52 protein-coding genes and 1 riboswitch (1 of these 53 only partly in view) are annotated in these 56,790 nt (G+C 69.7%); of the genes, 24 read left to right on the forward strand and 28 right to left on the reverse strand.

Annotated elements, in window-relative coordinates; all coding sequences use genetic code 11:
* Positions 1–453: 453 nt before the first annotated feature.
* The 4 genes from ACF1DX_RS12655 to ACF1DX_RS12670 are packed head-to-tail and all read right to left on the reverse strand — an operon-like array spanning position 454 to position 3,982.
* A complete protein-coding gene (locus ACF1DX_RS12655) occupies positions 454–1,173 on the reverse strand; it encodes an ABC transporter permease subunit (RefSeq protein WP_391791202.1) in 720 nt (239 codons plus the stop codon).
* Positions 1,174–1,183: 10 nt separating this feature from the next.
* A complete protein-coding gene (locus tag ACF1DX_RS12660; RefSeq protein WP_385047006.1) occupies positions 1,184–2,095 on the reverse strand; it encodes an ABC transporter ATP-binding protein in 912 nt (303 codons plus the stop codon).
* The gene (locus tag ACF1DX_RS12665) at positions 2,092–3,009 is read right to left on the reverse strand and encodes an ABC transporter permease subunit (protein ID WP_391791203.1); all 918 of its coding nucleotides are present in this window, start codon (positions 3,007–3,009) and stop codon (positions 2,092–2,094) included. Before ACF1DX_RS12665 ends, ACF1DX_RS12660 begins: the two co-directional genes overlap by 4 nt.
* Positions 2,999–3,982, reverse strand: a complete 984-nt coding sequence (locus ACF1DX_RS12670) for an ABC transporter ATP-binding protein (RefSeq protein ID WP_344569856.1) — start codon at positions 3,980–3,982, stop codon at positions 2,999–3,001. Before ACF1DX_RS12670 ends, ACF1DX_RS12665 begins: the two co-directional genes overlap by 11 nt.
* Positions 3,983–4,141: 159 nt before the next feature.
* Between ACF1DX_RS12670 and ACF1DX_RS12675 the strand changes: the two genes are divergently transcribed.
* From ACF1DX_RS12675 to ACF1DX_RS12690, 4 genes are all read left to right on the forward strand, one after another.
* Positions 4,142–5,902, forward strand: coding sequence for an SDR family oxidoreductase (locus ACF1DX_RS12675; protein WP_391791204.1), 1,761 nt, complete (start codon positions 4,142–4,144; stop codon positions 5,900–5,902).
* Positions 5,903–6,064: 162 nt separating this feature from the next.
* On the forward strand, positions 6,065–6,613 hold the full coding sequence (locus ACF1DX_RS12680) for an RNA 2'-phosphotransferase (protein ID WP_391791205.1): 549 nt from the start codon (positions 6,065–6,067) through the stop codon (positions 6,611–6,613).
* A gap of 62 nt (positions 6,614–6,675) precedes the next feature.
* Positions 6,676–7,578, forward strand: coding sequence for an LLM class flavin-dependent oxidoreductase (locus ACF1DX_RS12685; RefSeq protein ID WP_391791206.1), 903 nt, complete (start codon positions 6,676–6,678; stop codon positions 7,576–7,578).
* An 87-nt stretch (positions 7,579–7,665) separates the two neighbouring features.
* The gene (locus ACF1DX_RS12690; protein ID WP_391791207.1) at positions 7,666–8,553 is read left to right on the forward strand and encodes an HAD family hydrolase; all 888 of its coding nucleotides are present in this window, start codon (positions 7,666–7,668) and stop codon (positions 8,551–8,553) included.
* 1 nt (position 8,554) lies between these two features.
* Here the strand turns inward: ACF1DX_RS12690 and ACF1DX_RS12695 are convergent, their stop codons facing one another.
* The 5 genes from ACF1DX_RS12695 to hisC form a co-directional block, all read right to left on the reverse strand.
* Positions 8,555–9,607, reverse strand: coding sequence for a M23 family metallopeptidase (locus ACF1DX_RS12695; protein ID WP_391791208.1), 1,053 nt, complete (start codon positions 9,605–9,607; stop codon positions 8,555–8,557).
* Between the two features lie 150 nt (positions 9,608–9,757).
* The gene (gene cydD, locus ACF1DX_RS12700) at positions 9,758–13,252 is read right to left on the reverse strand and encodes a thiol reductant ABC exporter subunit CydD (protein ID WP_391791209.1); all 3,495 of its coding nucleotides are present in this window, start codon (positions 13,250–13,252) and stop codon (positions 9,758–9,760) included.
* Positions 13,253–13,265: 13 nt separating this feature from the next.
* Positions 13,266–14,270 (reverse strand): cytochrome d ubiquinol oxidase subunit II, encoded by a 1,005-nt coding sequence (gene cydB, locus ACF1DX_RS12705; RefSeq protein WP_391791210.1) that lies wholly within the window; start codon positions 14,268–14,270, stop codon positions 13,266–13,268.
* A gap of 20 nt (positions 14,271–14,290) precedes the next feature.
* Complete coding sequence (locus tag ACF1DX_RS12710; protein WP_391791211.1) at positions 14,291–15,796, reverse strand: cytochrome ubiquinol oxidase subunit I; 1,506 nt, start codon at positions 15,794–15,796, stop codon at positions 14,291–14,293.
* 239 nt (positions 15,797–16,035) lie between these two features.
* Complete coding sequence (hisC, locus tag ACF1DX_RS12715) at positions 16,036–17,115, reverse strand: histidinol-phosphate transaminase (protein ID WP_391791212.1); 1,080 nt, start codon at positions 17,113–17,115, stop codon at positions 16,036–16,038.
* Between the two features lie 441 nt (positions 17,116–17,556).
* Between hisC and ACF1DX_RS12720 the strand changes: the two genes are divergently transcribed.
* The 3 genes from ACF1DX_RS12720 to ACF1DX_RS12730 all read left to right on the forward strand — a co-directional run bounded on the left by ACF1DX_RS12720 (position 17,557) and on the right by ACF1DX_RS12730 (position 21,335).
* Complete coding sequence (locus tag ACF1DX_RS12720; protein WP_073933363.1) at positions 17,557–18,669, forward strand: LacI family DNA-binding transcriptional regulator; 1,113 nt, start codon at positions 17,557–17,559, stop codon at positions 18,667–18,669.
* A gap of 521 nt (positions 18,670–19,190) precedes the next feature.
* Entirely contained in the window at positions 19,191–20,282 is a 1,092-nt protein-coding gene (locus ACF1DX_RS12725) for a metallophosphoesterase (protein WP_107061964.1), read from the forward strand.
* 183 nt (positions 20,283–20,465) lie between these two features.
* Positions 20,466–21,335 carry a hypothetical protein gene (locus ACF1DX_RS12730; RefSeq protein ID WP_391791213.1) on the forward strand — a complete coding sequence of 290 codons (870 nt, stop codon included), beginning with the start codon at positions 20,466–20,468 and terminating at the stop codon, positions 21,333–21,335.
* A gap of 106 nt (positions 21,336–21,441) precedes the next feature.
* Here the strand turns inward: ACF1DX_RS12730 and ACF1DX_RS12735 are convergent, their stop codons facing one another.
* Both ACF1DX_RS12735 and thiC read right to left on the reverse strand, forming a co-directional pair.
* Positions 21,442–22,902, reverse strand: a complete 1,461-nt coding sequence (locus ACF1DX_RS12735) for a VWA domain-containing protein (RefSeq protein ID WP_391791214.1) — start codon at positions 22,900–22,902, stop codon at positions 21,442–21,444.
* A gap of 111 nt (positions 22,903–23,013) precedes the next feature.
* Positions 23,014–24,810 carry a phosphomethylpyrimidine synthase ThiC gene (gene thiC / locus ACF1DX_RS12740; protein ID WP_391791215.1) on the reverse strand — a complete coding sequence of 599 codons (1,797 nt, stop codon included), beginning with the start codon at positions 24,808–24,810 and terminating at the stop codon, positions 23,014–23,016.
* Positions 24,803–24,992: riboswitch (TPP riboswitch) on the reverse strand. It overlaps the preceding gene by 8 nt.
* 71 nt (positions 24,993–25,063) lie before the next feature.
* On the opposite strand from thiC, the gene ACF1DX_RS12745 reads away from it, so the two are divergent.
* Positions 25,064–26,464, forward strand: coding sequence for a YibE/F family protein (locus ACF1DX_RS12745; protein WP_391791216.1), 1,401 nt, complete (start codon positions 25,064–25,066; stop codon positions 26,462–26,464).
* Positions 26,465–26,531: 67 nt separating this feature from the next.
* On the opposite strand, the gene ACF1DX_RS12750 is transcribed toward ACF1DX_RS12745, so the two are convergent.
* The 4 genes from ACF1DX_RS12750 to ACF1DX_RS12765 form a co-directional block, all read right to left on the reverse strand.
* On the reverse strand, positions 26,532–26,966 hold the full coding sequence (locus ACF1DX_RS12750) for an SsgA family sporulation/cell division regulator (RefSeq protein WP_030857138.1): 435 nt from the start codon (positions 26,964–26,966) through the stop codon (positions 26,532–26,534).
* A 98-nt stretch (positions 26,967–27,064) separates the two neighbouring features.
* Positions 27,065–27,895, reverse strand: a complete 831-nt coding sequence (locus tag ACF1DX_RS12755) for an IclR family transcriptional regulator (RefSeq protein ID WP_391791217.1) — start codon at positions 27,893–27,895, stop codon at positions 27,065–27,067.
* A gap of 193 nt (positions 27,896–28,088) precedes the next feature.
* Positions 28,089–28,301: a DUF5326 family protein gene (locus tag ACF1DX_RS12760; protein ID WP_030857134.1), complete on the reverse strand. Its 213-nt coding sequence runs from the start codon at positions 28,299–28,301 to the stop codon at positions 28,089–28,091.
* A gap of 149 nt (positions 28,302–28,450) precedes the next feature.
* Positions 28,451–28,768, reverse strand: a complete 318-nt coding sequence (locus ACF1DX_RS12765; protein WP_004929283.1) for a cupin domain-containing protein — start codon at positions 28,766–28,768, stop codon at positions 28,451–28,453.
* Between the two features lie 59 nt (positions 28,769–28,827).
* On the opposite strand from ACF1DX_RS12765, the gene ACF1DX_RS12770 reads away from it, so the two are divergent.
* From ACF1DX_RS12770 to ACF1DX_RS12790, 5 genes are all read left to right on the forward strand, one after another.
* Positions 28,828–29,205: a phage holin family protein gene (locus ACF1DX_RS12770; RefSeq protein WP_073933356.1), complete on the forward strand. Its 378-nt coding sequence runs from the start codon at positions 28,828–28,830 to the stop codon at positions 29,203–29,205.
* A gap of 5 nt (positions 29,206–29,210) precedes the next feature.
* Entirely contained in the window at positions 29,211–29,702 is a 492-nt protein-coding gene (locus tag ACF1DX_RS12775) for a low molecular weight protein-tyrosine-phosphatase (RefSeq protein ID WP_391791218.1), read from the forward strand.
* Entirely contained in the window at positions 29,699–30,868 is a 1,170-nt protein-coding gene (locus ACF1DX_RS12780) for a cystathionine gamma-lyase (protein ID WP_391791219.1), read from the forward strand. Before ACF1DX_RS12775 ends, ACF1DX_RS12780 begins: the two co-directional genes overlap by 4 nt.
* A 216-nt stretch (positions 30,869–31,084) precedes the next feature.
* Positions 31,085–31,990, forward strand: coding sequence for a LysR family transcriptional regulator (locus ACF1DX_RS12785; protein ID WP_391791220.1), 906 nt, complete (start codon positions 31,085–31,087; stop codon positions 31,988–31,990).
* A gap of 87 nt (positions 31,991–32,077) precedes the next feature.
* Positions 32,078–32,560: an NUDIX domain-containing protein gene (locus ACF1DX_RS12790; RefSeq protein ID WP_030857124.1), complete on the forward strand. Its 483-nt coding sequence runs from the start codon at positions 32,078–32,080 to the stop codon at positions 32,558–32,560.
* 9 nt (positions 32,561–32,569) lie between these two features.
* On the opposite strand, the gene ACF1DX_RS12795 is transcribed toward ACF1DX_RS12790, so the two are convergent.
* A complete protein-coding gene (locus ACF1DX_RS12795; RefSeq protein ID WP_391791221.1) occupies positions 32,570–33,199 on the reverse strand; it encodes an HAD family hydrolase in 630 nt (209 codons plus the stop codon).
* 191 nt (positions 33,200–33,390) lie between these two features.
* On the opposite strand from ACF1DX_RS12795, the gene ACF1DX_RS12800 reads away from it, so the two are divergent.
* On the forward strand, positions 33,391–34,257 hold the full coding sequence (locus ACF1DX_RS12800) for a GNAT family N-acetyltransferase (RefSeq protein WP_391791222.1): 867 nt from the start codon (positions 33,391–33,393) through the stop codon (positions 34,255–34,257).
* Between the two features lie 71 nt (positions 34,258–34,328).
* On the opposite strand, the gene ACF1DX_RS12805 is transcribed toward ACF1DX_RS12800, so the two are convergent.
* Positions 34,329–34,751, reverse strand: a complete 423-nt coding sequence (locus ACF1DX_RS12805) for a heme-binding protein (protein ID WP_391791223.1) — start codon at positions 34,749–34,751, stop codon at positions 34,329–34,331.
* Between the two features lie 101 nt (positions 34,752–34,852).
* On the reverse strand, positions 34,853–36,061 hold the full coding sequence (locus ACF1DX_RS12810) for an MFS transporter (protein ID WP_391791224.1): 1,209 nt from the start codon (positions 36,059–36,061) through the stop codon (positions 34,853–34,855).
* A 141-nt stretch (positions 36,062–36,202) separates the two neighbouring features.
* Between ACF1DX_RS12810 and ACF1DX_RS12815 the strand changes: the two genes are divergently transcribed.
* Both ACF1DX_RS12815 and ACF1DX_RS12820 read left to right on the forward strand, forming a co-directional pair.
* Complete coding sequence (locus tag ACF1DX_RS12815) at positions 36,203–36,667, forward strand: MarR family winged helix-turn-helix transcriptional regulator (RefSeq protein ID WP_391791225.1); 465 nt, start codon at positions 36,203–36,205, stop codon at positions 36,665–36,667.
* A gap of 9 nt (positions 36,668–36,676) precedes the next feature.
* Entirely contained in the window at positions 36,677–37,129 is a 453-nt protein-coding gene (locus tag ACF1DX_RS12820; RefSeq protein ID WP_391791226.1) for a GNAT family N-acetyltransferase, read from the forward strand.
* Between the two features lie 57 nt (positions 37,130–37,186).
* Here the strand turns inward: ACF1DX_RS12820 and ACF1DX_RS12825 are convergent, their stop codons facing one another.
* Positions 37,187–38,575: a serine hydrolase domain-containing protein gene (locus ACF1DX_RS12825; protein ID WP_391791227.1), complete on the reverse strand. Its 1,389-nt coding sequence runs from the start codon at positions 38,573–38,575 to the stop codon at positions 37,187–37,189.
* A 23-nt stretch (positions 38,576–38,598) separates the two neighbouring features.
* Positions 38,599–40,077, reverse strand: coding sequence for a replicative DNA helicase (gene dnaB, locus ACF1DX_RS12830; RefSeq protein WP_391791228.1), 1,479 nt, complete (start codon positions 40,075–40,077; stop codon positions 38,599–38,601).
* A 461-nt stretch (positions 40,078–40,538) separates the two neighbouring features.
* On the opposite strand from dnaB, the gene ACF1DX_RS12835 reads away from it, so the two are divergent.
* Entirely contained in the window at positions 40,539–41,876 is a 1,338-nt protein-coding gene (locus tag ACF1DX_RS12835; RefSeq protein WP_391791229.1) for an MATE family efflux transporter, read from the forward strand.
* Positions 41,877–41,958: 82 nt separating this feature from the next.
* On the opposite strand, the gene rplI is transcribed toward ACF1DX_RS12835, so the two are convergent.
* The 4 genes from rplI to rpsF form a co-directional block, all read right to left on the reverse strand.
* A complete protein-coding gene (gene rplI, locus ACF1DX_RS12840) occupies positions 41,959–42,405 on the reverse strand; it encodes a 50S ribosomal protein L9 (RefSeq protein ID WP_030857086.1) in 447 nt (148 codons plus the stop codon).
* An 18-nt stretch (positions 42,406–42,423) separates the two neighbouring features.
* Complete coding sequence (gene rpsR / locus ACF1DX_RS12845; protein WP_003949403.1) at positions 42,424–42,660, reverse strand: 30S ribosomal protein S18; 237 nt, start codon at positions 42,658–42,660, stop codon at positions 42,424–42,426.
* 43 nt (positions 42,661–42,703) lie between these two features.
* A complete protein-coding gene (locus ACF1DX_RS12850; protein WP_391791230.1) occupies positions 42,704–43,291 on the reverse strand; it encodes a single-stranded DNA-binding protein in 588 nt (195 codons plus the stop codon).
* A 76-nt stretch (positions 43,292–43,367) separates the two neighbouring features.
* Positions 43,368–43,658, reverse strand: coding sequence for a 30S ribosomal protein S6 (gene rpsF, locus ACF1DX_RS12855; RefSeq protein WP_004929252.1), 291 nt, complete (start codon positions 43,656–43,658; stop codon positions 43,368–43,370).
* Positions 43,659–43,975: 317 nt separating this feature from the next.
* Here rpsF and ACF1DX_RS12860 point away from each other — a divergent pair, with 317 nt between their 5' ends.
* The 3 genes from ACF1DX_RS12860 (at position 43,976) to ACF1DX_RS12870 (ending at position 46,681) form a co-directional block, all read left to right on the forward strand.
* On the forward strand, positions 43,976–44,278 hold the full coding sequence (locus ACF1DX_RS12860; protein ID WP_391791231.1) for a hypothetical protein: 303 nt from the start codon (positions 43,976–43,978) through the stop codon (positions 44,276–44,278).
* Positions 44,279–44,444: 166 nt separating this feature from the next.
* Complete coding sequence (gene femX, locus ACF1DX_RS12865; RefSeq protein ID WP_391791232.1) at positions 44,445–45,566, forward strand: peptidoglycan bridge formation glycyltransferase FemX; 1,122 nt, start codon at positions 44,445–44,447, stop codon at positions 45,564–45,566.
* Between the two features lie 83 nt (positions 45,567–45,649).
* A complete protein-coding gene (locus tag ACF1DX_RS12870) occupies positions 45,650–46,681 on the forward strand; it encodes an alanine racemase (protein WP_030857077.1) in 1,032 nt (343 codons plus the stop codon).
* 107 nt (positions 46,682–46,788) lie between these two features.
* Here ACF1DX_RS12870 and ACF1DX_RS12875 read toward each other — a convergent pair whose 3' ends face one another.
* The 3 genes from ACF1DX_RS12875 to ACF1DX_RS12885 all read right to left on the reverse strand — a co-directional run bounded on the left by ACF1DX_RS12875 (position 46,789) and on the right by ACF1DX_RS12885 (position 52,234).
* Positions 46,789–48,297 carry a glycosyltransferase family 87 protein gene (locus tag ACF1DX_RS12875; RefSeq protein ID WP_391791233.1) on the reverse strand — a complete coding sequence of 503 codons (1,509 nt, stop codon included), beginning with the start codon at positions 48,295–48,297 and terminating at the stop codon, positions 46,789–46,791.
* A 469-nt stretch (positions 48,298–48,766) separates the two neighbouring features.
* Positions 48,767–49,207 (reverse strand): hypothetical protein, encoded by a 441-nt coding sequence (locus ACF1DX_RS12880; protein ID WP_391791234.1) that lies wholly within the window; start codon positions 49,205–49,207, stop codon positions 48,767–48,769.
* A gap of 387 nt (positions 49,208–49,594) precedes the next feature.
* On the reverse strand, positions 49,595–52,234 hold the full coding sequence (locus tag ACF1DX_RS12885; protein ID WP_391791235.1) for a transglycosylase domain-containing protein: 2,640 nt from the start codon (positions 52,232–52,234) through the stop codon (positions 49,595–49,597).
* A 396-nt stretch (positions 52,235–52,630) separates the two neighbouring features.
* Here ACF1DX_RS12885 and ACF1DX_RS12890 point away from each other — a divergent pair, with 396 nt between their 5' ends.
* From ACF1DX_RS12890 to ACF1DX_RS12905, 4 genes are all read left to right on the forward strand, one after another.
* A complete protein-coding gene (locus tag ACF1DX_RS12890; RefSeq protein WP_391791236.1) occupies positions 52,631–53,314 on the forward strand; it encodes a helix-turn-helix transcriptional regulator in 684 nt (227 codons plus the stop codon).
* 43 nt (positions 53,315–53,357) lie between these two features.
* Positions 53,358–54,440, forward strand: a complete 1,083-nt coding sequence (locus tag ACF1DX_RS12895) for an inositol-3-phosphate synthase (RefSeq protein ID WP_391791237.1) — start codon at positions 53,358–53,360, stop codon at positions 54,438–54,440.
* A 78-nt stretch (positions 54,441–54,518) separates the two neighbouring features.
* On the forward strand, positions 54,519–55,781 hold the full coding sequence (locus ACF1DX_RS12900) for an MFS transporter (protein ID WP_391791238.1): 1,263 nt from the start codon (positions 54,519–54,521) through the stop codon (positions 55,779–55,781).
* A gap of 122 nt (positions 55,782–55,903) precedes the next feature.
* Positions 55,904–56,377: a hypothetical protein gene (locus ACF1DX_RS12905; protein WP_391791239.1), complete on the forward strand. Its 474-nt coding sequence runs from the start codon at positions 55,904–55,906 to the stop codon at positions 56,375–56,377.
* Positions 56,378–56,479: 102 nt separating this feature from the next.
* Here the strand turns inward: ACF1DX_RS12905 and ACF1DX_RS12910 are convergent, their stop codons facing one another.
* Positions 56,480–56,790 carry the end of a CCA tRNA nucleotidyltransferase gene (locus ACF1DX_RS12910; protein ID WP_391791240.1) on the reverse strand. The gene runs 1,156 nt beyond the window's last position, so only the last 311 of its 1,467 coding nucleotides appear in the window; the start codon falls outside the window, past its right edge; its stop codon occupies positions 56,480–56,482.

Here is a 56,790-nt window from a genome sequence, read left to right on the forward strand (position 1 = left end):
GCTACGAGCGCAAGGCCGACCACTTCCTCGCCTTCACCAGCATCGCCTGCACCCTCATCTGCTACCGCAGACTCACCAAATGAGATGAGCTCTAAAGGGCCTGGGAGGTGCCCCAGCGGCACGGGTGGGCGCACCGGCACCTCGCAGCGCCGGGCTGCGCAACCCCACCCGCCCCGCCGCAACGAAGCAGGGAGGGGCGGCCCACGCGACAGACCGCGCGTGCTCGAAGCGGCCGCCCCGGGCAGCTCCCCGTACGGGCGGACTCAACGGAGCCGTAGGGATGACTCCGGGGCCCGCCGCGGGCTGCCCTGACAGAAGTGGGACGTGCCGTGCATGGACACCGTCCCACTCCTCTCCCAGCAGGTGACGCCGGACTTTCCCGGCGATGCGGACACAACCACTCTGCCCGCCGGGCGAGTCGGACGCCACCGAATAAACCGGCGGGCGAACGCCTCACTCCTCGCCGGCGAGCGTCAGCGACCGCAACTTCTGCCCGGCGTACCAGGTGGCCACCACGGTGACCGCCGCCAGCAGCACCGTCGCGGTCGTCAGGCCCACGTCCGAGGTGACCAGGTCACCGCCGGACACCTTCTGCGCCACGGCCAGCGACCACTGCTGGACGCTCAGCGTGCGCGCGCCGGGTACCAGGGAGCCGAACAGCGCCTCCCAGACCAGCGCGTAGACCAGCCCGAACACCACCGCGTGCCGTGAGACCGTGCCGAGCAGCAGGAAGAGCGCCGCGTACGCGATGGAGGCGACCAGCGCGGCCACGGTGTAGGCGACGGCGACCTGCTGGCCGTTGCCGTTGAGGATGAAGCCCGCGATCAGGGTGGGCACCGCCGAGAACACCATGGTGACGGCGATCGCGACGATCAGCTTGGTGTAGATGATGGTCGGCCGCTTGATCGGCTTGGACAGCAGGTACACCACCGAGCCGTCGTCGATCTCGGGACCGATGGCCCCGGTTCCGGCGATGACGCCGATGATCGGCACCATGGTGGCGAGCGCGAGCCCGCCGAGGACGTCGGCCGCGGTCTGGTCGTCGGCGCCGGCGAGGGCGCGCACCGCCAGGGAGATCGCGATCAGCAGCAGGGGCAGGGCGCCCAGGATGAGGGCCCGGCGACGGCCGAGCAGGGCCCGGTAGGTGAGCCGGGCGACTGTGGGGTCGTACATCTTCGGCCTCCTACGCGGCGACGAGATACGAGAAGACGGACTCGAGGGACTCGTCGGAGGGCGAGACCGTGAGCAGCCGGATGCCGTGCTCGCGCGCGACCTTCGGCAGCAGGGCGGTGAAGCGGCCGAAGTCGACGGCCTGGATGCGCAGCGCGCCCTCGGCGTGGTCGACCTCGATGCCGGACGTCGACGGGTCGGCGATCAGCGCGGCCGCGAGGGCGCGGTCGTCGCTGGAGCGCACCAGGTAGCGGTGCGGGCGGTCCGTCATCAGGCGGCGGATCCGGCGGAAGTCACCGCTGGCCGCGTGCCGGCCGGCGACGACGACCTCGATGTGCCAGGCGAGCTGTTCGACCTCTTCGAGGATGTGGGAGGAGAACAGCACGGTGCGGCCCTCGTCGCCCATCCGTCGCAGCAGGTCCATGAGCTGCATGCGCTGGCGCGGGTCCATGCCGTTGAACGGCTCGTCGAGGAGGAGCAGCGACGGCTGGTGGACCAGCGCGGACGCCATCTTCACGCGCTGCCGCATGCCCTTGGAGTAGGTGGCGATCTTGCGGTCCTGCGCGTACTCCATCTCGACCGTGGCGAGCGCCTGCTGGGCGGCCTTGGCGCCCAGGCCGTGGAGTTCGGCGTTGGCGAGGACGAATTCGCGGCCGGTGAGGAAGTCGTACATCGCCTCGCGTTCGGGGACGATGCCGATGTGCCTGTAGATGGCCTCGTTGCGCCACACCTGCTGTCCGTCGAGGGTGACGGTGCCGGTGGAGGGGGCGAGGAAGCCGCCCATCATGTTGATGAGGGTGGATTTCCCGGCGCCGTTGGGGCCGAGCAGGCCGGTGACGCCGGGGCCGATGGTCATGGTGATGTCGTTGACGGCGACCACGTTGCCGAACCAGCGGGAGACGTGGTCGATGCTGAGCGTGGTCACAGGCCCACCTTCTTGTAGCGGCGCATCAGGAGGCCGTAGCTCGCGGCGATCAGTCCGAGGGTGAACAGGACGTAGACGACGCCCTGGGCGTTGGTCGGACCCACCCCGCCGGGGAAGGCGGAGGTCGCGCCCAGGAAGGCGGACTGCACGCCGTCGATGAGGGTGATCGGTGAGAACAGGCCGATCCAGGCGATGGCGGTGTCGCCGCTGCTCTGGGTCTCCGCGATCGCCTGGAGGGTGGAGACCGCGCCGTAGGAGATGGTCAGGACGGCGATGACGGCCGCGATGCCGAAGCCGCGGCGCGGGGTGACGGCGGCGATGACCAGGCCGATGCCGGCGAAGAGCAGCGAGAGCAGTGCCACGGAGACGAGTCCCTGTGCGAATCCCTTGGTCTGGTCGGTGAAGTCGAGCTTGGCCAGCAGGGCGCCGATGTACAGCACCAGCAGGGGGGCGGCGGTGAGGATGAACAGGGCCGACGCCAGCGCGGCGAACTTGGCGCGTACGTAGTCGGCGGTCTCGATGGGCCGCGAGAAGTACAGCGGTACGGTCTTGAAGCGCAGGTCGCGCGAGACGGACTGGGGTGCCTGCGAGGCGACGTACAGGCTGATGACGGCCTGCATGATGATCGCGTAGCGGGTGTAGTCGACAGGCAGGTCCTTGGCCTTGGTGGCGACGGCGACGGCCACCATGATGGCGGCGGGCACGCACATCACCACGAACAGCAGCATCGGCAGCACCTTGGACTTCGCCGAGCGGCCGAGGCCGTAGGCGCCGCGCAGGGACTGCGAGTACAGCGAGAGCCTGGCGTAGGAGCGGCCGAGGCGGGGGCCGTCGTAGGAGCGGTAGCCGATGTTGTGGATACGGGTGTCACCCGATGCGGTGGCCGGTGTCCGCGTGGACTGCTCAGTTGCCATGGCCGACCGCCTCCTTCCGCTGCGCGCCGCTGTCCGCGTCGTCCTTGAAGACCTCGGAGATGTGATGCCGGCGCTGTTCCATGCGCACCAGGCCGAGGCCGAGGTCCGCGATGACGTCCCGGACCAGGTCGTAGGTGTCCTCGCCCTGCGCGGTGAGCAGCAGGATGTGTCCGGCGCCCGGCAGTCCGCTGCCGTCCTCGACGGTCACCCCGCGCGCGTGGAGCGCGTCGCGCACCGCGCGGGTGCCGTCCGGGTGCTCGTCGGTGTCGGTGACCTCGATCGCGAGGGTCGTGGTGTTCTGGGTGAAGTCCGTGGTGGAGCTGGAGCGCAGCAGCTTGCCGCCGTCGACGACCACGACGTGGTCGCAGGTGCGCTCCAGTTCGCCCAGCAGGTGGGAGGTGACCAGGACCGAGATGCCGAAGTCGGTGTGGATGCGGCGGATCAGACCGAGCATCTCGTCGCGGCCGACCGGGTCGAGGCCGTTGGTGGGCTCGTCCAGGAAGACCAGCTGGGGGTCGTGCACAAGGGCCTGCGCGAGCTTCACCCGCTGCTTCATGCCGGTGGAGTAGCCGCCGATGGGGCGGTAGCGCTCCTCGTAGAGGCCGACGTGGCGCAGGGTGTCCGCGGTGCGCTCCCGCGCGGCGGTGGGCGGCAGGCCGGACATGCGCGCCATGTGGACGACGAACTCGGTGGCCGAGACGTCCGGCGGCAGGCAGTCGTGCTCCGGCATGTAGCCGACCCGTTCGCGGATGGCGGCGCCCTCGGTGGCGACGTCGAGTCCGAGCACTTCGGCGCGGCCCTCGGTGGCGGGGGACAGACCCAGCAGGATCTTGATCAGAGTGGACTTGCCGGCTCCATTGGCTCCGACGAGTCCGGTCACACCGGGCCCGACGTCCACGGAGAGCCGGTCAAGAGCGGTCACCCGGGGGAACCGCTTGCTCAGGCTTTCGGTCGCGATCACAGTCACGTCCATGACACTAGTGACCCGTACCACTCCGGTCGTCAGACCGGAGAGCCGTCTTGGCGTCCGTCTGGAGTCGTACGGGCCCGTAGGGGGAGCCCTGCCTGAGAGTTACGCACAGGCTCCGGGGCGCCGTTGACGGGCCCTGCGGCAACTGCCACATTCGCCGGTGTGACGGGACTGAGGAATGCGCGGGAGCGACGGGTGCGTACGGGCGGGGTCGAGCTGTGCGTGGCCGAGCTGGGTGAGCGCGGGCGGCCGACGGTCGTCCTGGTGCACGGCTACCCGGACAGCAAGGAGGTGTGGTCAAAGGTCGCGCCCCGGCTCGCCGGGCGTTTCCACGTCGTGGCGTACGACGTCCGGGGCCACGGCCGGTCCACGGCGCCGCGTCCGCTGCGCGGCGGGTTCACCCTGGAGAAGCTGACCGACGACTTCCTGGCCGTCATCGACGCGGTCAGTCCGGACCGGCCGGTGCATCTGGTGGGACACGACTGGGGTTCGGTGCAGTCCTGGGAGTTCGTCACGGTCGGGCGCACCACGGGGCGGATCGCCTCCTTCACGTCGATGTCGGGGCCGTCGCTCGACCACTTGGGGCACTGGATCAGCCGCCGTCTGAAGCGGCCCACCCCGCGCCGGGTCGGCCAGTTGCTGGGCCAGGGAGCCAAGTCCTGGTACGTATACCTGCTGCACACGCCCGTGCTGCCCGAGCTCGCCTGGCGCGGCCCCCTGGGCAGACGCTGGCCGCGGATCCTGGAGCGCGTCGAGAAGGTGCCCGCCGGCGGCGGCTACCCGGCCCCGTCCCTGCCGTCGGACGCGGCCCACGGGGCCTGGCTCTACCGGGACAATGTGCGGCCCCGGCTGCGCAGCCCGCGCACCGACGCCCACGCGCACGCGCCCGTGCAGCTCATCACGCCGCTGGGGGACGCGTTCCTCTCGGAGCGGCTCCACGAGGACCTGGAGCGGTGGGTGCCGCGGCTGACCCGGCGGACGCTGCCGGCCGGGCACTGGATTCCGCGCACTCGCCCCGACCTGCTGGCGACGTGGATCGGCGAGTTCGTGGCGTCCGTGGAGGACGGCCGGCCGGAGGTGACGGCTCCGGGCCGGTACGCCGACCGCTTCGGCGGACAGCTCGTCCTGGTCACGGGGGCGGGCAGCGGCATCGGGCGGGCGACCGCGCTCGCGTTCGCGGAGGCGGGCGCGCGCGTGCTGGCGGTCGACCGGGACGCGGAGGCCGCGGCCCGTACCGCCGGGGAGGCCCGCGGTCGCGGAGCGGCGGCGGCCTGGGCGGAGACGGTGGACGTGTCCGACGAGCAGGCCATGGAGAAGCTCGCCGAGCGGGTCACCACGGAGTACGGCGTGGTGGACGTCCTGGTGAACAACGCCGGCATCGGGCTGGGCGGCTCCTTCTTCGACACCACCCCGGAGGACTGGAGGAAGGTCCTCGACGTCAATCTGTGGGGGGTGCTCCACGGCTGCCGGCTCTTCGGGCGGCGGATGGCCGAGCGCGGACAGGGCGGTCACATCGTCAACGTCGCCTCGGCGGCGGCGTTCCAGCCGTCCAGGGCGCTGCCCGCCTACAGCACGTCCAAGGCGGCGGTGCTGATGCTGAGCGAGTGCCTGCGGGCGGAGCTGGCGGGCCGGGACATCGGCGTGACGGCGGTGTGCCCCGGGTTCGTGAACACCTCCATCACCTCCACCGCGCGCTTCGCGGGCGTGGACGCCGAGGAGGAGCGGCGGCTGCGGAAGCGGGCGGCCCGCCTGTACGGGCTGCGGAACTACCCGCCGGAGAAGGTCGCCGCCGCGATCCTGCGGGCGGTGGCGCGTGACGAGGCGGTGGTGCCGGTCACCCCGGAGGCGCGGACCGCGTACGCGCTGTCGCGGTGGATGCCGGGGGTGCTGCGGAGGATCGCGCGGGTGAAGCCGCCGATGTGAGGGTGGCCGGTGGGAGGCAGGTCGACGTGGAGCAGGTCGACGTGGAGCAGGTTGTCCACAGAGAGCATCAATTCCCCTGTGGATAAATACACTTGGCTGTGGATCAAACCTCCGGAGCTAAATCGATCGCGTGACGCGCGTCTCTCCCGGCAAGCTGAACGGATGGATGAAAGACGCACCGTGAAGGTGTCGAAGTACCTCTCCAAGCATCTGCGCCATCAGCCCGAGAGGATCGGGCTGACCCTCGACGAGGGCGGCTGGGTCGAGATCGAGGCGCTGATCACCGCCGCGTCCGCGCACGGCTTCCGGTTCACCCGGGAGGAACTGGACCACGTCGTCGCCACCAACGACAAGCGGCGCTTCGCCGTCGAGGGCACCCGGATCCGCGCCAGCCAGGGCCACAGCGTCGAGGTCGACCTCGGACTGGCACCGGCCGTCCCACCGGCGTACCTGTACCACGGCACCGTCGCCCGGAATCTGGAGGCGATCCGCACCGAGGGGCTGCGGCCCATGAACCGGCACGATGTGCACCTCTCCGCCGACCGCGAGACGGCGACCCGCGTCGGCGCCCGCCGGGGCCGCCCGGTCGTGCTGTCCGTGGACGCGGCCGCCATGCACCACGACGGCCATGTCTTCCACGTGAGCGCCAACGGCGTGTGGCTGACCCGGATCGTACCGAGCCGCTACCTGCGGTTTCCCGAGAGCCACTGAGACGGACCACAGGCGGCGTGATCGTTTCACGTGAAACACGGCTCGCCGCATAGGCTCGGGGTATGACTCTGCGCCTGAGCACCGTGATCCTCCCGTACCGCCGCTGGCACGAGGGCAGCCGTTCGGCGTGGGTGTGTGCCGAGGAGCTCGGCTTCCACACGGGGTACACCTACGACCACCTGTCCTGGCGCACCTTCCGGGACGGCCCCTGGTTCGGCGCTGTTCCCACCCTGACCGCCGCCGCGGCCGTGACCGACCGGATGCGGCTGGGCACGTTGGTGACCTCGCCGAACTTCCGGCACCCGGTGACCCTCGCCAAGGAGCTCATCTCCCTCGACGACATCTCCGGTGGGCGCGTCACGCTCGGGATCGGCGCGGGCGGCACCGGCTTCGACGCCACGGCGCTCGGCCAGGATCCCTGGACGCCCCGCGAGCGCGCCGACCGCTTCGCCGAGTTCGTGCCGCTGCTCGACCGGCTGCTCACCGAGGACTCGGTGTCGTACGAGGGGGACTTCTACGCGGCGCACGAGGCGCGCAACATTCCGGGCTGTGTGCAGCGGCCCCGGCTGCCGTTCGCCGTGGCGGCCACCGGACCGCGCGGACTGCGGCTCGCGGCACGCCACGGGCAGGCCTGGGTGACCACGGGCGATCCCCGGCTGTACGAGAACGGCACGCCCGAACAGTCGGTTCAGGCCATTCGCGGTCAGGCGGAGAAGCTCGCCGACGCCTGCGCCGAGCTGGGCCGGGACGTGACCGGGCTGGACAAGATCCTGCTCACCGGATTCACCCCGGACCGGGGCCGTCCGCTGGAGTCCCTGGACGCCTTCGTCGACTTCGCGGGCCGCCACGCCGAGCTGGGCTTCACCGAGATCGTGATCCACTGGCCCATCCCCGGCTCGGACTTCGCCGCGGACCAGAAGGTCTTCGAACGGATCGCCATGGAGGCCCCGGCACAGCTCCGGTGACCCCCGCTGTCCCAGGGCGCGGGAAGGACCGCTGGTGACGGCGGTAACCACTCAGATGTGCGGAGTCCCGCACGGTCGTGCGGGCATATGCGGGACAATGGCCGGGTGACCTCAGCGACCCGACAGCCCGAGACCCAGGCAGCCCCCACCCGACCACGGCTCATCGCCACCGACCTCGACGGCACCCTGCTGCGCGACGACAAATCGGTGTCCCCGCGCACCGTCGCCGCGCTCGCCGCCGCCGAGGAGGCGGGCATCGAGGTCTTCTTCGTCACCGGCCGCCCGGCCCGCTGGATGGACGTCGTCAGCGACCACGTCCACGGCCACGGCCTCGCCATCTGCGGCAACGGCGCGGCCGTCGTCGACCTGCACGGCGGCCCCGGCGCGCACCGCTTCGTGAAGGTGCGCGAGCTGCCCCGGAAGAACGCGCTGGACGCCGTACGGCTGCTGCGCGAGGCGGCGCCGGGCACGGTGTACGCCGTGGAGCAGACCTACGGCTTCAACCAGGAGCCAGCGTACCCGAAGCTGCACATGGAGGTCCCGGACACGCTCGCTCCCGCCGAGGAGCTGCTGGCCCCGGACTCCCACACCGCCGGCGAGCCGGTGCTCAAGATCCTCGCCCACCACCCCGAGCTCGACCCCGACGCCTTCCTCACCCTGGCCCGGCTCGCCGTCGGCGACCGCGCCAACGTCACCCGCTCCAGCCCCAGCGCCCTGCTGGAGATCAGCGGCCCCGAGGTGTCCAAGGCCAGCACGCTCGCCCTGTGCTGTGCCGAGCGCGGCATCTCGCACGAGGAGGTCGTCGCCTTCGGTGACATGCCGAACGACGTCGAGATGCTGACCTGGGCCGGCCGTTCCTACGCGATGGGCAACGCCCACCCGGACGTGATCGCCGCCGCCTCGGGCCGCACGGTCGCCAACAACGACGACGGGGTGGCCGTGGTGATCGAGCGGCTGCTGGACGAGCACCCGTAGCTCAGAGCGGCACCCCGTGCCGCTCCAGCCACGCCACGGGGTCCACCGCCGACCCCGTCTCCGGTGTGACCCGCACCTCGAAGTGCAGGTGCGGGCCCGTGGAGTTGCCACTGGTGCCGGACTGGCCGATCCACTGTCCGGGCGCGACCCGCTCCCCCTGGTCGACGGCGACGGCGGCGAGATGGGCGTACTGCGTGTAGTAGCCGCCCGCGTGCCGGACCACGATCTCGATGCCGAAGGCGCCCCCGCAGGACACCCTCACCACCTTCCCCGCGCCCACGGCCCGCACCGGCGTGCCGATCGGCACCGCGAAGTCCTGCCCGGTGTGCCGGTTCGCCCACCGGGCGCCGCCACTGCCGTAGGAGGCGGACAGTTCGTACGTCTCCACCGGCGCCACCCAGCCGGTGGTGAACCGCGTCTCCGGCTGGTCGAGGCGGACCGCGCCGCGGCAGGCGCCGGCCGCGACGGAGGCGTCCGCCTGGCCCTGGAGCTTCCACCGCGCCGCTTCGAGCTTCCGCTCGATGCCCTGCCGCAGGGCGGCGAGTTCCGTGTTCCGCTCCTCCAGCTCCTTCCACGCCGCCGCGGCCTTCGCCTCGTCGCGGGCGAGCCGGGCCTCGGCCCGTTCGCTCCTGCCGATCGCCTTGTCGAGCGACACCTCCGCCTGCCGCACCACCCGCTGGCCGCGCATCAGCTCCTCGGGATCGTCGGCGAGCAGCATGTGCGCGGTGAGCGGCAGCCCGCCGCCGTCCCGGTACTGGGAGCTCGCGATCCGGCCCAGGTCCTCGTGCAGCACCGCCATCTCCCGCCGCTCCCGGTCGAGCCGTTCCTCCAGCAGCCGCGCCTCGGCCCGCTGCTTCTCGGCCTCGCGCAGGCCGGCCTCGTACCGATCCGTCGCCGCCGCCGCTTCCTCGTACAGCCGCGCCACCTCCGCGCTGACGCCGGACGCCGAACCGTGTCCGGGGGCGTGGTCGCCGTCGGCGGGCCGGGCGGCGAGCACGGCGAGCGCGCACAGCAGCACGGCGGTGAGCAGCGGATGACGGCGGGTGAAGCGCATGACTGCGATCCTGGCCCCCACCCCGGCGCACGGTCCTGTTCATGTCGTACACATGGGGGACCACTGACCCCGTACGGACCAGCGATACCGCCGAACAGCCGCCCTTCCCTCCGCGCTTGACGTCCCGTCACGCGGAAGGTGTTCACCGGGCTAGCGTGCCGCCACCAGGAGTCCCGCCTGCTCCTCCCTGCGCGCCATCGCCCGCAACGGACCGGCCGCGGCCACCAGTTCGGCATACGGACCGCGCTGCACCACCCGCCCCTCGTCCAGCACGAGAACCTCGTCCACCGCCTCCAGACCGGCCAGCCGGTGGGTGATGAGCAGCGTCGTACGGCCCTCGGTGGCGGCCAGCAGGTCGGCGGTGAGCGCGTCGGCGGTCGGCAGGTCGAGGTGTTCGGCGGGTTCGTCCAGCACCAGCACGGGGAAGTCCGCGAGCAGCGCCCGAGCGAGCGCCAGCCGCTGCCGCTGCCCGCCGGACAGCCGCGCCCCGTGCTCGCCGACGAGCGTGTCGATTCCCTCGGGCAGGCCGTCGGCCCACTCCAACAACCGGGCCCGGCGAAGAGCGTCGCGCAGCTCGTCCTCGGTCGCGTCCTTCCTGGCGAGCAGCAGGTTCTCCCGTACCGAGCTGTTGAAGAGGTGCGCGTCCTGCGCGCACAGTCCGACCAGCCGCCGCACGTCGTCGCCGTCCAGGGCGTACGCGTCCACCCCGGCCAGGGTGTAGGCGCCCGCGTCCGGGTCCAGGAACCGCAGCAGCGCCCGCGCGAGGGTCGTCTTCCCGGAGCCGGACGGGCCGACCACCGCGATCCGGCGGCCCCGTTCCAGCGTCAGGTCCACCCCGGCGAGCGCGTCCCGGTCCTGTCCGGGGTGCCGGGCGGCCAGCCCCTTGACCACGAGCGGGAACGGCGAGGCGGGCGCCTGCCGGGGCGCCTGGGGCTCCCGCACGGGGACCGGGGCGTCCAGGACCTCGTACACCCGCTCGGCGCTGCGGCGCACCCGCTGCCGGTACTGCACGGCGAGCGGCATCCCGAGGACGGCCTCGAACGCGGCCATCGGGGTGAGGACGACGACGGCGAGGGCCACACCGTCCAGCCGGCCGACGGCCACGGCCTGGACGCCGACGAGGGCGGCGCCCGCGACGGTCAGTCCGGAGATCAGCGCGGTGAGCCCGTCGCCGAGCGCGGTGGCGGTGGCGGTGCGCGAGGCGATCCGGGTGAGCGTGCCGTCGGCCCGGCGGGCCTCGACGGCCCGCGCGGGCAGGGCACCGGCGACGGTCAGCTCCGCGGTACCGGTGAGCAGATCGGTCACGCGGGTCGCGAGGACGCCCCGCGCCGGCGCCAGCCTGCGCTCCGCGCGCCGGGCCACGGTACCGGTCAGCAGGGGCACACCGACGCCCGCCGTGAGGAGCCCGGCCGCGAGCACGGCCCCGGCCCCGGGCAGCAGCCAGGCGGTGAAGCCGACGGACAGGGCGGAGACGGCGACGGCCGCACCGGCCGGCAGCAGCCAGCGCAGCCAGTAGTCCTGGAGCGCGTCCACGTCGGAGACCAGCCGGGAGAGCAGGTCGCCCCGGCGGGCGCCACGCAGTCCGGCGGGAGCCAGCCGCTCGAGGCGCCGGTACACCGCGACGCGGGTGTCGGCCAGCATGCGCAGCACGGCGTCGTGCGACACGAGCCGCTCGGCGTAGCGGAACACGGCCCGGCCGATGCCGAAGGCGCGGGTCGCCGTCACGGCCATCATCAGATACAGCACGGGCGGTTGCTGGGAGGCCCGGGAGATGAGCCACCCGGAGGTCGCCATGAGCCCGACGGCGCTGCCCAGGGCGAGGGTGCCGAGCAGCAGCGCGAGGGTGATCCTCCCCCGCCGGGCGCCGGACAGGGCACGGACGCGGGCGAGGACACCGCCCGGGACCGTGGCCGCCTCGGGCTCGACGGGCACGCCGGCCGGTGCGGAAACGGCTTCCGCGGCCGGCACGGGGCCGGCCGCCCGGTGTACGGGCTCCCCGTGGACGCCCGCGGGAGCCGGTTCGGCGAGCCGCACCACCCGGTCCGCGACGGCCAGCAGCGCCGGCCGGTGCACCACGAGCAGCACCGTCCGTCCGATGGCCAGTCGCCGTACCGCCGCCACGACATCGGCCTCAGTGGCGCCGTCCAGTGCCGCCGTCGGCTCGTCGAGGAGCAGGACGGGCCGGTCCGCGAGGAACGCCCGGGCCAGCGCCAGCCGCTGCCGCTGCCCGGCCGACAGTCCCGTTCCGTCCTCGCCGAGCACGGTTTCGGCGCCGTCGGGCAGCGCGTCCACGAACTCCAGCGCCCCGGCGTCCCGCAGGGCGCGCCGCACGGCGTCGTCGTCCGCGTCGGGGCGGGCCAGCCGTACGTTCTCGGCGATCGTCCCGGCGTACAGGTGCGGCCGTTGCGGCACCCAGGCGACGCGGGCGTGCCACTCGGCGAGGTCGAGTCCGGTGAGGTCGGCTCCCCCGATCCGCACCCGGCCCCCGGTGGGGCGGACGAACCCGAGCAGCACGTTCAGCAGGGTCGACTTGCCCGCACCGCTCGGCCCGACGAGCGCGACCGTCTCCCCGGGAGCGACGGTGAAGGACACGTCCGTCACCGCGTCCGTGGACCGGTCCGGATAGCGGACCGTCACGTCCTCGAAGGCGAGGGCGCCCGTCGGCACCGCCGCCGTCCCCGGTGCGGGCACAGGCGTCTCCAGTACCGAGAAGATGTCCTCCGCCGCCCCGAGGCCCTCCGCCGCCGCGTGGTACTGGGCGCCGACCTGCCGCAGCGGCAGATATGCCTCGGGCGCCAGGATCAGGACGATCAGTCCGGTGTAGAGGTCCAGTTCGCCGTGGACGAGCCGCATGCCGATCGTCACCGCGACCAGCGCCACCGACAGTGTGGCGAGCAGTTCCAGCGCGAAGGAGGAGATGAAGGCGATCCGCAGCGTCCGCATGGTCGCCCGCCGGTACTCGTCGGTGATCCGGCGGATCGACTCCGCCTGCGCCTTGGCCCGTCCGAAGACCTTCAGCGTCGGCAGTCCGGCGACGACGTCCAGGAAGTGGCCGGACAGCCGGGACAGCACCAGCCACTGGCGGTCCATCCGGGACTGGGTGGCCCAGCCGATCAGCATCATGAAGACCGGGATGAGCGGCAGGGTGCCCACGATGATCGCCGCCGAGACCCACTCCTCGGTGACGATCCGCGCCAGCACCGCCACCGGGACGACCACCGCGAGTCCCAGCTGGGGAAGGTAGCGCGAGAAGTAGCCGTCGAGGGCGTCGACCCCCCGGGTGGCCAGCGCGACCAGCGATCCGGTGCGCTGACCGTCCAGCCACCCCGGCCCCAGCGCCGTCGCCCGCTCCAGCAGCCGCCCCCGCAGCTCCGACTTGACCGCGGCGCTCGCCCGGTGCGCGGCCAGCTCGGTCAGCCAGCCGACCAGACCGCGGCCGAGTGCGACGACGACGAGGAGCAGCAGGGGAGTGCCGAGTCCGGCGGCGGACCGTCCGTCCTGGAACGCGCCCACCACGATCTCGGCTATGAGCATGGCCTGGGCGATGACCAGCACCGCGCCCATGGCGCCCAGGCCGACGACCGCCACCAGGAAGCCCCGGGTGGCGCGGGCGTACCGGAGCAGGCGCGGGTCGATCGGTTTCACGTGAAACACACCCTCAGTGCACGGAGTCGGCGATGTGCTGGGTGCCGATCCGCTTGCGGAACACCCAGTACGTCCAGCCCTGGTAGAGCAGCACCACCGGTGTGGCGATCACCGCGAGCCAGGTCATGATCTTCAGGGTGTAGGGGCTGGAGGAGGCGTTGGTGACGGTCAGGCTCCAGTCGGCGTCCAGCGTGGACGGCATGACGTTCGGGAAGAGCGTCAGGAAGAGCATCGCCACGGCGGCCACGATGGTGAGACCGGACAGGGTGAACGACCATCCTTCACGGCCCGCCTGGTTCGCCAGCAGGGCGGCGACCAGCGCGGCGACCGCCACGACCAGCGCGACCAGGCTGGTGCCGTCGCCGCGGTCGGCCTGGGTCCACAGCAGGAAGGCCGACGCCAGTGCGGCAGTGACGAGGCCGATGCGCAGGGCCAGCCTCCGCGCCCGCTCCCGGATCTCACCGACCGTCTTCAGCGCCGTGAACACCGTGCCGTGGAAGGTGAACAGTGTCAGGGTGACCAGGCCGCCCAGCAGCGCGTACGGGTTGAGCAGGTCCCCGACGTTCCCCACGTACTCGAACTCGGCGTCGATCTTCACGCCGTGCACGATGTTCCCGAAGGCCACGCCCCACAGGAAGGCCGGGAGCAGCGAGGTCCAGAAGATCGCCGTCTCCCAGTTGCGCTGCCAGTTCTCCTCCGGCCGCTTCGCCCGGTACTCGAAGGCGACACCGCGGACGATCAGGCAGACCAGGATGAGCAGCAGCGGCAGGTAGAAGCCGGAGAAGAGCGTGGCGTACCACTCGGGGAAGGCGGCGAAGGTCGCGCCGCCGGCCGTGAGCAGCCACACCTCGTTGCCGTCCCAGACGGGGCCGATGGTGTTGATCAGCACCCGCTTCTCGGCGCGGTCCCGGGCGAGCAGCTTGGTGAGGACGCCGACCCCGAAGTCGAAGCCCTCGAGGAAGAAGTAGCCGGTCCACAGGACGGCGATCAGGACGAACCAGACGTCGTGCAGTTCCATGACGGTGCAGCTCCCTCGGCCTAGTACGAGAAGGCCATCGGCTTGTCGGCGTCACGGACGTCGCCGCCGAGCTTCGTGGGCGGGTTGAGGTCGGAGTCACTGAGCTCGGGCGGGCCCGCCTTGACGTACTTGACGAGCAGCTTGACCTCGATGACGGCCAGGACGGCGTAGAGCAGGGTGAAGACGGACATCGAGGTGAGGACCTCGGCGGTGGAGACGCCGGGGGAGACCGCGTCCCGGGTCTGCATCACGCCGTAGACCACCCAGGGCTGCCGGCCCATCTCGGTGAAGATCCAGCCCCAGGCGTTGGCGATCAGCGGGAACGCCATGGTCCACAGCGCGAGGAGCCAGTAGAGCCGGGTGAGCCGGGAGCCGAGGGGCTGCTTCAGCAGCACCAGGCGCGGGACCTCGTCCTCACCGGTGCGGTGGGCGGCCGGCAGCAGGAACTTCTTGCGGGTGAGCCACAGCCCGAGGAGGCCGAGCGTGAAGGAGGCCATGCCGAAGCCGATCATCCAGCGGAAGCCCCAGTAGGCGACCGGAACGATGGGCTTGTAGTCGCCGGGGCCGAACTCCTCCCGGAGGGCCTCGTTGGTGTCGTTGATGCCGGGCACGTACGACTCGAAGTCGCTGTGGGCCAGGAAGGACAGCAGGCCGGGGATCTCCAGGGCGACCTTGTTGTGGCCCTTGTCGACGTCGCCGTAGGCGAACACGGAGAACGGCGCCGGTTCCTCGCCGTCCCACAGAGCCTCGGCGGCTGCCATCTTCATCGGCTGCTGCTCGTACATGACCTTGCCGAGGGTGTCGCCGCTGACCGCGGTGAACAGTCCGCCGACGGCCAGGGTGACCAGGCCGAGCCGGAGCGAGGTCCGCATCACCGGGATGTGCTTCCTGCGCATCAGGTGGAAGGCGGCGATGCCGACCATGAAGGCGCCGCCCGTGAGGAAGGCCGCCGAGAAGCTGTGGAAGACCTGGTTGAGGGTGGTGTTCTGGGTGAGCACCAGCCAGAAGTCGGTGAGCTCGGCGCGGCCCTTCTCCTCGTTGATCCGGTAGCCGACCGGGTGCTGCATCCAGGAGTTGGCGGCGAGGATGAAGTACGCCGACAGCAGGGTGCCGATCGAGACCATCCAGATGCAGGCCAGGTGGATCCTCTTGGGCAGCTTGTCCCAGCCGAAGATCCACAGGCCGATGAAGGTGGACTCGAAGAAGAAGGCGATCAGGGCCTCGAAGGCGAGCGGGGCACCGAAGACGTCACCGACGAACCGCGAGTAGTCGGACCAGTTCATGCCGAACTGGAACTCCTGCACGATGCCGGTGACCACGCCCATCGCGATGTTGATCAGGAAGAGCTTGCCCCAGAACTTCGTCGCCTTGAGGTACTTCTCCTTCTCCGTGCGCACCCAGGCGGTCTGCAGCCCCGCGGTGAGGGCGGCGAGAGAGATCGTCAGGGGAACGAAGAGGAAGTGGTAGACGGTGGTGATACCGAACTGCCATCGCGCCAGGGTCTCCGGCGCCAGAGCCAGATCCACGTCGTCGCTCCTTACTTCGCCGTGGTCGCGGCGGCCTGCTTGATCCCGTTCGTCCCCGACATCTCGGAGGAAAACGGGATGCGCTTGTGAAAGCGTTCACATTCACAAGCAATTATGACCTACTGCTTTTCTGACCGGGAAGGGGGGTCCCCTGTGACGTCAACCCCACTGTGCGCACTTCCGGCACACACGAAGGCGGCCGGCGGACAAGCCGCCGGCCGCCTGGACGTACGCGCTGGTCAGAGCTGCCTGCGGAAGCCTTCCGCCGCCTTCAGGAAGATGTCGTTCGCCTCGGTCTCGCCGACCGTGACCCGCACACCCTCCCCGGGGAACGGCCGGACGACCACACCCGCCTGCTCGCACGCCTGCGCGAACGCCGCCGTGCGCTCCCCCAGCCGCAGCCAGACGAAGTTGGCCTGGGTCTCGGGCACCGTCCAGCCCTGGTCCCGCAGCGCGCCCATCACGCGGTTGCGCTCGCAGACCAGCGAGCCGACCCGGCCGATCAGCTCGTCCTCGGCGCGCAGCGAGGCGATCGCCGCGTCCTGCGCGATCTGGCTCACCCCGAACGGCACCGCCGTCTTGCGCAGCGCCGCCGCCACCGGCTCGTGGGCGATGGCGAAGCCGACGCGCAGCCCCGCCAGGCCGTACGCCTTGGAGAAGGTCCGCAGGACGCAGACGTTGGGCCGCTCCCGGTAGATCTCGACGCCGTCCGGCACCTCGGTGTCCCGGATGAACTCGCGGTAGGCCTCGTCGAGCACCACCAGGACATCGCCCGGCACCCGGTCGAGGAAGCGCTCCAGCTCGGCCCGCCGCACCACCGTGCCGGTCGGGTTGTTGGGGTTGCAGACGAAGACGAGCCGGGTCCGGTCGGTGATCGCCCCGGCCATCGCGTCCAGGTCGTGCGCATCGCCCGGGGTCAGCGGCACCTTGACCGAGGCGGCGCCGCTGATCTGCGTGATGATCGGGTACGCCTCGAAGGACCGCCAGGCGTAGATCACCTCGTCGCCCGGGCCCGCCGTGGCCTGCACCAGCTGCTGGGCGACACCGACCGATCCGGTACCGGTGGCCACATGGGACACCGGGACGCCGAAGCGCTCGGACAGCTCGGCCATCAGCGCCGTACAGGCCATGTCCGGGTACCGGTTGAAGGAGGACGCCGCGGCCGTCACGGTCTCCATCACGCCCGGCAGCGGCGGATAGGGGTTCTCGTTGGAGGACAGCTTGTACGCCACCGGTCCGTCGGCCGCCGCCGGCTTGCCCGGCTTGTACGTGGGGATCCCCTCCAGCTCGGCGCGCAGCTTGGGGCTCGTCTCGCTCACCGCAGTCCTCCTCGCGAAGACCGGCGGCACCCGTGTCCGCCGCCGACATCCAATACTGCTCACCTTAAGAGGATTCGACGCCGCTGCGTAGAGGAGCGTCGGATGCTCACGCCTGCCTCGTACGTCACAGCGGCAACAAGGGCAACGCAACCCGAAGGTGTACGAATGGCGTGCGGGCCAGGGGCGCGCTGTACATATATCTACGCGCCGGTGGCTTACGCCGTGGCGCGCGTCCCCCGTGCAGGTGAGTTGAGACCTCTTCGCAACATCACACCCACGGCAGGCTCGCATGCGCCGACACGCCAGCTCCTGGCATGGGAACGTTCAACACCCTTTATTTCCAAGGCAATTGACTCTAATTGATCATGCAGAAACGTGCCTGTCAACGCGTGCATATGCGTCCGCCCTACCCCACCGCATGAGCCCTACTATCGGCTCGCCATGACAGCAGCAGGGAAGCACCAGGTGAGCCGCGCGGATACCTCACGCCGAAGCAGCCGGCCGGAACGAGCGGGCATCAGGGACGTGGCCGCCGCCGCCGGAGTCTCCATCACGACCGTCTCCGACGCCCTCAACGGCAAGGGCAGGCTCCCGGACGCCACCCGGCGCCACGTCCGCGAGGTGGCCGACAGACTGGGGTACCGCCCCTCGGCCGCCGCCCGTACGCTCCGCACCGGGAAGTCCGGACTCATCGGCCTGACCGTGACGACGTACGGGGATGAACCTTTCACCTTCACCGAGTTCGCGTACTTCGCCGAGATGGCGCGTGCCGCCACCTCCGCCGCGCTCGCCCGCGGCTACGCCCTCGTCATCCTGCCTGCGACCTCCCGCCACGACGTGTGGTCCAACGTCGCCCTGGACGGCACGGTCGTCATCGACCCCTCCGACCAGGACCCGGTGGTCAGCGAGCTGGTCCGCCAGGGCTTACCGGTCGTCTCCGACGGCCGCCCGGCCGGCTCGCTGCCGGTCACGGCCTGGGTCGACAACGACCACGAGGCCGCCGTGACGGGCATCCTCGACCACCTCGCCGACGCCGGCGCCCGCCGCATCGGCCTGCTCACCGGCACCACCACCGACACGTACACCCACCTGTCGACCACCGCGTATCTGCGCTGGTGCGAGCGTGTGGGCCAGGACCCGGTCTACGAGGCCTACCCGGCACACGATCCGTGCGCGGGCGCCGTCGCCGCCGACCGGCTGCTCGCCCGCCCCGACCGGCCCGACGCCGTCTACGGCCTGTTCGATCCGAACGGCACCGATCTGCTCGCCGCCGCCCGCCGCTACGGCCTGCGCGTACCGGACGACCTGCTGCTCGTCTGCTGCAGCGAGTCCACGGTCTACGCCAACACCGAACCGCCCGTCACCACGCTCTCCCTCAAACCGCGCCGCATCGGCACGGCGGTGATCCAGCTGCTCATCGACGCCATTGAGGGGGTCGACTCGGATCAGCCGGTGGAACAGGTCATACCGACCGAGCTGATCGTGCGGACCTCCTCGCAGCGGCGTCCGCCCCGTACGACGGTCAGCCCGCCGAGGTCGCCGAAGGGGTCGTGAGGCGGGGGGCCCGCGTGGGGTCGGGGGTGTGGCGGTGCGGCGAGCCCGCCGCGGTCGGGCCCGTACCGCGCTGCCGCGGTGAACCTGGTGGGGACCGGGTGAGCGGCGGTCTCCGCCGCACCCCACTCCCGTGGACCGGTGCCTGCGGGAGCCCCGGCGGCCGGGGCGCGGGGGTCCCGGTGGGGCGTATCGCGTTCGGAGCGCGGAGCTTCCGCTTCCGGAGGGGGGAAGCGGAAGCTCCGCGGCACCCCTGGAGGAGTGGAAAGAAAGGGTTCTCCGGTCGCCTCTCCGGGCGAAACAGGCGGGCCTCCGAGACATCACTGGCGGAAGGAGCGTGGCCGGGGCGGGTTCAGGGCGGACGAAGACCTACTCAAACGGGGCGAAAGCCGCGATGAACCGGAGTCCTGCTCTGATTCACCACCCCTGGGTCGTCACACGGCACGATCCGCGTTCCTATGATGGGCCCACGACACCGCGGGCCGCTGCGACCAGGCAGTCCGACGCGGTGCAGAAGCGGCGCGATGGTGGAGGGGTCGATGACTCAGGGGGCCGGTCAGGGACCCGAGGTGGAGCGGACGGCGACGCTGCGCGACTTCCGGGTACCCGCGTACGTCCACGAGACCGGTCCGTACGCCCAGAGCACGCACCCCGGTGACGTCGTCCCGCCCTCCGAGGAGACCTACCCGGAGGGATACACACCCACCCAGCGGGACCTCCCCGTCATCAATCGGGGTGACACTGTTCAGGTGACCGTCGACCCCGCGTCCGTCCCCGCCCCGCAGCCCGCCACCGGCCAGGGGCCGCTGTACGTGGTCGGTGACGTCCACGGCTACCTCGACGAGCTGGTGGCCGCCCTCCAGGATCAGGGACTGCTCGACGCGTCGGGCCAGTGGTGCGCCGGCACGGCGCGGCTGTGGTTCCTCGGCGACTTCACCGACCGCGGCCCGGACGGCATCGGCGTCATCGACCTCGTGATGCGGCTGTCCGCCGAGGCCGCCGCCGCCGGCGGCTACTGCAAGGCCCTCATGGGCAACCACGAGCTGCTGCTGATCGGCGCCAAGCGGTTCGGCGACACCCCCGTCAACTCCGGCGCGGGCACCGCCACCTTCCAGGCGGCCTGGCTGCTCAACGGCGGGCAGAAGACCGACATGGACCGCCTCCAGGACCACCACCTGCAGTGGATGTCCCGCCTCGACGCCGTCGAGGCGGTCGACGGCCATCTGCTGCTGCACTCCGACACCACCGCCTACCTCGACTACGGCCGCTCCATCGAAGAGGTCAACGACACCGTCCGCGAGACGCTCACCCGCAACGACGCCGACGAGGTCTGGGACCTGTTCCGCAAGTTCACCAAGCGGTTCTCCTTCCGCGACGAGGGTGGCGCCGACGCGGTGCGCTCCCTGCTGGATACGTACGGCGGCACCCGGGTCGTTCACGGTCACAGCCCGATCCCCTATCTGACGGGCCAGGTCGGTTCCGAGGACGGCGAGGACGACAGCGGCCCCGTGGTCACCGGACCTCATGTCTACGCCGACGGACTCGCCATCGCGATGGACGGCGGAGTCACCATGGCCGGAAAACTGCTGGTCCAGCAACTGCCGCTGGGCGTCTGACGGTTCAGCGGGCCGTGACCGTGCGGCCCGCAACCGCCCCGTGCACGTGCCAATTTCGGTAAACCCCCTGTCACCGCGCGCCGTCACCGCTCTACCATCGGCTTATCCGTAGCAGGCTCCCCTCCGTTTCTGCCCGACGGCTCGTCAGCATGCCGAGCCCCAAGCCCTACGGAGCATCGGGGGATGCACATGAACAGCGTTCCGCAGCACCTGCTGAGCGAGGACCGCCAGGAATACCAGCGGATTCTCGATGAGGCGCTGCGCTCCGCACCACACCACCCGGAACTGGCCGCGGTCGGACAGCGGCTCAACTCGGAACAACTACGCACGATGGCACTCAACGCCACCGCGATCATCACGACGGCCGCGGCGACCGAGTACCAGCACTATGTGAAGGTCCGCGAGGAACGGCGCCGGCCACCGGAGTCGTCCGCCCCGTCCGTCCGCGAGTCCGGTTCCACCGAGCCGGACACGCACGCGATGGGGCTCGCCGCCACCATGGGAGAGGTCGCCGAGGCCACCGGGGCCGGCGCCGTCGCCGTCGTCGCCGTCCTGGCACCCGTCCTGGCCGGAACCGCGGCCGCGATCTTCCTGCTCGTCGGCTACGTCCTGCGGATGCTCGACCCCGACGCCGCGTTCGCCCGGACCATGCTCACCACGGGGTGGGTGTTCGGCGCGGTGACGGCGGTCGCCATCCTCGTCGCCGCCGTGGGCCTGCTGCTCACCGCGCTGCGCAACAAGCCCTCGGCGCTCGGCGGATCGTACGGTGAACTCGACGGGGAGGTTGCCCTGGCCAGGGACGCCTGGCGCGAGGCCCTGCTGGAGCGGGGGATCCTACCGTTCCTGCGGGACGCGCTCGCCGACCCGGCGACGGTCACCGCGCTGCAGCACACGGCACCGCCCCCGCCCGCCGGCCGTATCCCGCACCTGGGGTACGACCGGCCGGGCTTCTCCAGCCCGGAGGAGGGGGCGGCCCGTGGCACACGGCCGAGCTACTCCAGTCCGGACTACTCGAGCCCGGACTTCGGGGGACCGGAGCACCAGCCGGAGTAGCCGGGCGGCCCGTCCGTCGGCTTGCGCCCTCCGTACCGGAGGCGCGAGCCGGGTGGACGGGGCGGACGGACGGGTCCGCCGACGGGCCGGACGATCGGGCCGGGTCTCAGAGGATGCCCGCCCGTCCCGCGGCCGTGATCCACTGCGGGAACTCGGAGAGCAGACGGTCGTACAGCTCCGCGTCCGGCACGTTGCTGATGTCGTCGACGGCGAAGAACCCGACGTTGTCGACGCGGCGTCCCGGCAGCGTGTCGAACCGCTCCAGCACGCCGTAATGGGACTTGCCCAGCCCCACGAACTGCCAGAAGACCGGTTCCTCCACCGCCTCACGGAGCTCGCTCTCGATCTCCTTGTTGCGGTAGACGCCGCCGTCGGAGAAGAACAGGACGAGCGTCGGAGCGGACGCGGGGTTCCCCCGGACGAACGCCCGCACCTCGGCGATGACCTTCTGCTCCTCGTTCTGGATGCCCACGTCCCGCATGTCGACCTGGCTGGGTTCCAGTCCCTTCTTCCGCCCGCGCCGGAACAGGCCCACCTCACCCACCCGCACATGCAGCCGCAGCCACTCGGGAAGCTCCCCCAGTCGCAGATCCGGCAGCCGGGCCGGGTTCGAGGCGAACGTCCAGGCCTGCATCTCGCCGTCGTCGTCCAGTTGCGCGGCGACCGCCGCCATCCGCTCGACGACGTCGGCCACCACCCCCTTGGAGTACAGGAAGGACATGGACCCCGAGGCGTCGAGTACGAGGACGACGCGCGCGGTGACCTCGGCGGCCCCGTGCTTGCGCAGACTGACCGCCACCTGCTCCTTGCGCAGCGACAGCCGCTTGCGCATGTCGACGGGCAGCCTCTCCTCACCCTTGGTGAGCCGCGGGGCACCGGGGTGGGGGTGAGGCACGGAGGGCTGCTGGGCGGGCGTGACCGGCACGGCGGGGGGAACGGACGGGGGCGGCGGAACCGGGGCCGCGGTGCCCCCGGGGGAAGCGGGCGAGACCGGAGGAACGACGGTCGCCGGGGAAGCGGACAAGGCCGGAGGCGCGTCGTCCACGGTGATGCCGAAGTCCGTGGCCAGACCCGCGAGACCGGAGGCGTACCCCTGCCCCACCGCCCGGAACTTCCACTTCCCCTGCCGCCGGTACAGCTCGCCGCCGATGAACGCGGTCTCCGTCCCCGCCGCCATGTCGAACCGGGCCAGCTCGGTCCCCGCCCCGGCGTCGAGCAGCCTGAGTACCAGTCCCGGCACCTGCCCGAACGTCCCGCCGTCCGCCGACGCGCACAGCACGATCCGCTCGACCACCCCCTCCACGGCACCCAGGTCCACCTCCACGGTGTCGGTCGTCTCCCGCGCGCCGCGCTGTTTCCCGAGATGCCTCACCGCGCCGGACGTGTGACGAGGCTGGTTGTAGAAGACGAAATCCCCGTCGTCCCGCACCCGCCCGGCCTCCGTGAGGAGCAGCGCCGAGGCATCGATGTCGGGCACACCGGTCCCGGCCTCCCAAGCGAGCTCAACGCGCACCGCACGGGCATCGACGGGAAGATTGGACCCCTTGCTCATCGGACTCGCTGTCATGGGGCCAGTCTGCCCACCCGCCCCGGCGAAGGGGAGGGGCCGCCGCACCTGCCGCCCCGCGGGAACGGTACCCACGACGGGCACCGCCCCCACGCCGTCCGCGGTGAACGCTCAGTTCGTGATCGGCAGATACACGCGATTGCCCGCCTCCGCGAACTCCTTCGACTTCTGAGCCATCCCCTCCTCGATCTCGTCCCGGCTTCCGCCGTGTTCACGACGGATGTCCTGGGAGATTTTCATCGAACAGAATTTCGGACCGCACATCGAGCAGAAGTGGGCCGTCTTGGCGGGTTCCGCCGGCAGGGTCTCGTCGTGGAACTCGCGTGCCGTGTCCGGGTCGAGGGCGAGGTTGAACTGGTCCTCCCACCGGAACTCGAAGCGGGCGTCGGACAGCGCGTCGTCCCACTCCTGGGCACCCGGGTGGCCCTTGGCGAGGTCGGCGGCGTGGGCGGCGATCTTGTAGGTGATGACGCCGGTCTTGACGTCGTCACGGTTGGGCAGGCCCAGGTGCTCCTTGGGCGTGACGTAGCAGAGCATGGCCGTGCCCCACCAGGCGATCATCGCGGCACCGATGCCGGACGTGATGTGGTCGTATGCGGGCGCGACGTCCGTCGTCAGCGGGCCGAGCGTATAGAACGGGGCTTCATCGCAGATCTCCTGCTGAAGGTCGATGTTCTCCTTGATCTTGTGCATCGGGACATGTCCCGGGCCCTCGATCATGGTCTGTACGTTGAAACGCTTCGCGACCGTGTTGAGTTCCCCGAGCGTGCGCAACTCCGCGAACTGCGCCTCGTCGTTGGCGTCCGCGATGGACCCGGGCCGCAGGCCGTCGCCGAGCGAGTACGTGACGTCGTACGCGGCGAGGATCTCGCAGAGCTCCTCGAAGTTCTCGTACAGGAACGACTCCTTGTGGTGCGCCAGGCACCACGCGGCCATGATCGAGCCGCCGCGCGAGACGATGCCGGTCTTGCGGTTCGCGGTGAGCGGCACGTACGCCAGGCGCACGCCCGCGTGGACCGTCATGTAGTCCACGCCCTGTTCGGCCTGCTCGACAACCGTGTCCTTGTAGATCTCCCAGGTCAGTTCCTCGGCCCGGCCGTCGACCTTCTCCAGTGCCTGGTAGAGCGGCACGGTGCCGATGGGGACGGGGGAGTTGCGCAGCACCCACTCCCGGGTGGTGTGGATGTTCCGGCCGGTGGAGAGGTCCATGACCGTGTCGGCGCCCCAGCGGGTCGCCCAGGTCATCTTCTCGACCTCCTCCTCGATGGAGGACGTCACCGCCGAGTTGCCGATGTTGGCGTTGACCTTCACCAGGAACCGCTTGCCGATGATCATCGGCTCGATCTCCGGGTGGTTGACGTTGGCCGGCAGCACCGCCCGGCCCGCCGCGATCTCCTCGCGGACCACTTCGGGCGCGACGTTCTCCCGGATCGCCACGTACTCCATCTCGGGCGTGATCTCACCGCGGCGCGCGTACGCGAGCTGTGTGACCGCCCGGCCGGCGCGGCCCCGGCGCGGCAGGCGCGGCCGGCCGGGGAACACGGCGTCCAGGTTGCGCAGGCCCCCGCGCGGAGAGGTGTGCTTGATCCCGTCGTCCTTGGGACGGACGGGGCGGCCCGCGTACTCCTCCGTGTCGCCGCGGGAGACGATCCAGTTCTCCCGCAGCGGGGCCAGGCCCCGGCGGACGTCGGTGTCGACGAGCGGATCGGTGTACGGGCCCGATGTGTCGTACAGCGTGACCGACTGCCCGTTGGTGAGGTGCACCTGACGGACCGGCACCCGCAGGTCGGGGCGTGTGCCCTCGACGTACGCCTTGTGCCAGCCGATGGACTTCCCGGCCTCCCCGTCCACCGACGTCTCCGTCGGGTTCTGCGTGGAGGCAGGCGTGCGTGCGTCCTTGTTGGTCATGAGACCTACTCCCTACGCCGGCATTACCCGGTAACAGGTTCGGCGGTCGACGCAGCGGTTTCCGTCTGTCGACGTTCCGTGGGAAACATCACTCACCTACGGTGATGTTTCATGTGAAACGTCGCTGGGACGGAGGTCAGCGCCCTCTCAGCCCGGTGCTCCGAGCTCCCGCGTGTACAAAAGCGACTCCACGCTAGCGTCATTTCTGGCGCGGTGAACAGAGGGCCCACCCCGTTCTTGCGATGATCGGGCGGTGACCCCCACTCAACCTCCTCCGTTCCCACCGCCCGAACCGTCGCGCCCGCCCGGCGCCGGAGACGGCGGCGGCCATGCCCATGGGCACGGGCACAGCCACGGTCACGGCCCGGCGGCGCCTGTCTCCCAGCACCTGCGCAAGGTCATCGCGGCGATCCTCATCCCGTTCGCGGCGGCGGTGTTGATCGGGCTCGCCGTACTGTGGCCGGGCGGTGCCCCGGCGCACGAACGCACCGGCGTCGGCTTCGACCGGCAGACGCAGCACGCCACGGTCACCAAGGTGGTCGAGCTGAGCTGCCAGTCCGTCAACGCCTCCGGAGGCGTCCCGACCGGCGACACCTCCACCGCCGAGGGCTCGTCCGCCCAGCAGCAGGCGGACGGCACCTGCAAGAAGGCCACGATCCGGGTCGACACCGGTGACGACAAGGGCCGTACGTTCAACGAGATCGTGCAGCCGGACCAGTCCCGGCAGCTGAGCGAGGGCCAGAAGGTCGTGGTGGCCTATGAGCCCTCCGCGCCCGAGGATCTCCAGTACTCGGTCACCGATGTGAACCGGCGCTTCCCGTTGGCACTGCTCGCGGGCGTCTTCGCGCTCGCCGTCGTGGCCGTGGGGCGGCTGCGCGGCGTCATGGCGCTGGTCGCGCTGGCGATCAGCTTCCTGGTGCTCAACTTCTTCATCCTGCCCGCGATCCTGCAGGGGGCGAACCCGCTGGTCGTGGCGGTGGTGGGGGCGAGCGCGATCATGCTGATCGCGCTGTACCTGTGTCACGGGCTGTCGGCGCGCACGTCGGTGGCGGTGCTCGGCACACTGATCTCGCTGCTGCTGATCGGCGTCCTGGGCTCGGTGTTCATCGGGTGGGCCGCGCTGACCGGCAACACCGACGACAACACCGGTCTGATCCACGGGCTGTATCCCGGGATCGACATGAGCGGTCTGCTGCTGGCCGGCGTCATCATCGGTTCGCTCGGTGTCCTCGACGACGTGACGGTCACCCAGACGTCCGCGGTCTGGGAGCTGCACGAGGCCAACCCGTCGACGGGCTGGCGCGGGCTGTACCGCGCGGGCATCCGCATCGGCCGCGATCACATCGCGTCCGTGGTCAACACGCTGGTCCTCGCCTACGCGGGCGCCGCGCTGCCGCTGCTACTGCTGTTCTCCATCGCGCAGAGCGGCGTGGGGACGGTCGCCAACAGCGAGCTGGTCGCGGAGGAGATCGTGCGCACCCTGATCGGCTCGATCGGCCTGGTCGCCTCGGTGCCGGTGACCACGGCCCTGGCCGCGCTGGTGGTCTCGGCCGACCGCCCGACGTCTCAGGCACGGGCGCAGGGGACCGGGCCGGCACCGGACGCACGGCCGGCCGTGGGGCGCGGTGGGCGGGGCAGGCGCCGTAAGCGCTGACGTCCTGTGCGGCGGGCGGAGCGCGCTGAAGCGTTCCGCCACCGGTCCACCCGCCTGGCGTAACGCTTCAGCCGGCGCTCTGCTCCGCCAGGATCCGGTCCAGCGCGTCGTCGAGGTGGGCGTCGAAGTCGGCGAGAGCCCCCTCCTGGCCCAGTGGCACCAGCTTGTCGGTGCGGTCGAGGAAGGCCACGAGCGGTGCGGTCGACGAACGGAACAGTGCCTGGTCGCTGCCGACCTGAAGCCGGATCAGCACCTCGCCCAGCGCGTCGGGGTCCACCGGCGAGACGCGTACGTCGCCCTCCCCGCACGGTCGGCCGACGCCGTCGATCAGCAGTTCCCGACCGAACGCCCAGGTCACGGGGGCGTCCCCCGGCAAGTGGAAGGTCAGTCGCACGGCGTAAGGATCACAGGTGTCGTAGCGGAGCTCCACCGGGATGCGGAAGGACAGCTCCTCCGACACGAGAAAGCTCATCATGACCTCTGCCTGTACGGATTCGCGCATCGCCTACCCCGTCATTCGCCACGGACTGGCCGGGCATGGACCCTGACACCAGAGGGAATCTTGCTGAACGTACACAGCAGATCACAAGGAGTGAGTTTTCAGATACTGATAGACAGCGTGAGTGACCCGACGAAGCGCTCCACCTCGGCCTGCAGTCGCCGCGCCGCGGGGACGAGCCGGTCGGCCTGGTGCGTGGGCAGCGAGATGGCCACCGCCGCGGCCACGGATCCGACGGTGACGGGGATCGCCGCGCACACCGTGCCCAGCACGTACCCCTGACGCTCCATCACCGGTTCCATCCGCCGCATCCGCTCCAGGCGCCTCAGCAGGCTGTGGCCGTCGCGCACGGTGTACGGCGTGAGGGGCCACACGGGATGGCGGTCGAGGTGATCGCGGCGCGCCTCCTCGTCGAGCTGGGAGAGCAGACACTGGCCGATCGCGTGGGCGTGGCCGGTCTCCCGGAAGTCGGCCCACTCCTCGACCGCGGGATGGGCGAGGGTGTCGGAGACGCAGACGACGTCGATCTCGCCCTCGCGGTACACGGCGTAGTACACGGGTGCGCCGATCGCGTCCCGCCAGTGGGCGAGGGTGTCGACCACCGTGCTGCGACGTTTCTGCTCCGCTCCGCTGCTGCTCAGCCGCTCTGCCGCCTCCCCCAGGAAGAACAGCCCCTTGTCCCGGCGCAGATAGCCCTCGTGCACCAGGGTGCGCAGCAGGTGGTACGTGGTGGGGAGCGCCAGTCCGGTCTCCCGGGCCAGTTGTTTGGCGGGAGCCCCGTAACCATGCCTGGCGACGGTCTCCAGCAGGCGCATGGCTCGCTGGACGGAGCCGATGAGGGTCGCGGTGGGCGGCGGTGCGGGGGGCACCGGCGAGCGGGGCTGCGAGGGGACCGCGGGCAGCTGCGCGGAGCCGGTGCCAGTCGTGGCCAAGGGTCACTCCCGAAACGCGAGGGGGCTGCCCGTGCGGGGAACACGGGTGGGGGTCGCCGCTCGCGGGGACCGTCCCCGCGTCGAGTTCCGGACTCTAACGGGCTGTCACCGCGTGCGGACGGCCCGCCGGAGAAACTTCCCCCGCCCGAGGGAACCGGTGATTCCTGTTACCGCTTCACCGGATCCCCTCGGTTCACCAGTCGCTGCGCGACGAGGAACTCGAGGTGAACTTCCGTACGACGTAGATCAGTCCGCCGACCAGTGCCACGAAGACCAGCAGCTTGAAGAGCAGACCGATCACAAAGCCGACCACGCTCGCTATCAGCCCGCCGAACACGACCAGGGCGATGACCGGCACCGCGATCCACTTCACCCACCACGGCAGTCCCGCGAAGATCTCTCGCATCGCCCTCGCCCTTACCTCTCCGCCCGCCGCGTGCCGGGTCGTGTCGATGATGTCCCGCCCTCGATGCTAGGGCGGCGGGTGCTCCGGCGGGGGCCTCGGATCCCTTGCCCGCCCCTGACCGTTCCCCTAGGGAACCCCGACGGCGCTCCTCAGCTCTCGGGGGGAGAGAACACCACCAGAACCCGCAGGTCCTCGCTGATGTGGTGGAACTTGTGGGCCACTCCGGCCGGTACGTACACGACGCTGCCGCGTGCCACCTGGGTGGTCTCCATGCCGACGGTGATCGCCGCGCGGCCGCTGACGACGAAGTACACCTCGTCCTGGCTGTGCGGCTGCTGCGGGTCCTGGGCGCCGGCGTCCAGGGCGTAGAGGCCGACCGACATGTTCCGCTCGCGCAGGAACTGCAGGTATGCCCCGTCGTTGGCGGCGCGCTCCGCCTCCAGTTCGTCCAGCCTGAATGCCTTCATCGCCTGTCCCGCCCCTGCCTCACTGCCCGAGTCCGATCGTGTCTGCCACGATCAGACACATGATGAATTTCCTAGTCAAGACGATCGCCAACGCGGGCGCCCTGGCGGTCGCGGTGTGGCTGCTCGACGACATCACCCTGACCGGTGACAGCACGGGCAAGGAGATCGGCACGCTGCTCCTGGTCGCGCTGATCTTCGGGTTGGTGAACTTCCTGGTCAAGCCGGTGGTGAAGCTGCTGAGCCTCCCCCTGCTCATCCTGACGCTCGGGCTGTTCACCCTGGTGGTGAACGCGCTGATGCTGATGCTCACCTCCTGGCTCGCCGACCAGCTCGACCTGAGCTTCCACGTGGAGGGCTTCTGGACCGCCGTACTGGGCGGCCTGATCATCTCCGTCGTCTCCTGGGCGCTCAACGTCGTCCTGCCCGACGGGGACTGAAGCCGATGACCTACCGCGTCTGTTTCGTCTGCACCGGCAACATCTGCCGCTCCCCGATGGCCGAGTCCGTCTTCCGCGCGCGAGTGGCGGAGGCCGGACTCGACGGTCTGGTCGAGGTGGACAGCGCCGGTACGGACGGCTGGCACGAGGGCGAGGGCGCCGATCCCCGCACGGTGACCGTGCTGCGGGAGAACGGCTACGACGCCGGCCACACGGCCCGGCGGTTCGACCCGTCCTGGTTCGCCCGCCTCGATGCCGTCATCGCGCTCGACTCCGGCCACCTCAGGGCGCTGCGCCGCCTCGCGCCCACACCACGGGACGCGGACAAGGTGCGACTGCTGCGCTCCTACGATCCCGGCGCCGGCGACGATCTCGACGTACCGGACCCCTACTACGGGGGCGCGGACGGATTCGACGCGTGTCTTGAGATGGTGGAGGCGGCGAGCACCGGACTGCTCGCCGCGGTACGTGAGAAGGTGGAAGGACGAGCGGCATGAACGATTCGACGACGGGCGCGGGCCACGGGCCGGCGCTGCCGGACGGGGCGGGCGACGGCACCCGCGCGGTGCGGGCCGGGCTGCCCGAGCCGGTCAAGCACGAGCCGACCCTGCCCGGGCCGGTGTTCGCCGCCCACTTCCACCTGCCGGGTGACCCCACCGGCCCGTACACCTACGGCCGGGACGAGAACCCGACCTGGACGCTGCTGGAACGGGCCATCGGCGAGCTGGAGGCGCCCGGCCGGGACGACGTCGAGACCCTGGTGTTCGCCTCGGGCATGGCCGCGATCTCCTCGGTGCTCTTCTCCCAGCTGCGCGCCGGGGACGCGGTCGTCCTGCCGAGCGACGGCTACCAGGCCCTGCCCCTGGTGCGGGACCAGCTGAAGACGTACGGCATCGAGGTGCGGACCGCGCCGACGGGCGGCGACGCCCAGCTCGAGGTCCTCGACGGCGCGAAGCTGCTGTGGATCGAGACGCCCTCGAATCCTGGGCTCGACGTGTGCGACGTACGACGGCTGGCCGAGGCGGCGCACGCGCGCGGTGCCCTGGTCGCCGTGGACAACACCCTCGCGACGCCGCTCGGCCAGCGTCCGCTGGAGCTCGGCGCCGACTTCGCGGTGGCCAGCGGTACCAAGCAGCTCACCGGGCACGGTGACGTGCTCCTGGGGTACGTCACCGGCCGGAACGCCGAGGCCATGGCCGCCGTCCGCCGCTGGCGCAAGATCGTCGGCGCCATTCCGGGGCCCATGGAGGCCTGGCTCGCGCACCGCTCGATCGCCACGCTCCAGCTGCGCGTCGACCGGCAGAACGCCACCGCGCTGACGCTCGCCCGGGCGCTGCGGGAGCGGCCCGAGGTCACGGGGCTGCGTTATCCGGGGTTGCCCGACGACCCCTCGCACAAGATCGCATCGCAGCAGATGCGGCGCTATGGGTGCGTGGTGTCCTTCACGCTGCCCACGCGCGCGCGTGCGGACCGTTTCCTCGACGCGCTGCGGCTCGTGGACGACGCGACGAGCTTCGGCGGCGTACGGTCCACGGCGGAGCGGCGCGGACGCTGGGGCGGGGACGCGGTGCCGGAGGGCTTCATCCGCTTCTCCGTAGGCGCCGAGGACCCGGAGGACCTGGTCGCGGACGTACTGCGCGCCCTGGACGCGTCAGCCGGCTGACCGGCCGGGCCGGCAGGCGCCCGGCACTCTGCGGCGGACGGTCCGAGCCTCCCCCCTCGTGGCTCGGACCGTCCTCGGTTCCGCGCGCGAAGAACCGCGCGACCAAGGCTAGTTGACTCAGTGTCAGTGTCCAATCACAGTAGCGACAGCGACCTATCGACTTATTTATAGTTGGACGTCCGGGCCCGGAGCCGGTCCGGCGAGGGAGGGTGTGGCGTGGATCTGGCCTTGCTGCGGACCTTCGTGACCGTGCACCGGGCCGGTTCCTTCACCCGCGCCGCCGCCCTGCTCGGCCTCTCCCAACCGGCCGTCACCTCGCAGATACGGACACTGGAACGGCAACTGGGGCGGCCCCTGTTCCTCCGGCAGGCGCGCGGTGTGACACCGACGACCATCGGGGACGAGCTCGCCCACAAGGCGGCACCGCACCTCGACGCCCTGGTGGAGATCACCGAGTCCCGGCTGGAGGAGGACTCCTCCCTGCGGACACTGCATCTGGCCGGCCCTCCGGAGTTCACCGCCGAACGGGCGCTGCCCGCGCTCACGGAGCTGACCGGCGAGGACGGCCAGGGTTTCGCCCTGCGCGCCTCCTTCGGCACCGCCGAGGAAACCTTGGAGGGGCTGGCCGCCGGACATCATGATCTGGCCATCAGCACGGTCCGCCCACGCGGCGCACTGCTCTCGGCGACTGCGCTCTGCGACGAAGAACACGTCCTGGTCGCCGCCCCGCGCTGGGCCGAGCGGATCGGCCCCGGCCCACTCCGCCACACGGGCCCTTCAGCCCTGGAACACGTCCCCGTGGTCGAGGTGCACGAGTCGCTGCCCTTCGTCGCCCGTTACTGGGCCTCCGTCCTCGACTCCCGCCCTGTCGCCCCGGGCACCGTCATCGTCCCGGATCTACGCGCGGTGCTGGCCTGCGCCGCCGCGGGAGCGGGGTTGGCGGTACTACCCCGCTACCTGTGCGCGGGTGCGCTCGAGCGAGGTGACGTGGTGGCTCTGCACGAACCGACGGTGCCTCCGCTGCGCACGTACTTCCTGGTGGTCCGCACCGGCACGCTGGCGATGCCGCACATCGCGCGGGCCCACGAGTGGCTGGAGCGGGCGGCCACCGGCTGGTGCTGACCCGCCGGTGCGGTGTCCCACCACGGGAAGCCGGCCGCCGGCCTCCCGTGATGTTTCACGTGGAACCAACCGGGCCACATTTCCTCCATGACCGTCCGACCCGTGGTCAAGCGCACCGCCCGAGCCGTTCTGCTGGACGGCGAGAACCTGGTTCTGATCAAGCGCACCAAACCAGGCATGGATCCCTACTGGCTCACCCCGGGCGGCGGAGTGGAGCCGGAGGACCCCACCGTCGTGGACGCCCTGCACCGTGAGGTGTACGAGGAGCTCGGCGCGAAGATCACCGACGTGGTGCCCTGTTTCGTCGACACCGTGGAGCACATCGGCGAGGACGGCGGCGCCACCGGCGTGAAGGTGCAGCACTTCTTCGTATGCCGCCTGGAGTCCATGGACCCGTCCCTGCGCCACGGCCCGGAGGTCGACGAACCCGTCGGCGAGTACGAGATCGTCCGTGTGCCGTTCACCCGCGTCGGGATCGCCTCCGTTCACCTGGTACCGCTGTCGCTGCGGCACTACCTGGACGGCAACATCGAGGGCGTACGTGCCATGCACGCCCCCGACCTGGGATAACGCCGACCCTTACGCGGCCCGCACCAGTTCGTAGGCTTCCCAGAGGTCCCGCCCCATGTAGGAGTGGGTCGCGAGGCCGGTCAGATGCCGGTCCGCGTTGACCGCGACGGAGACCGGCACCGCACCGAACAGGTCCTTGTCCGACAGCGAGTCGCCATAGGCGACGCAGTCCGCGCGGGTCACCCCGAACTCCGCACACAGACGATCGGCGATCCGGACCTTGGCCGCCGCGTTGAGGACGCCGGCCGGGTCCACAGGCTCCCTGAACGGCACGGCGGGAAAGCGAGAGCCGTACGCCGCGTGCGCGCCCCAGTCGGTGAGCCGCTCCACGAAGAAGGACGGGGACAGTGAGACCACGGCGCAGTAGTCACCGTTCCGGGTGAGCTCCGCCCAGACCTCGCGGATACGGGCCAGCCACGGAGCCGCTTCGAACGCCGCCGCCACATGCGCCTCCGTGAGGCCCGCCCAGAGCGTGTGCACCTGTGTGGCGTACTCCGGTGGTCCGATCAGGCCGGACGAGATCGCCCGGTCGAGGGCCGCTGTCTCGGCTTCCAGTCCCAGTTGCCGCGAGATCTCCACGGGAGCCGAGGTGCCGGGGAGCAGGGTGCCGTCGAGATCGAAGAGATGAAGCCTCGCCATGAGCGACGAGGTTAACGGCTCCTGCTTCCTTCGCCCGGAGGAAGCAGCCACGCGCCGTTCCCGTATGTTTCACGTGAAACATCCCGCGCCCGTGTCCGTGCTCCCTCCGTGATCGCGGTATGGCCAAAAGCTCGCACGAGTCTCCTGAAACAGGTGGACGCCGAAGCCTTCTGTCAGACAGCCTGACCTGCGTGCCGACACCTTCCCTTGCCTCTCTGCCCATCCGCCGCCTGACGCTCCGCGACCTCACCGCCTGCGCCGATTTGTCCGAGGACCGGGGGTGGTCACGGGAGGAGTACAAGTGGGGCCTCCTCCTCACGGCCGGGAAAGGTTACGGGATCGACGATCCCGACGGCGGCCTGGTGGCCGCCTGTGTCGTCACCGAGTACGGGCCGCGGGAACAGCCCTCTCTCGCGGCCGTCGGCATGGTCCTGGTCGCCGAACGGCATGCCCGCCGGGGCGTGGGACGCCGGCTCATGCGTCACGTCGTCTCCGCGATGGGCACCACACCCCTCACCCTGCACGCGACCCCTTTCGGCCGGCCCCTCTACGAAGAACTCGGTTTCAAGGTCACCGGCCGTGCCGAGATGCTGCGCGGTCACTTCGTCCCCACCGGTGACCGGCCGGAGGTCGCCACCCGGGCCGCGACCGCGGAGGATCTCCCCTCGGTCGTCCGGCTCGACGAGGAGGTGTTCGGTGCCGACCGGACGCACATCGTCACCCGTCTGCCCGCCTTCGCCGATCAGCTGCGCGTCGCCGAGGAGGGCGGACGGATCATCGGTTACGCGGCCGCCTGGCCCAACATGGACACCCATGTGGTGGGCCCGCTCATCGCCCGCGACACGGCGACGGCCAAGGCACTGCTCGCTTCGCTCGCCGCCCACACCGACCGGCCGCTGCGCACCGACATCGATGTGCGGCATGAAGAGCTGCTGAACTGGGCGAAGGCACACGGGCTGGCATCCGTCGTGTCGAATGCCGTCATGACGTACGGGATCACAGAGCTGCCCGGAGACTGGAGCCGGCGGTTCGCCCCGGTGACGGTCGCTGCGGCCTGACCACCATCGGATGTGACGACGCCGACCCCGTGTTTCGGGGTCGGCGTCGTCACATCCGGTGGACGTCGTCGTCAGACGAGGGCCTCCACGGCGGCCGTGGCGAAGGCATGGTCCTGCTCCGGGGCGCCACCGCCGACACCGATCGCACCGATCAGCCGCCCGTCACGCCGGACGGGCACGCCCCCGGCGATGAACAGCAGCGGCCGGTCGAGTGCGGTGGGCAGGGTGTGGAAAAGCCCTCCGGGCTGCACGGCGTCCACGAGGTCGACGGTCGGCGCGTTCAACTGGAGCGCGGTGTACGCCTTGCGGGTGCTGGTCTCCCCGGAGATCAGCACGGCGCGGTCGTCCCGGCGGAAGGCGAGCAGGTGTCCGCCCGCGTCGAGGACGGTGACGCTGACCGTGACACCGGCCGCCTCGGCGGCCTGACGTGCGGTGGTGACCAGGGCTTCGGCTTCCGCGATGGTGAGCGGGGCGACGGCGGTGGTGGTGCTCATGAGGTGCTTCTCCTTGTGGTGCGGGTGACGTCGGTAGTGCCGGAGTGAGGAGCCGGCGGATGCGGGGACGGCCCTGGCCCCGTACCTGCCGGCCCTGTGGGTCAGTGGGGGACGGCGGTCCGCCGCTCGGTGGGCACCGGGTCGGCGAGCACGGTGCCGGGCTGGGTGTCGCGGCGTTCGAGAGCGGCCGAGACGAATGCCAGCACCAGGGCACTCGTGGCGAGAACGGCACCGACCCAGTTGGGCGCGGTGTAGCCGAGGCCGGCCCCGATCACGAGGCCGCCGAGCCAGGCGGACAACGCGTTGCCGAGGTTGAAGGCGCCGATGTTCAGGGCCGAGGCCAGGGTGGGGGCTCCGTGCGCCTGGTCGAGGACCCGCTTCTGCAGGGGCGGCACCGTGGCGAATCCCAGGGCGCCGATGAGGGCGATGGTGACGGCGGCGGCGATCTTGTTGTGCGCGGTCAGGGTGAAGAGCGCGAGGACGACGGCGAGGGCACCCAGGGAGAGGTACAGCATGGGCATCAGGGCGCGGTCCGCATACCTGCCGCCGATGAGGTTGCCGCCGACCATTCCGAGGCCGAAGAGGACCAGCAGCCAGGTCACGGAGCCGTCGGCGAAACCGGCGACGTGCGTCATCATCGGCGCGATGTAGGTGATGGCCGCGAAGACGCCCCCGAATCCGAGAACGGTCATCGCCATGGCGAGCAGGACCTGGACGTTCTTCAGGGCTGCCAGTTCATGACGCAGCCGTACGCCCTCGGCCTTGGGCATGTCGGGGACCAGCCTGGCGATACCGGCCAGGCCGGCGACGCCGAGGGCGGCGACGATGCCGAAGGTGACCCGCCAGCCGATGGACTGGCCGATGAGCGTGCCCAGCGGAACACCGACGACATTGGCGACGGTCAGTCCGGTGAACATCAGGGCGATGGCTCCGGCCTTCTTGTCCGGGGCGACCAGGTCGGCCGCGACCACCGAGCCGATACCGAAGAAGGCGCCGTGCGCCAGTGAGGCGACCACCCGCCCGGTCAGCATGAGGCCGAAGGACGGAGCCAGCGCGGACAGCAGGTTCCCCACGATGAACAACCCCATCAGCAGCATCAGCATCCGCTTGCGGGAGACCTTGGTGCCGAGCACGGTCATCAGCGGGGCGCCGAGCATGACGCCCAGCGCGTAGCCGGTCACCAGATAGCCGGCCGTGGGGATGGAGACACCGAAGTCACCCGCGACCTCGGGCAGCAAGCCCATGATCACGAACTCCGTGGTTCCGATGCCGAAGGCCCCGATCGCGAGGGCCAGAAGCGCGAGAGGCATGGAGGACAGACCTTCCCAGAAGATTGCAGGAGCGCTTTGCGTGCTTTAACAATAATTGCAGACGCCGACTATTTGCAAGCGCCGTATATTGCGTGCTTGCTCTACCCTGGTGTCAGCAGCTCCTGGACGGAGGGAACGCCCATGACAGCCACGGATCCCGCACTCACCGCCCTCGCTCAGGGCTGGTGCGCACTCTCCCTGCTGCACGGGAGGATCGAGGCCCACATCGAGCGCGCCCTTCAGGCCCGGCACGATCTGAGCGTGCGGGAGTACTCCTTGCTCGACGTACTGAGCCGCCAGCACGACGGCGACGGGGGCCATCTGCAGATGAAGCAGGTCGCCGACGCGGTCGTGCTCAGCCAGAGCGCCACCACGCGCCTGGTCACCCGTCTCGAGGACCGCGGACTGCTGGAGCGCTACCTGTGCCCCACCGACCGCCGGGGCATCTACACCAACGTCACCGAGGCCGGTCTCAAGCTGCTGGACGAGGCGCGGCCGACCAATGACACGGCCCTGCGCGAGGCCCTCGACACGGCGGCGGAGGACCCCGACCTCGCTCCCCTGGTCCGGGCCGTGGAAACGCTGAAGGCACCGGTGCCCGCGTAGGGTGCCGACATGAACGATCTGGAAATACGCGCCGCGGTCGCCGACGACGTCCCCGCGATCGTCGGCATGCTCGCGGACGACCCCCTGGGCGCGCGGCGCGAGTCGCCGGATGACCTCAGCCCGTACCTGACCGCTCTGGAGCGGCTCGACGCCGACCCGAACCAGCACCTGGTCGTCGCGGTCCGCGAAGGCCGCGTCGTCGGCACACTTCAGCTCACGGTCGTTCCCGGGCTCTCCCGCCGCGGCGCCACCCGGTCGATCATCGAAGCGGTCCGCGTCCACGCGGACGAGCGCGGCAGCGGCCTGGGAAGCCGGCTCGTCGAGTGGGCGATCGACGTCTCCCGCCGCGAGGGCTGCCAACTGGTCCAGCTGACCTCCGACAACACCCGGACCGATGCCCACCGCTTCTACGAGCGCCTCGGTTTCACGGCCTCTCACATGGGCTTCAAACTGCCGCTGTGACCAAAGGCCCGGGGCCCTGTTTCACGTGAAACAGGGCCCCGCACGCATTCCTGGACGCTAACCGATACCCCGCCACCCCTGCGGGTCCACTCCGCCCGGCACAGGAGCCTTCTCGTCGTACGGCTGACGCGTGAACACGAAAGAGCCCAGGTCAAGATGGCTCAGCGAGCCGTCCGATCGCCGTACGGGCTTGAGGAGTTCTCCGGCGTAGTAGCCCTCCAGGCCCACCCAGGTGCCGTCCTCCGCCGGACGGAAACGTGAGCGCCGGCCGTTGCCGGACAGCGGCTCCAACGAGACGAGACCGTCGGCCCGGAGCCGGAGCGCGAACGCGGACGTCCCCCAGTACCACTGCCCCACCAGTTCCAGTACCGCCGGGTCCGCCTCTCGCAGCGGCCGCCAGGGAGCCGGGATACGCGGTTCCGCCTCGGCGACGATCCGGACGAGGTCGGCGGCGACCGTGAACGGCGCCGGCCCGGACGTGCAGTTGGCCAGGACCACCGCGCTCACATCGTCCGCCACGCCGATCGTGAGGCAGGCGAGGAAGCCCGGCAGCGAGCCCGTGTGCCCGACGAGAGAACGTCCGTGCTGGTGACGGATCTCCATGCCCAGGCAGTACGCGTAGCCGCTCGCCACGTCCGCCGCCTCGACCGGCGCGGCCGGCGTCCTCATCTCCCGCAACGACTCGGCGCTCAGCACCCGTTCGTCGCCCTCGGTCAGGAAGGCGGCGAAACGCGCCAGATCGGCTGCGGTGGACCACAGCTGACCGGCGGGCGCCATCACCCCGAGATCCTCCAGAGGCTCGGGCAGCATCACATCGGCCCACGGATGCACCGCCCAGCCACCCGCGTGCGGCGCCTCCGCGCGCACGGTCGTGCGACGCAGGCCCAGAGGTACGAGCACTTCGCGCCGAAGCACCTCCTCCCACGAGGCACCGCGCAGCTTCTCGACCAGGGCGCCGAGCAACGCGTATCCGGGATTCGAGTAGTGGAACCGCCGACCGGCGGGATGCAGCAGGGGCCGCTCGCCCAGCACGTCGGCGAGGCCGGGGCGCAGGGAACCAGGGGTCCGCTCCCACCAGGGGCCGGGCGTCTCGGCGGCCAACCCGCCGCTGTGGGCCAGCAGTTCGGCGACGGTCGCGTCGCCCACGCCCGTACCCGGCAGGTGCTTCTCCAGCGGATCGGCGAGATCGAGCGCTCCCTCGTCGCGCAGCCGGAGCACCAGAACGGCCGTGAAGGTCTTGGTGATCGAACCGATCCGGTACTGCACGTGCTCGTCCGGAGCGTGTCCTTCCACCGACGTCCGCGCCCCCGCCCACACGGTCTTCCCGCCCCGCACCACGGCCGCCACGAGCGACGGCGCGCGTCCTTCGCTCTGGGCGACGGCGATCCTGTGCAGCAGCGCCCGACGCGTACCGGGCAGCAGTTCTTCCTGATGAGGTGTCGTCATGCCCTCAGTTCAGCAGGAACAGGTCAGGTCTGCGCCATGTCCACGAAGCGCGAGTAGTGGCCCTGGAAGGCAACCGTGATCGTGGCCGTCGGACCGTTTCGGTGCTTCGCCACGATCAGGTCCGCCTCACCCGCGCGCGGGGACTCCTTCTCGTAGGCGTCCTCGCGGTGCAGCAGGATGACCATGTCGGCGTCCTGCTCGATGGACCCGGACTCACGCAGGTCGGAGACCATCGGCTTCTTGTCCGTGCGCTGCTCGGGGCCACGGTTGAGCTGGGAGAGCGCGATGACCGGGATCTCCAGCTCCTTGGCGAGCAGCTTGAGGTTACGGGACATGTCCGAGACCTCCTGCTGGCGGCTCTCGGCCCGCTTGGACCCGCCGGACTGCATCAGCTGGAGGTAGTCGATGACGACCAGTTTCAGATCGTTGCGCTGCTTCAGGCGACGGCACTTGGCGCGGATCTCCATCATCGACAGATTCGGGGAGTCGTCGATGTAGAGCGGTGCCGCGGAGACGTCCGGCATCCGGCGCGCCAGACGTGTCCAGTCCTCGTCGGTCATCGTGCCGGAGCGCATGTGGTGCAGGGCGACGCGCGCCTCGGCGGAGAGCAGGCGCATCGCGATCTCGTTGCGCCCCATTTCCAGCGAGAAGATGACGCTGGGCAGGTTGTTCTTGATGGACGCGGCCCGTGCGAAGTCCAGGGCGAGCGTCGACTTGCCCATCGCGGGACGCGCGGCGATGACGATCATCTGCCCCGGGTGCAGGCCGTTGGTGAGCGAGTCGAAGTCGGTGAACCCGGTGGGCACACCGGTCATCTCGCCACTGCGCGATCCGATCGCCTCGATCTCGTCGAGGGCGCCCTCCATGATGTCGCCGAGCGGCAGGTAGTCCTCGCTGGTGCGCTGCTCGGTGACCGCGTAGATCTCCGCCTGCGCGCGGTTGACGATCTCGTCGACGTCGTCGTCGGCCGCGTATCCCATCTGTGTGATGCGCGTGCCGGCCTCGACCAGGCGGCGCAGCACGGCGCGCTCGTGCACGATCTCCGCGTAGTAGGCCGCGTTGGCCGCCGTGGGAACCGTCTGGACGAGGTTGTGCAGGTACGAGGCCCCGCCGACCTTGTTGATCTCACCGCGTTTGGTCAGCTCCGCGGCGATGGTGATGGGGTCGGCCGGCTCGCCCTTGGCGTAGATGTCGAGGATGGCCGTGTAGATGGTCTCGTGGGCCGGCTTGTAGAAGTCGTGGCCCTTGAGGATCTCGACGACGTCGGCGATGGCGTCCTTGGACAGCAGCATGCCGCCCAGCACGGACTGCTCGGCATCGAGGTCCTGCGGTGGCACCCTTTCGAACGCGGAGCCCCCGCCGTCCCACGCGCCGTTGTCCCGGCCGCGGTCGTGCTGCTCGTCGCGGCCCCTGCCCCGGTCCTCGCGGCGACGGGAGGCGGGCAGACGATCACTGGGTCCGCTCTCGGCCCACGGGTCGTCCAAGGGCTCGGAAATGCTCACCGAGCCACCTCCTCCCGTCCGCCGGAACGGACCTCGCCGTGCCTCTCTGTTCTACGGCACGGCACTGACAAATTAAGAGGCCCAACTCCAGTTGTCGCGCGCCGGATTTGTGGCGTTTCTGAAACCGGTGGACGGAGCGAGCGCCGGACCACCGTAGGCCCGTCGGCACCGTCAGCCAATCTGGTTATCCACAGGCCCTGTGGACGACCGGCCCAATGCTGTGGAGAACTCCGCGAAACCTGTGCACGAGCCGGTGGACAGCCCTGTGAACAAGCCCAAACTTTTGACATCCACAGGGCTGTGACCTGCATTTTCATCATCCACCGGCTGTGCAGAAGAAAAAGTTGCCCAGTCGGCTCAAGATCGCTTCATGCGATGTACCCGAGCCCACACCCGGAGCCGCAAAGTAAGGGTCTACAAAGCTTTGCATCTCTTACCTGTGGACGATTAGATTGGTGCACATGACACAGGCTCCCGCGCGGCCCGGAGCCGCTCGACGGCGGCATGACCGTGAAATCGTCATGCTGGCAGTCCCCGCCTTCGGCGCCCTCGTCGCCGAGCCGCTCTTCGTCATGGCGGACAGCGCCGTCGTCGGCCATCTGGGCACGGCACAACTCGCCGGTCTCGGCGTCGCCTCAGCCCTCCTGATGACCGCCGTCAGCGTCTTCGTCTTCCTGGCCTACGCCACCACGGCCGCCGTCGCCCGGCGCGTCGGAGCCGGCGACCTCCCTTCGGCCATCCGTCAGGGCATGGACGGAATCTGGCTGGCCCTGCTCCTCGGCGCCACCGTCATGGCCGTCGTCCTGCCCACGGCACCCGCCCTCGTGAACCTCTTCGGCGCCTCCGGCACAGCGGCTCCTCACGCGACCACCTATCTGCGGATCTCCACACTCGGCATACCGGCCATGCTGGTCGTGCTCGCCGCGACCGGTGTCCTGCGCGGACTGCAGAACACCAGAACACCGCTCTACGTCGCCATCGCCGGCTTCGCCGCCAACGGTGTGCTCAATGTCGCCCTGGTCTACGGCGCCGGCCTGGGCATCGCGGGCTCCGCCTGGGGCACCGTCATCGCACAGTGCGGCATGGCCTCGGCCTACCTGGCCGTGGTGCTGCGCGGAGCACGCAGGCACGGGGCGTCGCTGCGCCCGGACGCCGCCGGGATCAGGGCGTCCGCCCGGGCGGGCGTCCCCCTGCTGGTCCGGACCCTCTCACTCCGGGCGATCCTGATGATCGCGACAGCCGTCGCCGCCCGTCTCGGCGACTCCGAGATCGCGGCCCACCAGATCATCCTCTCCCTGTGGAGCCTGCTCGCCTTCGCGCTGGACGCCATCGCCATCGCCGGACAGGCCATCATCGGGCGTTATCTGGGCGCCGGCGACGACCGGGGTGCCCGTGAGGCATGCCGCCGCATGGTCGAGTGGGGTATCGCGGTCGGTGTCGTCCTCGGCGTCCTGGTGGTGCTCGCCCGGCCAGTGTTCCTGCCCCTGTTCACCAGTGATGCCACGGTCACGGACGCGGCGCTGCCCGCCCTGGTGCTGGTGGCGCTGTCCCAGCCGATCTGCGGCGTCGTCTTCGTTCTGGACGGAGTCCTGATGGGCGCGGGCGACGGGCCGTACCTGGCCTGGGCGATGCTGCTGACCCTCGCGGTGTTCACTCCCGCCGCCCTGCTGGTCCCCTCACTCGGGGGCGGACTCACCGCGTTGTGGGCCACGATGACGCTCATGATGACCGTGCGGATGCTGACCCTGTGGCTCCGCACCCGCTCCGGCCGCTGGATCGTCACGGGCGCCGCACGCTGACCGTTTCACGTGGAACACGGCGATGGGGGCCGCACCCCGAAGGATGCGGCCCCCATGCTCACTGCTTCAGCGAGCGCGGCACTCAGCCGGCGACGACCTCGATGGCGACCTTGGCGGCCACCTCGGGGTGCAGACGCACGGACGTCTCGTGAGCGCCCAGCGTCTTGATCGGCGAACCCAGCTCGATGCGGCGCTTGTCGACCTCGGGACCACCGGCGGCCTTGATCGCCGAAGCGATGTCGGCCGGGGTGACGGAACCGAAGAGACGACCGGCGTCGCCGGAGCGGACGGCCAGGCGGACCTTGACGCCCTCGAGCTGGGCCTTCACCTGGTTGGCCTGCTCGATGGTCTGGATCTCGTGGATCTTGCGAGCACGACGGATCTGCTCGACGTCCTTCTCGCCGCCCTTGGTCCAGCGGATCGCGAGCTTCCGCGGAACCAGGTAGTTGCGAGCGTAACCGTCCTTGACGTCGACGACGTCGCCCGCGGCACCGAGGCCGGAGACCTCGTGGGTGAGGATGATCTTCATGAGTCGGTCACCCTTCCCTTATCGCGCGGTGGAGGTGTAGGGCAGCAGCGCCATCTCACGGCTGTTCTTGACGGCCGTGGCGACGTCACGCTGGTGCTGCGTGCAGTTGCCGGTCACGCGGCGGGCACGGATCTTGCCGCGGTCGGAAATAAACTTCCGCAGCATGTTCGTGTCCTTGTAGTCCACGTACGTGACCTTGTCCTTGCAGAATGCGCAGACCTTCTTCTTAGGCTTGCGCACAGGCGGCTTCGCCATGATGTTTCTCCTGTGTGATCAAGAAGTGTGGGTACGGCCCCGCCTAGAAGGGGGGCTCGTCCGAGTAGCCGCCGCCGCTGTTGCCGCCGGAGCCACCGCCCCAGCCGCCGCCGCCCTGCTGGCCACCGGCGGGAGCGCCGGTCGCCCACGGGTCGTCGGCAGGAGCGCCGCCGCCCTGCTGGCCACCGCCGGGGCCGCCGCCCCAGCCGCCGCCACCTTGGCCGCCACCGCCGCCGTAGCCGCCACCACCCTGCTGACCACCGCGGCCGGCGGTCTTGGTGACCTTGGCCGTGGCGTTGCGCAGGCTGGCGCCGACTTCCTCGACGTCCAGCTCGTAGACCGTGCGCTTGACGCCCTCACGGTCCTCGTAGGACCGCTGCTTCAGCCGGCCCTGCACAATGACGCGCATGCCTCGCTGGAGCGACTCGGCGACGTTCTCCGCCGCCTGACGCCAGACCGAGCAGGTCAGGAACAGGCTCTCGCCGTCCTTCCACTCGTTCGTCTGACGGTCGAAGGTGCGGGGGGTCGACGCGACACGGAACTTCGCGACGGCCGCACCGGACGGGGTGAAGCGCAGCTCGGGGTCGTCGACAAGATTGCCGACGACCGTGATGACGGTCTCGCCTGCCATGGGGAACCTCTCGGCGGGTTTGCTGCTGGCTGCTTGTGCTGCTACTCGAGTCCCGGGATCAACTGAGCGGGAGAGCTCAGTGGGTCTCGGGGCGGAGGACCTTGGTCCGGAGGACCGACTCGTTCAGGTTCATCTGGCGGTCGAGCTCCTTGACGACCGCAGGCTCGGCCTGCAGGTCGATGACCGAGTAGATGCCCTCGGGCTTCTTCTTGATCTCGTACGAGAGACGACGACGGCCCCAGGTGTCGACCTTCTCGACCTTTCCGCCGCCGTCACGGACGACAGAGAGGAAGTTCTCGATCAGCGGGGAGACAGCGCGCTCCTCGGTGTCGGGGTCGAGGATGACCATCACCTCGTAGTGACGCATGTGGAACCCACCTCCTTTGGACTCAGCGGCCACGGTCGTTCCGTGGCAGGAGGGTCGTGATGCGTTGCCGCAACGATGCCTGTCAGTAAAACAGCCGCCACTGACAATCGAGGTCGGGCGGCGATCTCCCAGGCCGGCCGGGGCGGACCGTGGCCCTTCCTCGGCTTGCCTGGCTCTGTCCGGACAGAGACCGGTGCGGACGGTACAGAGTACCCGCACAGCGGCTTCCGGTTGAAATCCGGCCGCGGGGACAGTCAATCTGTACACATCGGGTGTGTACGGCGCTACGATCCGCCGCCTTTCGCAGGAGGTGCCCCATGGCACAGGCATTGCGACCCAACACCGCCGGAGGCCTTTTCGCCACGGACGGCAAACCCCACCCGCTCCAGGACACCCTCATGGCGGTGACCCTGGCGCTGGGCATCACGTCCTTCATCACGGCGATGTTCCACCACCTGCACCTGCTCAGCTCCTGGACCGGCCTGGTGGGGATCCTCACCGGCGCGTACGGCCAGTGGATCTCGGTGACGACCCGCGAGCGATTCGGCCTCGTTCTGGGTCTGGGTGCCGCGGCGGTCGGGTTCTTCCTGGGCATGGCGCACGGGGGCCTCTTCGGCTGACGTCGGGCACCCCCTCTTCCGAACATCGTCGAACGCCTCGGTCGGCGACGGGCCGGGGCGAAGGTCCCGTGCGCCCAACCGGGGCGCCCCCGAGGCGCAGTAGGCTTCGCGCGAGAGCCGGAGCCCCTGAACCCATGGGGACACACCAGCCCGAGGAGCGCCCCGAATGAGCCTGACCCTGAGGACCATCAGTCGAGAGCAGCATCTGGCCTATATCCAGAGTCTGCCGTCGGCGAGTCACATGCAGGTCCCGGCCTGGGCTGATGTCAAGGCGGAATGGCGCTCGGAGAACCTCGGCTGGTTCGACGACCGGACCGGCGAGATGGTCGGCGCGGGTCTTGTGCTCTACCGGCAGCTGCCCAAGATCAAGCGTTACCTCGCCTACCTGCCCGAGGGCCCGGTCATCAACTGGTTCGCGCCGAATCTCCAGGAATGGATCGAGCCGATGCTCGCCCACTTGAAGCAGCAGGGCGCGTTCTCGGTGAAGATGGGTCCGCCCGTGATCATCCGGCGCTGGGAGGCCCCCACCATCAAGCGCGGCATTCAGGACCAGGACGTCAAGCGCCTGCGCGATCTGGAGGCCGACTTCATCGAGCCCCGCGCCTTCGAGGTCGCCGACAAGCTGCGCCGCATGGGCTGGCAGCAGGGCGAGGACGGAGGCGCCGGCTTCGGGGACGTCCAGCCCCGTTACGTCTACCAGGTGCCGCTGGCCAACCGCGCCCTGGAAGATGTCCACAAGAACTTCAACCAACTGTGGCGCCGCAACATCAAGAAGGCGGAGAAGGCCGGCGTCGAGGTCGTCCAGGGCGGCTACGACGATCTGCCCGAGTGGCAGCGGCTGTACGAGATCACGGCCGTGCGCGACCACTTCCGGCCCCGCCCGCTGTCGTACTTCCAGCGCATGTGGTCGGCCCTCAACACCGAGGATCCCAACCGCATGCGGCTGTACTTCGCCCGGCACAACGGCGTGAACCTGTCCGCGGCGACGATGCTGATCGTCGGCGGGCACGTCTGGTACTCCTACGGCGCCTCCGACAACATCGGCCGCGAGGTCCGGCCCTCGAACGCGATGCAGTGGCGGATGCTGCGCGATGCCTACGCGCTCGGCGCGACCGTCTACGACCTGCGCGGCATCTCCGACTCGCTGGACGAGACCGACCACCTCTTCGGTCTGATCCAGTTCAAGGTGGGCACCGGCGGCCAGGCCGCCGAGTACCTCGGCGAGTGGGACTTCCCGCTGAACAAGCTGCTCCACAAGGCGCTCGACATCTACATGTCGCGCCGCTGACCTCTGCTGCGCCGCTCCGGCGGCTCCATTCGCTCCCATACCTCTGATACACCGCAGCCACGAGAAAGGTTCCAGGTCCGGCCATGGCGCTCACGCTCTACGTCGACACCGCGCGCTGGCGGGCGCATCACAAGCACGTGCAGGAGCAGTTCCCGGGGCTGGTCCCGGTCTGCAAGGGCAACGGCTACGGCTTCGGCCACGAGCGGCTGGCCGAGGAGGCCACCCGGCTGGGCTCGGACGTCCTCGCCGTCGGCACGACGTACGAGGCCGCCCGGATCAAGGACTGGTTCGGCGGTGACCTGCTGGTGCTGACGCCGTACCGACGCGGCGAGGAGCCGGTGCCGCTGCCCGACCGGGTCATCCGCTCGGTGTCGTCCGTCGACGGCGTGTACGGCCTGGTCGGCGCCCGGGTGGTCATCGAGGTGATGTCCTCGATGAAGCGGCACGGCATCAGCGAGCAGGACCTGCCTCAGCTGCACTCCGCGATAGAGAACGTCCGGCTGGAGGGCTTCGCCATCCACCTGCCGCTGGACCGCACCGACGGCTCGGACGCCGTCGAGGAGGTCATCGGCTGGATGGACCGCCTGCGGGCGGCCCGTCTCCCGCTGCACACCATGTTCGTGAGCCACCTCAAGGCCGACGACCTCGCCCGGCTGCAGCAGCAGTTCCCGCAGACCCGCTTCCGCGCCCGGATCGGCACCCGGCTCTGGCTGGGGGACCACGAGGCCACCGAGTACCGGGGCGCCGTCCTGGACGTCACACGCGTCGCCAAGGGCGACCGGTTCGGCTACCGGCAGCAGAAGGCCGCCTCCGACGGCTACCTGGTGGTCGTGGCGGGCGGTACGTCGCACGGAGTGGGTCTGGAGGCCCCCAAGGCGCTGCACGGCGTCATGCCGCGGGCCAAGGGCGTCGCCCGCGCCGGCCTCGCCACGGTCAACCGCAACCTCTCGCCGTTCGTCTGGGGCGGCAAGCAGCGCTGGTTCGCCGAGCCGCCGCACATGCAGGTGTCGATCCTGTTCGTGCCCGCGGACGCGCCGGAGCCGACGGTGGGCGAGGAACTGGTGGCCCATCTCCGGCACACCACCACGCAGTTCGACCGGCTCGTCGACCGCTGACGGCGAGAAGGCCCTCCACGCGCTGACAGCGGGAAAGGCCGTACACGGTTCTCCCGTGTACGGCCTTTCCCGCGCCCTGAGGGGGCGTCACCCTCCGTTTTGTTCGCTCAGAGCGAACCGCTGGTGGTTTCCGTCCTGCCCCATTCGACCGGAGGCCCCTCGACGCGGGCCGCGTGATGAGCGGGGCGAGCAGCCGGCCCGAGCACGAACACGTCCTCTGCCCCGTCCAGCACCCCGCCCGAGGGGTCGTCGTCACCGGACCGGCGCACCGGGTCCCGCTCCGGCTTCAGGATGTCGCGCAGGACCATGGCACACAGGTAGAGCGTCCCCAGCAGATGCACGCCGATCGTCCAGTGGTAGCCGTCGGTGGGCAGTCCCTTGTGGGCGTCCCCGCTGGTCGTGTAGGCGAGATACATCCAGATGCCCAGGAAGTACGCCACCTCACAGGCCTGCCAGACGAGGAAGTCCCGCCACTTCGGCCGGGCGAGGGCCGCCAGCGGCACCAGCCACAGAACGTACTGCGGTGAGTAGACCTTGTTGGTGAGGATGAACGCCGCGACGATCAGAAAGACGAGCTGGGCGAAACGCGGCCGACGGGGGGCCGTGAGCGCGAGGGCCGCGACACCCACGCAGCACAGCAGCATCAGCGCCGTGGCGAGCGTGTTGACCGTGTCGGTGCTCAGCGGGTCGTCCGAGTTCTGCGCCAGGATCAGCCAGAAGGATCCGAAGTCGACGCCTCGCTCCTGGCTGAACGTGTAGAACTTCGACCAGCCGTCGAACGCGAAGAGCATCACGGGCCCGTTCACGACGAGCCAGGCGACGGCCGCGCCGCCCAGGGCCGTGCCGTACGCCCGCCATCGTCCCGCGCGCCAGCACAGCACCAGCAGCGGCCCGAGCAGCAGCACGGGGTAGAGCTTGGCGGCCGTGGCGAGCCCGAGGAGGACACCGAAGGCGAGGGAGCGCCCCCGCGACCACATCAACATCGCGGCGGCCGTCAGAGCGATCGCCAGCAGGTCCCAGTTGATGGTCGCGGTCAGCGCGAAGGCCGGTGCCAGGGCGACCAGCAGTCCGTCCCAGGGCCGCCGCGCATGCGTACGGGTCACGCAGACGACGATGACGGCCGCACACGCCATGAGCATCCCGGCGTTGACCATCCAGTACCACTGCTCCTGGTCCTGGATGCTGCCGCTGCCGGGGGTGAGCCAGGCGGCGACCTCCATGAACAGGCCGGTCAGCACCGGGTACTCGAGGTACTCCATGTCCCCGGGAAGCCTGTCGAAGTACGGCACCAGTCCGTCGGCGAAGCCGCGTCCCTGGTAGAGGTGCGGGATGTCCGAGTAGCACGCATGCGTGTACTGGGAGCTCGCGCCGAAGAACCAGGCGCCGTTGTAGCAGGGTGCCTTCTGCACCAGACCGAGGGCGAACATGCCGATCGCCACGAGCGCGATCACTCGCACCGGGGTCCACCAGGAGGTCCCGGTCAGAGCACGCCGTCCGAGCGGACCACCGATCAGCTCGCTGCCGGCCGCGGCGACCCGGTCCTCCTCGGTCGGCCGCACCGGCTCCGGCTCGTGGACGCTCGCTTGCGTCGATTCTCCACTGGGCATGCCGCACATCCTGCCGTAAGTCTCCGGGACTCCCCAGGCTCAGGTCCGCAGCCGACGCCGTTCGCGGATGCGTCATTGAGGCCGGTGTCCTGTGGCGCGGCGGAAAACCGTGTCCGTGCCCGTCAGCGGCTCATGGCTACTGACGGGCACGGACCGCTCTTCCTCCGTCTCGGCGCCCTCCGCCCGCAACCGCCCTCCACAGCGCGCGATCCGCACACCGACCTCCCGGTCGACCGGACCGGTCGGCGCCTGGTGCGGGCCCGGCGCCCCTGAGGCCGGGAGCAAGTCATGAGACGTGCTCCACGCATTCGTGGGGCACGTGGAGCACGGAAGGAAACGGAACCGGCGGAACCCTCACCGATCATCAATGCTCACCAGTCCCGTTCGGAGCGAGGAGCCAGTGCTTTCGGATGACTTCATCGCCACCAGGAAGCACACATCCGGCGACTACCGTCGCCGGACTTCGTGCCCTGATTCACTACAGGTTGATCCTCTGCGTACAGTAGTTGAGCTGGTCGTTCCCCTCATAGCGGGCAACCTGAACCCCGGCGTCAAAAATATTGCCCGGTCCCGAGACATACGTGTCCCACGTTTTAGTGGCACCGTTTCCATCGTAATTCTCACGCCAGGGGAAGTAGTACGTCTCATCGGCGTACACCACATACAGCCGCACCCGCACGTGATGGCCGTCGGCCAGCGTGTCCTTCACCTTGAGAGTGACGTCGGGTATGCCGGCCTGCCCCCATTCCCACCCGCTGATGGCAGCGGACCCCGTGGCACCGGTGGTGGAACAGGATGCGGAGTAGCTTGCCGCCTGTGCCGGGCTCGTCGCCATTCCAAGGAACAACATGGCGCCGGCCATGGGAAGACCGAACCTCGCCGCCTTTTTCATTTCCCCTCCCAGAAATCTCTTGATCACCTGGAGAAGCAGACTCGCACGGCCGGAACGAGGAAGCAAGGAACATGATCTGCGCAAAAGGTGCGCATGGACCCTTCTTCCGTCGATTGGCTGATTCCAATCGCACGAGAGACCCCGCACACAAGCGCCTGCCGCGGCGCCGCACTCCCTCTTGCGAATCGCCCCGGCCATCGCCTGCCGACTCGACCTCGTCGAGCGGCGACTCACCGGACCGACCAACCGAAAGCTCCGCACATCTCGCAGGAAAACCAATTCGACCGAACGACGGGAACCCATCCGATCCATGGCATCGCATCACTTTTCCAGCACAAAGGAAAAGATCGGTCTTCGGTATCCACGTAAGCGGATACCGAAGACCGATCTCACACGCGAGGAGCGGTGCGCCGGTCAGCCCGTGGAGCCTCCGAAGAGACCGCCTCCGTTGCCGTTGCCTCTGCTGTTCCCGGTGTCACTGCTGGACGTGGGATCCGGCGAACTGCTCGCCCCTCCGTCCGTGCCGCCGTTGTCCGTACCGCCGTTGTCCGTACCGCCCGTTTCCTCCTCACCGTCGTCTTCACAGTTGAAGTCGAACGGTCCGCACGTGGCGGTGTTGGTCGGTGGCGGCGGTGTGGTCTCGGTCTGCGTGGGCGACGCAGGCGCCGACGGCGTCTCCTTCTCCTCTTCTTCCTCGGTCTCCGTGGCGGTCGGAGTGGGAGACGGCGCTCCGATCCCGTCCGCGATCTTGCCGATCTCCTCGGCCTCGGGGAATCCGGGGTCCTCCTCGCCCTCCAGGGCGACCTTCATGTACTCGGTCCAGATCTGGGTGGGAACGTCACCACCGTGGATGGACTTCTCACCCGCCGTGCCGTTCATGGAGAGCAGTTTGTGATCCTTGGGGTCCTCGCGGAACATGGCGACCGAGGTCGCGAGCTGCTGGGTGTAGCCGACCCACCACGCGGACTTGTTCTTGTCGGTCGTACCCGTCTTGCCGGCTGCTCTACGCCCCAGTTCCTGCGCCTTGTAACCGGTACCGTTCTCGATCACGTTCTCGAGGACCTCGGTGACGTTGTGCGCCACTTTCTCGGGCATCGCCTGCTTGATGCGCGGCTTCTCGAAGCCGGGCAGCTCCGTCCCCTTGTGCTTGACCGCAGTCACCGAGTACGGGTCGGCCTGCTTGCCGGACGCCGCGAAGGTCGCGTAGGCGTCGGCCATGCGGATCGCGCTGGGAGTCGACGTACCGAGGGCGAAAGACGCTTCCAGCTGCCCGGAGAAGCTTTGCTTCAGGATGCCGGACTTCTCGGCGAGGTCCGCCACGTTCTTCATCCCCACGTCCATGCCGAGCTGCACGAAGGGGGTGTTGACGGACTGCTCCATCGCCTTGTGCAGGGTGATGTAACCCCACTTGTAGTCGGTTTCGTTCTCCTGGTAGAAGGGCGTGTTGTCCTTCTTGAGGACGAGGGAACCGTCGTTGTTCCTGATCTGCAGGTGATCATTGCCGTTGTACTTGCTCTGCGGCGAGATGCCCTCACCGTTCGTCTTGTACGTTCCGTGCTGCATCGCGGCGGCCAGCACGAACGGCTTCCACGTCGAGCCGACGGGGACACCGGAGGTGTCCGCGTTGTTGTTGAAGTGGCCGTTCTCGAAGCCGGCACCGCCGTAGAGAGCGACGATCGCGCCGTCATTGGGCTTCACCGACGCCGCGCCGAACTGGACGTGCCGGTCCAGCTCGTTCTTCTTCGGGTCGAGCTTCTCCTCCTCGACCTTCTTCACGGCCTTGGCCAGCGCCTCGACCTTGTCCTTCTCGAAGGTCGTGTAGATCTGGTAGCCGCCCTGGTCGAACTGCGCCTCCGTGATGTCGGAGTTCTTCAGGACGTAGCGCTTCGCCGTGTCGACGAGATAGCTGATCTGACCGGTCATGCCCTTGATCGCCTTACGGCCCTGGGGCTCGGGGTACTCCTTGATCGCCTTCTGGTACTCGGCGCCCGAAAGGTGCTTGTCCGCGTGCATCTGCTCGAGGATCCAGCTCCAGCGCTCCTCGGAACGCTCGCGGTTCTTCTCGGCGGTGGCGGAGGAGTCGAGGTTCACGTTGCCCGCGGGGTCGTAGTACGTCGGCCCCTTGAGCAGGGCGGCGAGGAAGGCGCACTCGCTGGGCGTGAGATTGACCGCGTCCTTGCCGTAGTAGGTCTGGGCGGCGGCCTGGATGCCGTAGGCGCCACGACCGTAGTACGAGGTGTTCAGGTAGCCCTGGAGGATCTCCTTCTTGGTGAGCTTGGTGCCCACCTTGATCGAGATGAACATCTCCTTGAACTTCCGGGAGACCGTCTGGTCCTGGCTCAGGTAGGTGTTCTTCACGAACTGCTGGGTGATCGTCGAGCCGCCCTGGGTGTCACCACCCGTCGCCATGTTGCCAAGCGCCCGGGCGATACCCATGGGGTCGATGCCCGAGTCCTCGTAGAAGCTCTTGTTCTCGGCCGAGATCACCGCCCACTGCATGGCCTCGGGGATGCGGTCGATCGTGACGTTCTGCCGGTTCTGGCCGCTGCCGGTGGCGACCATCTGGGTCTTGTCGGCCCAGTAGTAGACGTTGTTCTCGGACCGCGCCGCGGCGTTCTCCTCACTGGGCACGCTCACCATCGCGTACCCGATCCCCGCCACGGCGACCAGGCTTCCGAAGAACGCGATGCACAGGCCGGACACGAGCTTCCAGGACGGTGTCCAGCGGCGCCAGCCGTCCTTGTCGAAGCGCGGATAGTCGATGATCCGCTTCTTTCCGGGTGGGGCCGAGCGCCCCCCGCCCCGGCCGGGGCCGGCGGCGCCGGCTCGGCGGCCTCCGCCTCTCTGTGCCGCACGTCGTGCCTCGGCGCGGCTGCCGTACGTATGCTCCTCACCCCCGGGGCCACGGGAGCCCGACCCATAGGAATCGGACGGAGACCCGGTGGCGCCTCGCGGTGCCGCGCGGCGGCCGGAGGACGAGCCGGACTGGCCGCGTCGGGCCGCGGCACGTCCGCCTCCCTGCGGCTGCGGCGGTTTGCGACGGTGCTCGCTCATCGAACGACTACTCCTCGGGCAGGCGCACCCTTGCGCGCCTGGAAACGGCGGCTGGTTTCCGGTCCCCCCGAAGTACGGATGCGGTGCTTCCCGCATTCACCCGTACCGCACCGGGGAGCAAGACGTCCCCAGGCGTCACTCGGTTCCCGGTGCTATGCATGGCGCACAGACTACGCACCGTCAAAACCCGCCGAGCACAGAAGTTCACCTCAAATCAGGCAACTTGCTCCCTATCAATCGACGATGTGATCCCGTTCACTTTTCCGCCCCTTGTCGCATCCGGAAGGCCGTTCTATCGTCGTGATGTATCGAGTCGATACATCAGCTCGGCATAAAGGTGGCGACGAGCCGCACACGAGACCGTCACGGCACGACCGCGGCAGAGGGGAGGCGACGATGAGCCGGCGTTCCGGGATCCTCGAGTTCGCCGTACTCGGCCTGCTCCGCGAATCCCCGATGCACGGCTACGAGCTGCGCAAACGACTCAATACGTCACTGGGTGTGTTCCGTGCGTTCAGCTACGGGACGCTCTATCCCTGCCTCAAGACGCTGCTCGCCAACGGCTGGTTGATCGAGGAACCGGGGAACACCACCGAGGACGCCCTCGCCGCTCCGCTCGCGGGGCGCCGCGCCAAGATCGTCTACCGGCTGACGGCGGAGGGTAAGGAGCACTTCGAACAGCTGCTCTCCCAGACGGGGCCGGACGCGTACGAGGACGAGACCTTCGCCGCCCGGTTCGCCTTCTTCGGGCAGACGTCGCGCGACGTGCGCATGCGCGTGCTCGAGGGCCGCCGTAGCCGGCTGGAGGAACGCCTCGAGAAGATGCGCGCCTCCCTGGCCCGGACCCGGGAGCGCCTCGACGACTACACGCTCGAGCTCCAGCGCCACGGAATGGAGTCCGTGGAGCGCGAAGTGCGCTGGCTGAACGAGCTCATCGAGAGCGAGCGGGCCGGGCGGGACCTGAAGGGGTCCGCCACCGGGGGACCCGCTCAGCAGGACACCACATCTGGAGCGACGGGCGACCTGCCCCGGACCGGGGACGACCCCCGGCCGGATACGCCCGACGACACCGCCACGTGAGACCCCTGAAGGGCCTCACTCGTACACACAGGGAGCAACCGGAATGGGTTCGGTTCGCGTAGCCATCGTCGGCGTGGGCAACTGCGCCGCATCGCTGGTGCAGGGCGTCGAGTACTACAAGGACGCCGATCCGGCGTCCAAGGTCCCGGGCCTGATGCACGTCCAGTTCGGCGACTACCACGTCCGTGACATCGAGTTCGTCGCCGCCTTCGACGTGGACGCCAAGAAGGTCGGCCTGGACCTCGCGGACGCCATCGGCGCCTCCGAGAACAACACCATCAAGATCTGCGACGTGCCGAACAGCGGCGTCCAGGTCCAGCGCGGCCACACCCTCGACGGTCTCGGCAAGTACTACCGGGAGACCATCGAGGAGTCCGCCGAGGCCCCGGTCGACGTCGTCCAGGTCCTCAAGGACAAGCAGGTCGACGTCCTCGTCTGCTACCTGCCCGTCGGCTCCGAAGCCGCGGCGAAGTTCTACGCCCAGTGCGCCATCGACGCCAAGGTCGCCTTCGTCAACGCCCTCCCGGTCTTCATCGCCGGCACCAAGGAGTGGGCGGACAAGTTCACCGAGGCGGGCGTCCCGATCGTCGGTGACGACATCAAGTCCCAGGTCGGCGCCACCATCACGCACCGCGTCATGGCGAAACTGTTCGAGGACCGGGGCGTCGTCCTGGACCGCACGATGCAGCTGAACGTCGGCGGCAACATGGACTTCAAGAACATGCTCGAGCGCGACCGCCTCGAGTCCAAGAAGATCTCCAAGACGCAGGCCGTCACCTCGCAGATCCCCGACCGGGACCTCGGCGAGAAGAACGTCCACATCGGTCCGTCCGACTACGTGGCCTGGCTGGACGACCGCAAGTGGGCCTACGTCCGCCTGGAGGGCCGCGCGTTCGGTGACGTCCCGCTGAACCTGGAGTACAAGCTCGAGGTCTGGGACTCCCCGAACTCCGCCGGTGTCATCATCGACGCCCTGCGCGCCGCGAAGATCGCCAAGGACCGGGGCATCGGCGGCCCGATCCTCTCGGCGTCCTCGTACTTCATGAAGTCCCCGCCGGTGCAGTACTTCGACGACGAGGCCCGCGAGAACGTCGAGAAGTTCATCCAGGGTGAGGTCGAGCGCTAAGACCTGCCCACTGTGGGCAGTTGAGGGTCTCCGGGTCGCATGGCCCGGAGACCCTCTCCGTATGTGAGGCTGTGCCCCATGGCCGTCGTCCGTGACCTGCGCGTCCTGCTGCGTCTCCAGGGCTTCAGGCGCCTGCTCGCCGTCCGGCTGCTCTCCCAGGGCGCCGACGGCGTCTTCCAGGTCGCGCTCGCCGCCTACGTGGTCTTCTCCCCCGAGAAGCAGACGTCGGCCGCCGCGATCGCCTCCGCGATGGCGGTTCTGCTCCTCCCGTACTCCGTGGTCGGTCCCTTCGCGGGAGTCCTCCTGGACCGCTGGCGCCGCCGTCAGGTCTTCCTGTACGGCAACCTGCTGCGCGCCCTGATGGCCTCGGTGACCGCCCTCCTGATCCTCGGCCGGGTGCCCGACTGGCTCCTCTTCGTCGCCGCCCTGTGCGTCACGGGCGTCAACCGCTTCGTCCTCGCCGGGCTGTCCGCCGCGCTGCCGCGCGTGGTGGACAGCGAGCGGCTGATCGTCGCCAACTCCCTGTCCCCGACCGCCGGAACGCTCGCCGCGACCGCGGGCGGCGGGCTCGCCTTCGTCGTCCGCCTGGTCGTCGCCGACTCCGACGCGGCCGTGGTACTCGTGGGCGCCGTGCTGTACCTGTGCGCGGCCATGGCATCGCTGCGCATGACGAGGGAACTGCTCGGTCCCGACCGGGCCCTGGTACGTACCCGGCTGGCCACGGCACTCACCGGAACCGCTCGTGACCTGACGGCGGGCGTACGGCACCTCGCCGCGCCCCGGCGCAGGGAGGCCGCCTGGGCGCTCACCGCGATGTCGCTCATGCGGTTCTGCTACGGCGCGATGCTCGTCATGCTGCTGATGCTCTGCCGGTACGCCCTGACGTCGACCACCGACGAGGGTCTCGCCCTGCTGGGGCTGGCGTTGGGGGTGTCCGGCGCCGGCTTCTTCGCCGCGGCCGTCCTCACGCCCTGGGCCGCGGGGCGGCTCGGTCCCGGCCGCTGGATCATGGTGTGCGCCGCGGCGGCGGCCGTTCTGGAGCCGGCGTTCGGTCTGCCCTTCGCCTCCGGCCCCTTGCTGGCCGGGGCGTTCGTCCTGGGTCTGACCACCCAGGGCGCGAAGATCGCCACGGACACCATCATCCAGGCCTGCGTCGACGACGACTTCCGCGGCCGGATCTTCTCCGTGTACGACGTCCTGTTCAACGTGGCCTTCGTCGGCGCCGCGGGAGTGGCCGCCCTGATGCTCCCGCCGGACGGCCGGTCGGTTCCGCTGGTGGTAACGATCGCCGTTATCTACGGAGCAGTAACTGGGGTTATGGCACGTTTTGAGCGTCAGTAAGTGTCACATCAACGCCACAGAGCCTTATTGGGCTACGGACTTGTCAGTGCGGGCCGGTAGCTTACGTGCGTCTTATCAACGCGTCTTTCGCGCCATGCACCCATGTTTCAGGGGGACCTCAAGTGACCACTCCGCCGCCCCAGGGCAATCCGTTCGCACAGGGCCAGACGCAGCCCCACGGCCAGCCTCAGAACCCGGCCACCTTCCCGCAGCAGGCAGGCCAGCCCGGGTTCCCCCCGCCGGGCGCGCCGGTCCCGCCGCCCGCTCCCGCCGGGCGCTTCAGCAAGAAGATGCTGCGCATCGTCGGCTTCATCGTCATCGCGGTGCTCATCGGTGTGGGCAAGTGGTTCTTCGGCCAGAGCGACGCTGAGACCACGTCCGTGGGCAGCTGCATGCACAACGAGGGCACGCAGATCAGCCCGGACCTCAAGACGGTGGACTGCTCTTCGAGCGACGCCCAGTACGAGGTCGTCGAAAAGTTCGACAACACCAGCGACGACTCGAAGTGCGAGGCCGTCAAGGAGGCGACGATCTCCTACTACCAGACGGGCGACAGCAGCCACAACGTGGTCCTCTGCCTCAAGGAAGTGAAGTAACACTTCCACGCAGACTTGAAGGGCGGTGTTTCACGTGAAACACCGCCCTCGTCATGTCAGCGGGGTCATGTTTCACGTGAAACATGACCCCGCTGCACGCTCTCAGCCCTGCTGCCCGGACCACCACTCCTTGAGTGCCGCCACCGCCGCGTCGTATCCCATCGGGCCGTTCTCCAGACGGAGCTCCAGCAGATGCTTGTACGCCTGACCGACGGCCGGGCCCGGCTTGACGCCGAGGATCTCCATGATCTGGTTGCCGTCGAGGTCCGGGCGGATGGCGTCCAGCTCCTCCTGCTCCTGAAGCTGGGCGATCCGCTCCTCCAGACCGTCGTACGCGCGCGATAGCGCCGCGGCCTTGCGCTTGTTGCGGGTCGTGCAGTCCGAACGGGTCAGCTTGTGGAGCCGGCCGAGGA

Origin of the sequence: Streptomyces sp. NPDC014676, from assembly GCF_043084105.1 — a bacterium.
GTDB lineage: Bacteria > Actinomycetota > Actinomycetes > Streptomycetales > Streptomycetaceae > Streptomyces.

Coding starts and splice junctions, on each gene's coding strand:
- ACF1DX_RS12825 (WP_391791227.1), bottom strand. CDS start 38,575: ATGACGACACCTCATCAGGAAGAACTGCTGCCCGGTACGCGTCGGGCG.
- ACF1DX_RS12795 (WP_391791221.1), bottom strand. CDS start 33,199: ATGGCGAGGCTTCATCTCTTCGATCTCGACGGCACCCTGCTCCCCGGC.
- ACF1DX_RS12805 (WP_391791223.1), bottom strand. CDS start 34,751: ATGAGCACCACCACCGCCGTCGCCCCGCTCACCATCGCGGAAGCCGAA.
- ACF1DX_RS12850 (WP_391791230.1), bottom strand. CDS start 43,291: ATGGCAGGCGAGACCGTCATCACGGTCGTCGGCAATCTTGTCGACGAC.
- ACF1DX_RS12770 (WP_073933356.1), top strand. CDS start 28,828: ATGATGAATTTCCTAGTCAAGACGATCGCCAACGCGGGCGCCCTGGCG.
- ACF1DX_RS12765 (WP_004929283.1), bottom strand. CDS start 28,768: ATGAAGGCATTCAGGCTGGACGAACTGGAGGCGGAGCGCGCCGCCAAC.
- ACF1DX_RS12835 (WP_391791229.1), top strand. CDS start 40,539: ATGACACAGGCTCCCGCGCGGCCCGGAGCCGCTCGACGGCGGCATGAC.
- ACF1DX_RS12860 (WP_391791231.1), top strand. CDS start 43,976: ATGGCACAGGCATTGCGACCCAACACCGCCGGAGGCCTTTTCGCCACG.
- ACF1DX_RS12730 (WP_391791213.1), top strand. CDS start 20,466: ATGCACATGAACAGCGTTCCGCAGCACCTGCTGAGCGAGGACCGCCAG.
- ACF1DX_RS12695 (WP_391791208.1), bottom strand. CDS start 9,607: ATGCGCTTCACCCGCCGTCATCCGCTGCTCACCGCCGTGCTGCTGTGC.
- ACF1DX_RS12735 (WP_391791214.1), bottom strand. CDS start 22,902: ATGACAGCGAGTCCGATGAGCAAGGGGTCCAATCTTCCCGTCGATGCC.
- thiC (WP_391791215.1), bottom strand. CDS start 24,810: ATGACCAACAAGGACGCACGCACGCCTGCCTCCACGCAGAACCCGACG.
- ACF1DX_RS12875 (WP_391791233.1), bottom strand. CDS start 48,297: ATGTGCGGCATGCCCAGTGGAGAATCGACGCAAGCGAGCGTCCACGAG.
- ACF1DX_RS12775 (WP_391791218.1), top strand. CDS start 29,211: ATGACCTACCGCGTCTGTTTCGTCTGCACCGGCAACATCTGCCGCTCC.
- ACF1DX_RS12890 (WP_391791236.1), top strand. CDS start 52,631: ATGAGCCGGCGTTCCGGGATCCTCGAGTTCGCCGTACTCGGCCTGCTC.
- ACF1DX_RS12685 (WP_391791206.1), top strand. CDS start 6,676: ATGACTCTGCGCCTGAGCACCGTGATCCTCCCGTACCGCCGCTGGCAC.
- ACF1DX_RS12885 (WP_391791235.1), bottom strand. CDS start 52,234: ATGAGCGAGCACCGTCGCAAACCGCCGCAGCCGCAGGGAGGCGGACGT.
- ACF1DX_RS12760 (WP_030857134.1), bottom strand. CDS start 28,301: ATGCGAGAGATCTTCGCGGGACTGCCGTGGTGGGTGAAGTGGATCGCG.
- ACF1DX_RS12670 (WP_344569856.1), bottom strand. CDS start 3,982: ATGGACGTGACTGTGATCGCGACCGAAAGCCTGAGCAAGCGGTTCCCC.
- ACF1DX_RS12750 (WP_030857138.1), bottom strand. CDS start 26,966: ATGCGCGAATCCGTACAGGCAGAGGTCATGATGAGCTTTCTCGTGTCG.
- ACF1DX_RS12790 (WP_030857124.1), top strand. CDS start 32,078: ATGACCGTCCGACCCGTGGTCAAGCGCACCGCCCGAGCCGTTCTGCTG.
- rplI (WP_030857086.1), bottom strand. CDS start 42,405: ATGAAGATCATCCTCACCCACGAGGTCTCCGGCCTCGGTGCCGCGGGC.
- ACF1DX_RS12655 (WP_391791202.1), bottom strand. CDS start 1,173: ATGTACGACCCCACAGTCGCCCGGCTCACCTACCGGGCCCTGCTCGGC.
- ACF1DX_RS12870 (WP_030857077.1), top strand. CDS start 45,650: ATGGCGCTCACGCTCTACGTCGACACCGCGCGCTGGCGGGCGCATCAC.
- ACF1DX_RS12780 (WP_391791219.1), top strand. CDS start 29,699: ATGAACGATTCGACGACGGGCGCGGGCCACGGGCCGGCGCTGCCGGAC.
- ACF1DX_RS12895 (WP_391791237.1), top strand. CDS start 53,358: ATGGGTTCGGTTCGCGTAGCCATCGTCGGCGTGGGCAACTGCGCCGCA.
- ACF1DX_RS12900 (WP_391791238.1), top strand. CDS start 54,519: ATGGCCGTCGTCCGTGACCTGCGCGTCCTGCTGCGTCTCCAGGGCTTC.
- ACF1DX_RS12680 (WP_391791205.1), top strand. CDS start 6,065: ATGGATGAAAGACGCACCGTGAAGGTGTCGAAGTACCTCTCCAAGCAT.
- ACF1DX_RS12810 (WP_391791224.1), bottom strand. CDS start 36,061: ATGCCTCTCGCGCTTCTGGCCCTCGCGATCGGGGCCTTCGGCATCGGA.
- femX (WP_391791232.1), top strand. CDS start 44,445: ATGAGCCTGACCCTGAGGACCATCAGTCGAGAGCAGCATCTGGCCTAT.
- ACF1DX_RS12690 (WP_391791207.1), top strand. CDS start 7,666: ATGCGGGACAATGGCCGGGTGACCTCAGCGACCCGACAGCCCGAGACC.
- ACF1DX_RS12720 (WP_073933363.1), top strand. CDS start 17,557: ATGACAGCAGCAGGGAAGCACCAGGTGAGCCGCGCGGATACCTCACGC.
- ACF1DX_RS12725 (WP_107061964.1), top strand. CDS start 19,191: ATGGTGGAGGGGTCGATGACTCAGGGGGCCGGTCAGGGACCCGAGGTG.
- ACF1DX_RS12815 (WP_391791225.1), top strand. CDS start 36,203: ATGACAGCCACGGATCCCGCACTCACCGCCCTCGCTCAGGGCTGGTGC.
- rpsR (WP_003949403.1), bottom strand. CDS start 42,660: ATGGCGAAGCCGCCTGTGCGCAAGCCTAAGAAGAAGGTCTGCGCATTC.
- rpsF (WP_004929252.1), bottom strand. CDS start 43,658: ATGCGTCACTACGAGGTGATGGTCATCCTCGACCCCGACACCGAGGAG.
- ACF1DX_RS12665 (WP_391791203.1), bottom strand. CDS start 3,009: ATGGCAACTGAGCAGTCCACGCGGACACCGGCCACCGCATCGGGTGAC.
- cydB (WP_391791210.1), bottom strand. CDS start 14,270: ATGGAACTGCACGACGTCTGGTTCGTCCTGATCGCCGTCCTGTGGACC.
- ACF1DX_RS12820 (WP_391791226.1), top strand. CDS start 36,677: ATGAACGATCTGGAAATACGCGCCGCGGTCGCCGACGACGTCCCCGCG.